Below are 41,221 nucleotides of genomic sequence, written 5' to 3'. Positions count from 1 at the left end.
CTGGCTATCTGTGATGTCCGTGCTGTAAAATTCTCGAATTATCATTAATTATGGTGAAAATTTTATTCTTTTCACCATTTTCCATTCTTCACCCTACTTTTCAAACACGCTCTAAGCCATAAATTTATCCTCAACAAATCCTAATAACAAAATTTATTTATGCGTATATTTATTAGCACGGGGGAAGTTTCCGGAGATTTGCAAGGATCTCTGCTGGTCGGAGCATTAAGACAGCAAGCTGAAGAGCAAAACTTAGAATTGGAACTGGTGGGTTTGGGGGGAGAAAAAATGGCCGCTGCCGGTCTGACGTTGCTGGCCAATACGGCGGCGATCGGCTCTGTGGGCTTGACGGAGTCCCTGCGGTTTATTATTCCCACTTGGCAGATTCAACAACGGGTTAAACGTTATTTAAAAACTAATCCCATTGATTTGTTAGTCTTGATTGATTACATGGGACCCAATTTAACCATTGCTAATTATTTACGGAAAACCTATCCCAATCTGCCAATTTTGTACTATATCGCCCCCCAGGCCTGGGTGTGGTCCCCCACGAAAAGGGAAACGGCCCAGATTATGGCGGTAACCGATCGCCTGTTGGCCATTTTTCCAGGGGAAGCGGAATTTTTCCAAAAACAAGGTTTGGATGTGACCTGGGTGGGCCATCCCTTGTTAGACCGCATTACCAAGGAGGCCCCCAGTCGAGGGTCAGCCCGTGAAAAGTTAGGCATTGACCATAACGAAACGGTAATTACCCTCCTACCCGCTTCCCGCATTCAGGAACTGCGTTACCTGTTGCCGTCCATTTGTGGTGCCGCCCAACAATTGCAGAGCCAATTACCCAATGTAAAACTGCTGTTGCCCGTTTCCCTTAAGGATTATCAACCTCAAATCGAACAAACCCTCAAGGAATTTAATCTCACGGTGCAACTGTTGGAAGGGAAAGAAACGCTGACGGCGATCGCCGCGGCTGATTTGGCCATCACCAAGTCGGGAACGGTGAATCTGGAAATTGCTTTACTAAATGTGCCCCAGGTTATCCTTTATCGGGTTAGTCCTTTGACCATGGCGATCGCCAGACGGATTTTTAAATTTAATCTACCCTTCGTTTCCCCTACCAACATTGTGCTCAACCGGGGCATTATGCCGGAACTACTCCAGGAACAGGCCACCGCCAGCAACATTGCCCAAGCTGGATTGGAATTGCTTCTAAACGGCGATCGCCAAGCAAAAATTGCCCAGGATTACCAAGAATTAAGGGAAGCATTAGGGGAACCGGGGGTATGTGAGCGAGCCGCCCAGGCTGTCTTGGAGTTTGCCAATGGGCAACAAAAAAGCAGGGCTTAAACCCTGCCGTGGACAATTATGAAACTATCAAACTCACTAGCCCATGGCCAGCATTATTACCCTTAGTAGAGGTCTTCTTCTTTGTGGGTTTCAATGGTGCAATCGGAGGTGGGATAAGCTACACAGGTCAAAACATAACCAGCTTCAATTTGGTCATTATCCAAGAAAGACTGATCGGATTGGTCAACACTACCAGCGGTGATCTTACCGGCACAGGTGGAGCAAGCCCCAGCACGGCAGGAATAGGGCAGGTCTAGGCCAGCTTCTTCCGCAGCATCGAGGATATAGGTATCGTCAGAGCATTCGATGGAACTTTCACCATCGGGGGTGATCAATTTAACGGTATAGGATGCCATAGATGTTTCCTCTTCTCAAAAAAACAGTAGAGAGATTGCCTCATGAAGCCTCCATCGGGACAACTATATCCAGATCGAGCTACTTCAAAAAACTTAACTGTTCTGATACTACGGGAAAATCTTGAATTGACAAGGAAGCATTAGCAATGAAATGGCTAGGCCTTAATCGGATAACCTTTACTTATGTTTTTGCCCAGAGTGTTTTTGCCCCTCGGCCTGGCAATTATAAAATTAAGGAAAGGCTAGAACCCTAGGAATTAAGGGAGTTTTAAGGACCGGGAGGGCAAAGATGGAAAGAATTAATCTTCCTCGGGTTTGACGATAAGATTGTCTAATCATTGCTGAAAATACCCCTCCGAACCCGGGCTGCAGCGGTGCCCCAACAAAATGGCAAAATAGACGGCAATGGCCAGTGGTTCCATGAAAAAATTTCCCCTTGCCCTCTGAGCAAAGCTTAAATGTATGTATGACGACGACCAGCGCCGCGATCGCCGCTTACCCCTGGCCCCATTGGAACGGCGAGGCTATGGCTACCTGTTGGATTTTGTCGTGATTTGGTTATTCAGCAGTTTAGCTACGGGTTGGGTCCAGCTACTAATTTTTTTGGTTGGTTGGTTTGCCCTGAGGGTAGTTTTAGTGTCCGCTAACCAGGGGCAAAGTTTGGGGGGCTGGGCTTTCGACACTAGGGTGGTACACCTGAAAATGAAACGTTTACCGGGCATTTTGGAACTGAGTCAACGGGAAGGTATTTTGGGGGCTGCCTCCTACCTAGCCATGGTGGGTTTAAACATCAACTTTGCCAATGGGGTAAGTTTTTTGCTTTTGGTGGCTCCCCTGTTTGGAGATTTAATCTGGGCGATCGCCGAGGATGGTCTGGGACAAGCGTTCCATGACCGGGTTGCCGGGACAGTAGTGTTGAGCAGTCGGCGTGGTTTTTCCCTCGATCTGAGGCTAAAAAAGTTTTGGTTTGACCTGAAAAAACAATGGGACAATCGACAAAGAAGACGGTAAGTACGGTAAGTAATTCATCGGGAGTAGACTTCAGAAATCATCACCATGAAATGCTGAAATGTCCTGAACGGCCACAGATGGGAACTTTTGGCACTTCCAGCCCCATCTATAGGCCCAGCTTGGCGGTCCGTATCTGGCCGATTTGTAAACTGAATGTTACAAATTGACTTATCCGTTATAGGATGTTAAGCATAATTGCCTAGACAATGGGTTTTAACAGTTATTGCTGCACAAGCCCATCGAATGCTAAAAACACATTGGTTAATGAACATAATTTGTTGATCTTGTCTGGGTTGTCCTGGGATGGACGTTGGTGGAATCTAAGCAACAATGGGTTGACAATTCTCCCGATGACTAAACCAAAGGACTGGTGTTAACTTTTGTCCCCTTTTGTTGGAGGTTGTGAAAACCCGTGCTTCAAGTTGCTACTCCTACCGCTACCGAAGAAACCCAGACGGTCATTGAAATTGAAGGCCGGGCCTCCCTAAAAGGGGAAGTTCGCATCAGTGGGGCTAAAAATTCCGCTTTGGCCATCATGGCCGGCACCATCCTTTGTTCCGACGACTGTCGTCTTAGTAATCTGCCCGCTCTGGCGGATATTGACAAAATGTGCCAAATTTTGGCGGCCATTGGGGTCAATCTAGAACGGGATGGCGATCGCCTCGTAGTGGATTCCAGTAATGTGGGCCATGGCCCTGCCCCCTATGAGTTAGTGTCCCAACTGCGGGCTAGCTTTTTCGTCATTGGCCCTTTACTGTCCCGTTTAGGCATGACCAAAGTACCCCTGCCTGGGGGATGCGCCATTGGGACTCGGCCCGTTGATCTCCATGTGCGGGGTTTGCAGGCCATGGGAGCAGACGTTCACATCGAGCATGGGGTAGTCAATGCCAGCATCAAGGGCCACAGCCGTCGTTTGACCGGAGCTAAAATTTATCTGGATTATCCCAGCGTAGGGGCCACGGAAACTATCCTCATGGCCGCCACCCTAGCGGAAGGAGAAACAGTAATTGATAACGCCGCCCGGGAACCGGAAATTGTTGATTTGGCCAACTTCTGCCGTTCCATGGGAGCCCAAATCCGGGGGGATGGTTCTAGCCGCATTATTATCAACGGGGTGGAAAAACTCCACAGCACCGACTTTCCCATTATTCCTGATCGCATTGAGGCCGCTACGTTCCTCTGTGCCGGGGCCATCACCCATTCCGAAATTAGTCTTTTCCCTGTGGTGCCAGATCACCTCGCCTCCGCCATTGCCAAGTTGCGGGAAATTGGCCCCGAAGTGGCGATCGATGCCCCGGATCGGGTGCGTTTGATTCCCCGGGATCTGCGGGGGACAGATATCGAAACTTTGCCTTACCCCGGTTTTCCCACCGATATGCAAGCCCAATTCATGGCCCTGTTGGCAGTGAGTGAGGGTAATAGCGTAGTCACGGAAACCGTATTTGAAAACCGTCTCCAGCACGTAGCGGAGTTACAGCGGATGGGGGCCAACATTAAGCTCAAAGGTAATGCCGCCTTTATCCAAGGAGTGCCTTTCCTTTCCGGTGCGCCGGTCATGTCCACGGATTTACGAGCTTCGGCGGCCCTGGTAATTGCGGGGTTAGCGGCGGAAGGCAAAACCATTGTCCAAGGTCTGCGCCATTTAGACCGGGGTTATGAGGACATTGAAGGCAAACTGCGCAAACTGGGGGCTAAGTTAACCAGGATTGAACAGCCCGTCACTCTTTAAAAATTCCGTTGATTTGATTGGGGGACTAATGGGCGATCGCCTGTTAGTCTTTTTTCTTGACTGTTGATAATGCCTTTGCCACCGGAGTATTTGCAAATTTTGCCATGGTAAATTCCCACCGCCTTGAAACCGACAGTATGGGGTCCCTGGAAGTCCAAGCCGATCGCCTGTGGGGAGCGCAAACCCAACGTTCCCTGATGTTTTTTGACATTGGTAGCGATGTGATGCCGCCGGATTTAATTCGGGCCTTTGCCATACTCAAAAAGGCAGCCGCCATTACCAATCAGGATTTGGGTAAATTACCAGCGGACAAGGCAGAGTTAATCATTACGGCAGCGGACGAAATCATTGCCGGGCAGTGGTTAGACCATTTCCCTCTAAGGATTTGGCAAACGGGCAGTGGCACTCAAACCAACATGAACGTGAACGAAGTGATTGCCAATCGGGCGATCGCCATTTGTGGGGGAGAATTGGGCAGTAAAAATCCCATCCATCCCAATGACCACGTCAACATGTCCCAGTCGTCTAACGATACTTTTCCTACGGCGATGCACATTGCGGCGGTGGCAGGTTTACAAACCAAGTTGATTCCCAGTTTGCAAGCTCTGAGAGATAGCCTGAATGAAAAAGCGGAATGTTTTGCAGGCATCACTAAAATTGGCCGCACCCATTTGATGGACGCAGTGCCCCTAACGTTAGGGCAGGAATTTTCCGGTTACGTGGCCCAGTTAGACCAAGGGCTGACCCAAATTAATTATTGTTTACCCGGTCTTTTGGAATTGGCCCTGGGGGGAACGGCGGTGGGTACAGGGTTAAATAGTCATCCCCAATTTGCTAAAAAAGTGGCCGAAGAAATTGCCCAGTTAACTGGTTATACCTTCATTTCTGCCCCCAACAAATTCGCCGCCCTAGCTGGCCACGAGGCGATCGCCTTTGCCAGTGGCGTGCTGAAAAGTATTGCCGCTTCCCTGATGAAAATTGCCAATGATTTGCGCTGGATGGGGTCTGGGCCCCGCTGCGGCTTGGGGGAATTAGCCTTACCAGCCAATGAACCAGGTTCTTCGATCATGCCCGGGAAAGTAAACCCCACCCAATGCGAAGCCATGACCATGGTTTGTGTGCAGGTAATGGGGAACGATGCCACCATTGGTTTTGCGGCCAGCCAAGGTAATTTTGAGCTCAATGTTTTTAAGCCAGTGATTATTCATAATTTCCTCCATTCGTTACATTTACTCAGCGATGCTTGTGCTAGTTTTCGCCAACATTTAGTGGTGGGATTACAAGTAAACGAAAGCAAGGTTAAAGACTTTTTGGACACCTCTTTAATGTTAGTCACCGCCCTCAATCCCCACATTGGCTACGACAATGCGGCCCTCGTGGCTAAAACTGCCTTTGCCCAAGGCATTACCCTCAAACAAGCCGCGGTGGATTTAGGTTTACTCACCCCAGCCCAGTTCGACGCTTGGGTCGTTCCAGAGCAGATGATTGCCCCGATTGCTGACTAGAAATTTTGCAAAAAAACGTAAAATATTGGCATTTATTAATAGAATGGGGCAGGACTTACGCAAAAGAAAACTTAAGAGCAGGGGAACGAAGCTGTTGATGCAGGAAATCAGACCATGGTTGATGGGATATTTCGTAGACTGTCAATGGGCTATTAACCGCTTGACGACGAAGAAAATTCCAGACCTGTAAGGCACAGTGAATATGATTACGTTGAATGGGTCCCTTGCGACATTGACAGGCTTCTACACCAGTCAACTGCTTTAGTTCACGATGAAAATGCTCAATCTTCCAGCGCACCCGACACTCCTCTCGTGTCGCCTGAGTCGAATCTTGAGATAAGTAATTAGTCACGACGAATTCCGTCCGGTGTGGTGACACCGTAACTCGGAACAGTTTCACTTTTTTGTGAGCCGGAAAGCCTCGAATTTTAATCACTTTCCCTTGCTGTATTTCGGATGCATCCCATAGCAGTGCATCTACCCGTTGGTATGGAGAAGTGCAGTAACCTCTTCAGCTTTGAAGACATAGTGGGGGGCGGCGACCTGGATTACAACGATGTAATTTTGGAATTTTTCCCGGTCATCTAGGCGAAGTTCCCCTAATGTTTTACGATGGTGAAAGCTTTGCGCGGGTATAGTTTAGTGGTAAAACGAAAGCCTCCCATGCTTTAGTTGGGGGTTCGATTCCCCCTACCCGCTTTGTTTCTTGACAAAATTTTAATCGAAGCCCAAGATTTTTTCGGCAGCGTTATTGCCAAGCAGTCCGCGACTTGAGGTTCTGCTTAGACCGGAGCTTTTCAGCCCAAGGTGACTAGGCTAGCATTTCTCCTTTTGCGGCGATCGCCTTCTATGCGAATTTGTTTGGCAGACTTTGCTGACAGGTCCTAATCTAGGTCAATGGTGTTTCGATTCCCCTCGCCAGTACTAGTAATTATTTTGGCTAACTGCCTGATGACCGTCGTCGGGCTAATCCTACCCCAGTCAGCTAGAACAGAAACTTTTAGTGCTGATTTTCCCCCTCCCGATTCTGCCTTGGATTTGTTGCTGGGACAGGAAACTCCCTTAATGGAAACGACAATTCCAGAGCCGGAACAAGGGCAGGAGGATAACCAAAGCGCCCCGCCCTCTGAGCCAACACCGGGCAATTTGGGTAATGAAGACGATTTATTTGAGCGGGTATTCGGTCGGCCCCGCCCCACGGGGGTACAGCGTTTGGTGGCGCCCTTTTTCATCAACGATTTGCAACAGGGTCAAATTGTAGTGTTTGTTTCCCTGGGAGGGGGTAGTAGCCTACAAATCACCGCTTCCACTTTGTTGTTGAAAATGGAAGAATATGCCCGACCTGATATACAGACTAGATTGGCCGATTTGGTGGACGACAGCGGTAATTTAACCTTGGCGGCTCTGCAAAGTGTGGGTCTAGATGCCACATTTAATGACCAGTTGTTGGAACTGAGGATTATTATTCCCCCCAATCTCCGCAAAACCATTGTCTATGGCTCCGGTAATTTACAACTTCCCCCAGGGGCCGCCACAGCCCTACGTCCCAGTAACTTCAGTGGTTTTATCAACTTAATTGGGACCCAACCCTATGCCTGGGATGGCACTGGTGATTTGGGCCGCCAAGCCCTGAATTTGGGTGTAGAAGGGGCCCTTAATTATCAGGGCTGGGTGCTAGAGGGTAGTGCTAGTTTTGCTGAGCAAAGCAACAATCCCTGGACCCGCTCTGACATTCGCTTGGTAAAGGATGATCCAGATAATGCGGTTCGCTATGTTCTTGGTGATCTGTTTAGCACCGCCCGCAGTTATCAGTCCTTTGTGCCCATGGTGGGATTTGCGATGTTTCGCAATTTCTCCCTCCAGCCCTATTTGACCACTAGGCCCACAGGGCAGTTTGAATTTCTGTTGGAAAGCCCTGCTAGGGTGGAAATTTTTGTCAATGGACTATTGCGGCAAACTCTCCAATTGCCAGCGGGGCCCCAGGATATTCGTAATTTTGGTCTGAATACGGGGCTTAATAATGTGACGGTGAAAATCATCGACAGTGCGGGGCGGGTGGAGGAACTATCTTTTTCGGCTCCCTTAGCGACGGATCTATTGGCGGTGGGTTTGAATCAGTTTGGCTTGGGGGTGGGGGTTCCGGCCTACACCACCAATGGGGTGCGTAGCTATGACACTTCCCGACCCATTATTGGCGGCTTTTACCGCCAGGGTATTACGTCCACCCTCACCCTAGGAGGTTATCTACAGGCGGCAGGTTCCCAGCAGTTGATTGGCACCGAAGGCACCTTGGCCACTTCCGTGGGTAACTTTGGTTGGGATGCGGCCCTGGAAAATGATGGCAACGGTTTAGACCATGCTTTCCGACTGCGGTATCAATTTTTGGCCCTAGGAGGTAACCAGGCCCAACTACCTAACTTTGGTTTGGAAGTGGAATATTTGGGCCCTTATTTTCAGCGCTTTGGTAGTTTTCCCATCGGCTTTACTGCGGAACCATTGGATTTTTTTGGCACCACTACTAATAATGTTTCTTGGTCTTTTGGGGCTAATTATAGTCAAACTCTAATCGATGGTTTGGGAATTAACCTCGGTTTGGGTTATCAGCTTGGTAGTTTTGGCCAGCCCAATGCCTACCGAGCGGCGATCGGTTTTACCACTAATCTGGGAAGGGGTTTACAGGCTAATTTGACCCTGAACAATCGCTTAGACCAATCCGGGCGGGCAGAAACTCAAGTATTATTCAACTTTTTGCAAACTTCCCAGTTCCAATCCCTCACAGCCCGCAGTAATCTGAGCAGTCAACGGGAGCAGGCTAGCACGCTCACTTGGACATCCCGTAGTCCTGCCCAATATAACAGCGTCAATACCTCCGTTAACCTCAGCAATAATCCCAATCCCGGCTATTTTGGTACTGGCTTAGGGCTGACTTACCGGGGCTTTCTGGGGGATATTAATCTCAACCATGATTATGATCAGGCTAGCCATCGCACTAACTTAAATTTTGGTACGGCCTTAGTTTATGCTGATGGGCGTTTTGGCTGGAGCCGACCAGTACGGGATAGTTTTGTGATTTTTAGCCGTAACCCTAATTTTGCGGATCAATTAGTATTAATTAATCCTGGTTTGTATGGTCCTGTGGCGGAAGCTAATGATGTCGGCCCTGGGGTAGTGCCGGATCTAAGCTCCTATACTTTGACCACTATGCGGGTAGATGCTCCTAATATGCCCCTTGGCTATGACTTGGGCAATGCGGTATTTAATCTTTTACCGAGCTATAAAAGTGGTACTTTAATCACAGTGGGTACGGAATCCACCGTATTTTTACGGGGGACGTTGGTAGATAAAGCAGGGAACCCGATTGCGCTTCAAGTCGGGCAAGTTAGGTCTTTGTCTGATCCCAGTTGGTCGCCGTTGGAGTTATTCACTAATCGAGCGGGACGATTTGCGTTGACAGGACTGGGACCAGGGAAGTATGAATTGCAATTATTCGGTGATCCTCCCCGGGCCATTCGCTTTGAAATTCCGGCGGATAAAACTGGTATTTACGACATTGGAACTGTGACAATAGGCGGTTAAAAGATTAATGAAATTAATAGTATTTGTCTTAGTAATCAGTTTTAATCCCAATGACACCATTGTTGTGGTCAATCTTAAATTCATTACCATATGCATCTAGATGGAAAAGATCTAAGCCTAAACCAGGTTGACCCTTTAAAAAGTAATCGTTAGCTTCTGCTCCACCAATGTCAAGCCAACCATTAATAGTTTTATTAATAGGGTCAAATCGGAATTGCAAAAAATTATTCTCCCTTGCCTGACTATTATTGACATTGTCGTAATTTGCTATAGTTCGACCTTTGCTATCAATAACTTGCACGGTCAATTCAGTTAAATTTTGAAGTGTTTGCAGTCCTACTACTTGTACGATTTTCGTTGAATTGTCTCTAAATTCATCTGGGTAAACCACCCGGGCTCGAACTTGATATTCGCCATCTCCTTGCCATAGCAGAGTTACTTCCCCGGCGATCGCCTGGGCGGAAAAACCGACGAAAGCAGTGAGTACAAAAATAAAAACTAAAAATAATTTAACCAATTGATGAAATATTGACACCATTATTGTTGCTTTAAAACTCAAACAGTTTGGGTATGCTAAATTTTTAGCCAATCAAAAACTTCGGCGGCGGTAATGGACCAATTTTCAAGCTCAGCAAAAACCGTTAGGGATTCTTGAATTTCAGTTTCAGCTAAATAAACCTGGGGTAAACTGGCGGTGAAAACCGTAATGGATTTGGCCATGGGATCCACTAACCAAGCTAATTCTGTGCCAGCCTTGAGAGAAAAAATGATTTTTTCCATTACCAGGGTGACCGACTGATCTGGGGAAAGAATTTCTATGAGCCAATCCGGGGCCCGATCAAACCGGTCTGCTATTTCGCCACCATTATCTAAAGGCAAGTTTTGCCAGCGCATCACCGCAATGTCAGGCACAATGGAGCGATCGCCAAAGGTACAACGAAGTTCCGGCAGAGCATAGGCAATTTTGTCCGGCTTCACTTGGGCATTAATAGCGGCCGCTAGCTCAAATTGGATTGTGCTGTGTTTACCTTTGGGCATGGGTTTCTGGGTGACAATGCCCCGGCAATATTCCTGGGCAGGTTTGGTTTCCGGTAGGGCCAAGAATGATTCCAGGGAAAGGGTTGGTACTTTTGCTGAGGCTAAAACCATCTACTTCACTCCCCAGAGGATTTAAGTGTTAATTGATTGTAATCGCACCAATCAACTATAACGAATGCCTGCCTGTTCAATGCGCTGTAATGCTTCCCCCAGGCGATCGCCATCGGCAATTAAACTTAAGCGGACGTACCTTTCTCCCCCTTCTCCAAAGGCGTTACCGGGGGTCATCACCACACCGGTTTTTTCTAGAACCGTTAAGGCAAAATCAGTGGAACTCATACCCACGGGACAGGGAACCCAAAGGTACATGGTGGCTTGGGAAGGGGTAATAGACCAACCCAATTTACTCAAGCCATTAATAACAAAGTCCCGCCGTTCTTGATAGCGCTTTCGCACTACTTCAATGTAACTTTCTGGCAAACTGAGGGCTGTTTCTGCTGCTTTTTGTACGACTCGAAAAATTCCATAATCCAAGTTAGTTTTCAGCGTTCTCAAACCTTGAATAATTTCTTGATTTCCCACGACAAAACCTACCCGCCAACCGGCCATATTGTAGGTTTTGGAAAGGGTATGGAATTCCACACTAAAATCCTTGGCACCGGGAATTTCTAATAAGCTGGTGGGCTGATAACCGTCAAAGGCCAATTCTGCATAACACAGATCATGGACTAACATGATTTGGTAATGGCGGGCCCAATCGGTGATGGCTTCGTAAAATTCCCTGGGAGCGGTGGCGGTGGTGGGATTATTGGGATAGTTAAAATAAAGGATCTTGGCCCGTTGAGCGATCGCCTCGGGAATTTGGTCCAGTTGGATTAACCAGTCATCCTTTGCCGATAACATGATCGGATAAATTTCCGCCCCGGCAATGAGGGGGCCTCGGAAATGGGCCGGATAGGAGGGAGTCGGCACGAGTACTAAATCCCCTGGATTAACGTAGGCTAGGGCTAAATGACCCAGACCCTCTTTGGAACCAATTAAGGGTAACGCTTCGGAATCGGGGTCTAAATCCACCCCATACTGGCGGGCGTACCAGCGGGTAATGCTCTGACGGAAGCTCTGGGTGCCTTCAAAAGGGGGATAACCGTGGGATTCTGGGTTTTCCAACTCGGCGATCGCCGCTTCGATAATCGGTTGGGGGGCTTTGCCATCGGGGTTGCCCATGCCCAAGTCAATTAAATCCAGGCCCTGTTCCCTGGCCTTGGCTTTCAACTCATCGAGGCGGGCAAAAACATAGGGGGGTAAGGCTTGTAGGCGATCGGCGCGACTAATCCAATTCAGACTCATTACCAAGGCAATTTGGGGACGTAACCTTTTATTGTCTCATTGACCGGCACTGGCTTGATCTCGCCTCAGCAAAATTTTGACTGGAACCTATGGCAACCATGGCCTAGGCTGCATTGCGGATTTTGATGGCTGGATTGGGCTGACTTTCCAAAGCCAGGGCCCATTGCCGGATTACCCTGGCGATCGCCTTTTGCAGTAGTCCTTCCGCCACCTGTTGACCCATCCGACGGGAAGTGGGATTAACAATAATTTGACTCAACACCGGCACAAACTTGAGGGGGTCAAAACCGGGGGTCTCTTTAAGAATTTGCCAAAGATTTTGTAAATGCTGCCAAGTTTCCTCCTGTTGAGCGATGGCGGGTTGAGGCACAACTTTGATCGTTTTGGTTTGATGGGCTTTACCGTTGCCATTACCTAAGTCACCCAGAAAACTAATTCTTTCCTGGATATTGTGGCTGACCTGTTGCCAAGTGTTGCGCCCCAGTTGATCAATACTGTTGACTAATTCCGCCACCAGGCGATCGCGAATGAATTGTCCCCGGTCTGAAAGTAAAAATTCTGTTGCTTCATTAAGCACATAATCAAAATCAAAGCCAGGGGAATTTTTGGCATTACGCAATAAATTTTCCAAACGATTCCATCGGAAACTCCCCTCTTTAAATAGTAATTCTTTCAGGGAAGTGCGTAGCTCTTCTGATTGATCCGTTAACAATCTTTTAGCGATATAGGGATAGGCTTTGCTCAATACCTTGAAGTTAGGATCAATACCAATGGCAATACCTTCTAGGGTGACCATGGAACGAATAATCAGAGCATAATAAGCCGGCACCCGGAAAGGAAACTCATACATCATGGCCGACATTTGATCGGTGATGCTCTTAAAGTTTAACTCCGCCACACTGGCCCCCAACGCATTACCAAACACCTGACCAAGGGCGGGAATAATCGGTTTTAAATCCGTATCTGGTTTGAGAAAATCCAGTTTGACATAATCCTTAGCTAGGGAATCAAAATCCCGGTTCACCAAATGAACCACTGCCTCGATCAAACCATAGCGCTGGTAAGGCTGAATAGTACTCATCATGCCGAAGTCCAAGTAGGCCAAACGGCCGTCCGCCATGGCCAATAAATTGCCGGGGTGGGGATCGGCGTGGAAAAAGCCATGTTCCAACAATTGCCGCAGGGAGCACTGTACCCCCACTTCCACCAAATGGGTAGCATCAATACCCTGGGCTTGGATCGCTTTGATATTGGTTAACTTAATTCCTTCCACCCACTCCATGGTCAAAACCCGTCGGCCAGTGTATTGCCAATAGATACTGGGCACATAAATTTCTGGCAAACTGCCATAGAGTTGGGCGAATTTTTCGCCATTAATGGCCTCTTGGTAATAGTTCATTTCCTCGAATACTCGACTGGCCAATTCGTCGGTAATGGCCACCAAATCAGAGCGCAATCTTTTCACCGATCGCCGGGCCCAGAGGGAGAGGGAGCGCATGATGTAAATATCAAGGGTGATGCGTCGCACCAAATCTGGCCTTTGTACCTTAACTGCCACAGCTTCGCCGGTTTTCAACTTACCCTTATACACCTGCCCCAAGGAGGCGGCGGCAATGGGCTCCGGAGATAATTCGGCGTAAATTTCCTCGGCGGGGGCCCCCAACTCCTCTTCAATAAAACGATAGGCAACCTCGTTGGGAAAGGAAGGTAATTGGTCCTGTAACGTTGTCAACTCATCCAAAAAGACCGGCGGCACTAAATCGGGCCTGGTGGAAAGAGCTTGGCCAACTTTGATATAAGTAGGGCCAAGATTGGTTAATAGTTCTCTTAATTGAATAGCTTTCGCCCTGGAAACGGTGGGGTCTTTACCCCTCAATTTTTCCCACCAAATACCCAGAATAAATCGCAATAGGGGAAACAAAATATTGATTAAACGACCTAATACTTGTAACGGCCGCTTGCGATAAAACTCCATGATCAAATCTGGGTGATATTCCCAACTTTCCGGGAACATATCACTAACAGGTCCTAAATCCTCCAGATGACTTTTGGGCAAACGGGGGGGGCGAACTTCCTCCACCACTGCGTCGATCACCACTACATCGCGATCTTGTTCGGCGGTGGTAACGGGCATGGGGGCTGGAGACATATTAATGGTTTTAATAATTACTTAATTTTGCTGGCTGGTTCAGCGGGAGCCAACATTGGCAAGGATTGAGGAGGAACCCGTTAATGGATGACTAAATACTGCCAAGCCTAGGCTTCCAGTGGCATTCTAACGAGAATGGGTTGGCCCTGGCTACCTGGGTTAGGATGGGGAAAACCGTCTTTAGCTGGTGCAATGTAGCTTGGTTGAGGTGTCTGTGTCCGTTGATTGGCCTCGTTTACAAAAGGCTTTGACCGTGGAAGTGGAGCGGGGTTTTCAGAATTTGCAGGGTAAACAGCACCGCTTTGGCGACTTCCTCTGTTTAAGTTTTGGCAGTCCTCCCCCCCCTGGTAGTTCCCCCGGCGATCGCCAGAAATGGCGGGAGTTTGCCCAAAGATTTGCCCAGTATGACCAACTGGAGGAAGCTGAAAGAAAAAGTTTGGTGGCCAGTACCCGTCGTTTTTTACATCAATTACGTCGCAGTTTGGAATCTCCTCCTAGGGATTCTGTACCAAAAAAGGATTTACTAGCCCAGGTTAATCGTCCCCAAGTTTCCGAACCCCGTTATCCTAAATCGGGTCAAATTGAACTCCATACCCCTTTAGCAACGGTAGTTTCCCAGAGTCAACATCAAACTAAACTGCTCAAAAACTTGGGTTTAGCAACGGTGGAAGATTTGTTGTTCTATTTCCCCAGGGATTATTTGGACTATGCCCAACAGGTAACTATTGCTGAATTAACAGCGGGGGAAACGGTAACCATTGTGGGGCGGGTGGTAAATTGCACTTGCTTTACCAGTCCCAAAAATCAGAATTTAAATATTTTGCAAATCCAGTTGCGGGATCAAACAGGGCGGATCAAACTATCCCGTTTTTATGCCGGTAAACGGTTTGCCCATCGGGGTTGGCAAGAGAAAATCAAAAAACTTTACCCTCCCCAGGCAGTGGTGGCGGCCTCTGGCTTGGTGAAATCTAGTAAATTTGGTCTGACTCTGGATAATCCGGAAATTGAGGTGCTAGATCGCCATAGTCCCAGCATTGACTCTTTCAAAGTGGGTCGGGTGCTGCCCGTTTACCCCCTCACTGAAGGCATAACAGCGGATTTTTTACGGAAATTAGTTCTAGCCTGTCAAACGGCGATCGCCAAGTTGTCTGATCCTCTGCCCCAAGAGATTAGGGAAAAATATGAATTAATTGATTTGCAAACCGCCATTGCCCAAATTCACTTCCCTGAGAATACGGAAAAGTTAAGTTTAGCCAGGAGAAGATTAGTATTTGATGAATTTTTCTATTTACAGTTAGGATTTTTGCAAAGACGTTACGAACAAAAACAGCAGCAACAAAGCGCTATTTTTACTCCCCATGGCGAATTATTAGAAAAATTTAGTGACTTATTGCCCTTCCGGTTAACCCAAGCTCAACAACGGGTAGTAAATGAAATTTTGCAAGACTTAAATAAACCAAGTCCTATGAATCGTCTAGTACAAGGGGATGTGGGATCCGGGAAAACGGTGGTGGGGGTTTTTGCAATTTTAGCCGCTCTCCAGGGAGGTTACCAAGCGGCTCTAATGGCCCCTACGGAAGTGTTAGCAGAACAGCATTATCAAAAATTAGTAAGTTGGTTTAATTTGCTTTATTTGCCAGTGGAATTGTTAACGGGGTCCACTAAAACTGCCAAAAGAAGGGAAATTCATGCCCAATTATCTACGGGTCAATTACCGTTACTAGTGGGAACTCATGCCCTAATTCAAGAAACAGTTAACTTTCAACGGTTGGGTTTAGTGGTTATTGATGAACAACATCGTTTTGGGGTACAACAGCGGGCTAAGCTTTTGGCCAAAGGTAATGCGCCCCATGTTTTAAGCATGACCGCCACTCCCATTCCCCGCACCCTTGCTTTAACCCTCCATGGGGACCTAGAAGTGAGCCAAATTGACGAATTGCCCCCCGGCCGTCAGCCCATTCACACCAGTGTCATCACTGCCAAGGAAAGGCCACAAATGTACGAACTGATTCGGCGGGAAGTGGCCCAGGGTCGTCAAGTCTACATCATTTTTCCGGCGATCGAAGAATCGGAAAAATTAGACATTAAAGCAGCAGTGGAAGAGCATAAGTATTTAACTGAAAAAATCTTTCCCAACTTTAATATCGGCCTGTTACATGGCCGATTAAAAAGTGCTGAAAAAGAGGCCGCTCTAACAGCTTTTCGAGAAAAGCAAACAGAAATTATTGTTTCCACTACCGTGATCGAAGTGGGGGTCGATGTTCCCAATGCCACAGTGATGGTGATTGAAAATGCAGAGCGTTTTGGTCTTTCCCAACTGCATCAATTGCGAGGGCGAGTCGGTCGAGGTAGTCACCAGTCCTATTGCTTATTGGTCACCAACAGTAAAAGTAATGATGCCCGGCAAAGATTGGGAGTAATGGAACAGTCCCAAGATGGTTTCTTTATTGCAGAAATGGATTTACGTTTGCGGGGCCCAGGGGAATTTTTAGGCACTAAACAATCAGGATTACCGGATTTTGCTTTGGCTAGTTTGGTGGAAGATCAAGAGGTTCTATTGTTGGCGAGGGAAGCAGCGGAAACCATGATGGTAGAGGATCCTAATTTAGAGGCGCATCCTGATTTAAAAATAAAATTAGTCCAAAGATATGAAAAGTTATTAGGGGGAGAAATATTGACCTAACCAGAGATACATGGGGAATGTCCATCGTCCCAGCCTTTGTTTGTTAGAATAGTTCCCCATTGATTAATTGTTTTGTAATTCCTTTTTGTTAGTAAAATTTATGATTTGGCCCTTCAAAACCAGCACCCGTAAAAAGATTGCCCGCATTGAAGTGACCGGGGCGATCGCCAGTGGAACCCGCAAAGCAGTATTGAAGGCTCTAAAGACGGTGGAAGAAAAAAAATATCCCGCCCTATTGGTCCGCATCGATTCCCCTGGGGGCACAGTGGTGGATTCCCAGGAAATTTACACTAAATTGAAGCAATTAAGCGAAAAGATCAAAGTTGTGGCCAGTTTTGGTAACATTTCTGCTTCTGGAGGTGTGTACATTGCCATGGGTTGTCCCCACATCATGGCGAACTCTGGCACCATCACCGGCAGTATTGGCGTAATTTTACGGGGCAATAACCTGGAAAGATTACTAGAGAAAGTGGGAGTTTCTTTTAAAGTGATTAAATCCGGGCCCTACAAAGACATTTTGTCCTTTGACCGGGAATTGCTGCCGGAGGAACAGTCTATTTTGCAGGCTTTGATTGACGACAGCTACGGGCAATTTGTCTCCACGGTGGCGGCGGGGCGCAATTTGGCAGTGGAAAAAGTCAAAGAATTTGCCGACGGAAGAATTTTCACCGGGCAACAGGCTCTGGAATTGGGTTTAGTCGATCGCCTGGGCACGGAGGAAGATGCAAGGCAATGGGCCGCTACTTTGGCGGGCTTGGATCCAGACAAAGTAGAACTGGATACCATTGAAGACCCCAAACCTTTAGTCAGAAGACTCACCGGTGGTGATAGTCAACTACAGACCATGGCCGATAACCTTGGTTTGACGGAAAGCCTAAAATGGTGCGAGTTTGAGCTTTCCACCAGTGGTCAACCCCTCTGGCTTTATCGATGAATGGGGTAAATTTATGTCTCAACTTTGCGGAGTGACTAAACCACGCCCATATAGTTAGTCGCTAGTTACTCAGATTTACGGGCAGCAGGGGGAGCGGGTAATCCGGCATTAGCATCGGCGGGGGCGGCTGCAGGAGCAGCAACTGGGGCCGGAGCACTGACTGCCCTAGGGGGAGCTGAGGGTGCAGAAGCTGGAGCACTAGTCCTAGCAGTTTGGATATTACTGGGGCGGGCGGCATCGGTCTGGGTACGGCGATGACGGCGGGGTCGCTCAGTGGTGTTCTGACCGTCTGTTTCCGGTGAGCTAGGAGGAGCAAGGGTTTTGACCCGACGCTTAATGGGTTCGGCTTTAATGCTGGGTTTACGTTGGTCGAGATTTTTGGGCAGGGCAGGGAAGGATTGCACCGGCATCCCCTTGGTGGCGTCCCGCATAAATTGTCCCCAAACCATGGCGGCGGTGGTGCTGGCTCCATTGGTGGGGCGACTATTGTCGTTGCCTAACCACACCCCGGTGACCAGTTGGGGAATATAACCAATAAACCAAAGATCCTTTGCTTCATCCGATGTACCGGTTTTTCCTGCTACTTGGCGATCGCCTAATTGAGCGGGGCGACCAGTACCGGAAGTGACGACCCGACGCATCATGGAAGTGAGGATGGCATTGCTTTCGGGATCTAGGGCTTGGGTTTGTTTATGTTCTGCCTTGTACACCACTTCCCCTTGAGCGTTGACCACATTTTGGATGGCGTAGGGTTGCACATGGGTACCCTTATTGGCAAAGGTACCGTAGGCACTGGTCATTTCCAACGGGGTCATTTCCCAAGCGCCTAAAGCGAGGGAATAGGTAGGTTCCAGCTTGGAAGTAATCCCCATTTGTCGGGCCAAATTGATGACTGGATTCCAGCCCACATCCAGCAGTAAGCGCACCGCCACCACATTGACAGAACTGGTGAGAGCATCCGTCAGGGACATGTTGCCGCCAGTATAGCGATCGCCATAGTTGGCCGGTTGGTAGCCGCCAATGTCAATGGGCACATTAAGGTAACTTTTGTTGGGGGAAATGCCGGAGGCGATCGCCGCTCCGTACAGAATGGGTTTAAAAGTTGATCCTGGTTGTCGTTTGGCTTGGGTCACTCGGTTAAACTGACTGGCATCGTAGTCTTTGCCACCCACCATCATTTTGATGGCCCCGGTGCGGGGATCCATGGCCACCATGGCCCCTTCAGAAAACCGCTGCCAACGGCCGTATCTTTTCACCGCATCGCTGAGAACAGTTTGGGCTTCCTCTTGCCATTGTTGATTGAGGGTAGTGTTCACAGTTAATCCCCCCTGTTGCAGTTCTTCTTCCGGTAATTTGGCCCGCAACTCATCCAAAATATAGTCAGCAAAAAATTCCGCCTCCCGGTTAAAGCGCTTCAGGGGACTGGGGTTGATTACTAAGGGTTCGGCGATCGCCGCCTGGGCCTCTGCGGGGGTAATAAAACCCACTTCTGCCATGCGGTTCAACACTTCATTACGGCGACGGGTAGCTAGCTCCAAATTTTGTCGGGGGGAATAAACACTGGGGGCTGGTACTACTCCCGCTAAAGTGGCCGCCTCCCCTAGGGTCAACTCTTCCGGAGTCTTGCTGAAATAGGCATGGGCCGCATCTGCTACCCCGTAGGCCCCAGAGCCCAGATAGATCAAGTTTAGATAGCGTTCCAAAATTTGATCTTTGGGTAAGGCAGTCTCAATTTTTTGAGCCAATCGCACCTCCTTCAATTTCCTGGCTAGGGTGCGGTCTTGGGTAAGAAACACGAGGCGGGCTAACTGTTGGGTAATGGTACTGCCTCCTTGCATTACGCCCCCGGATTGCACATTGGACAGGGACGCCCGCATAATGCCCTGGAGATCAATGCCCCGGTGTTCCCGGAAGCGACTATCTTCACTGGCAACGAATGCCTGCTCCACTAGGGGCGGAATTTCCCCCATGGTGACTTTATCGTGGCTGACATTACCAATTTCCTGGAGAATGGCCCCATTGGCCGCCTTGATGGTCATGGTTCCCCTAGGGGCATAGGTGACCACATCGGCGATCGCCACCTGGGTCATGGTTTCCAACTGGTAAAAGCCCCAGGCCAAAGCGGAAGTTCCCATGCCGGCCCCCAAGCCAAAACCAAATACCAACCAAAATCGAGGCTGTTGAGTTAATTGGGAAACCGATCGCCCAACGTTTTTTAGTCCGGTGACCAAAGCAAGGGGCGTTTTGGGCGCAGACTGTTTATGTTTACCCCTTTTGCGGCGGCGACGGCGGCGGCTCCCCCTCTCCAATGTATTGTCGGCAGAGGATAGGGGAACGGACGTAACTTGCTCAGCAGTGACGGTAGATGCCCCAGGTTCACTACCATTACCATTGCTTTTGTTTTGCTCCGCTGCTGCTGCTCCATTGGCTGAGCTATGGTGTTGAACGTTTTGAATATTAATGGCTGTAACCATTTCCCTGCCCCTGCCATAACCCGGTTCCAGTTCGGCGGCATCGCCATCCCCAGGGAAAATTAACCCATCATCGCCATCGACAGAATTTTGCGCTTCAGACTCAAGATGTTGTGCAACCTGTGCAACGGGGAGAGTCTTTTCCTCGATCGCCGAAGATTTAACCTCTTCCTCCACTTCCAATGTGTTCGCTAACTGGTGGAGAAAGTTGACGGTAGAGCGCTTAAGTTTGCGGGAGAAGGATTTAAACACGGCGGTGGATAGGCACGGGAAGGCCGAATTTGGTTAAAAAGGACAAACCTAACAGCTAAATAGCTTCGCCGACAAGCCCTTTCCTAATGTATCTCCTACCATTATGTCAAGGAAAATTTCAGTAAGGGCAAATCTAAAGTGCAGATTAGGGACTGGAGAAACAGTCCTGGCCAATCCTAACTAAGCTATGGAATCAACGGTTAGCTTTTCCAGTTTAATTCTGATACGGAGAGGGGGGGATTCGAACCCCCGTTGAGTTGCCCCAAAACAGATTTCGAGTCTGCCGCATTCAACCGCTCTGCCACCTCTCCAGGGAATTCTTGAGAAGGATTTCTGCAATTTTCCGCCCCCATCTTAGCGCAGATTTGCCGTGGGTTATTCTGGGCTTCAGGTATTGGGGTAGAATACGGGGATTGTTGACGACCATGGCCTTGCCGTCAGTTAGACCCAGAAACGACACCACGAATCTAGTCTCTCTGAGGTGTGCCTGGGGATTCGCCCTCACCTCCAGTATAAATTCCTGACTGCCGATCGCCGTGACTACCCAAATCCCCGTTCCCCCCGTTGTAAGCGACCAGGCTCTGCCGGACCGCATATCCGATCGCCTCAAGGGGCAGATCATCGTTATTTTAGACTTTGGCTCCCAGTATTCGGAACTAATTGCCCGACGCATCCGGGAAACTGAAGTTTATTCCGAAGTTTTGTCCTACCGCACCACGGCGCAACAGTTGCGGGAAATTAAGCCCAAAGGCATTATCCTTTCCGGTGGCCCCAATTCCGTTTACGACCAGGGGGCTCCCGAGTGTGACCCAGAAATTTTTCAGTTAGGCGTTCCTGTGTTGGGAGTCTGCTATGGCATGCAACTGATGGTTAAACAGTTGGGCGGCCGGGTGGAGCGGGCCAAGCGGGGGGAATATGGCAAAGCGAGTCTGCACATCGACGACCCCACTGATTTGCTCACCAATGTAGAAAACGACAGTACCATGTGGATGAGCCATGGGGATTCCTGTGTGGATCTGCCGACGGGCTTTGAAATCCTCGCCCACACGGACAATACTCCCTGTGCAGCGATCGCCGATCATCAAAAGGCTTTGTTTGGGGTACAGTTTCACCCGGAAGTGGTGCATTCTGTGGGGGGCATTGCCCTCATCCGCAACTTTGTCTATCACATTTGCCACTGTGAACCCACTTGGACCACCGCCGCTTTCATTGAAGAATCCATTCGGGAAGTCCGTTCCCAAGTAGGTGATCGCCGAGTTTTATTAGCCCTTTCCGGTGGGGTAGACTCATCCACTTTGGCTTTTCTGCTCCATCGGGCGATCGGGGATAACCTCACCTGTATGTTCATTGACCAAGGTTTCATGCGTAAAGGGGAGCCGGAAAGGTTAGTGGAACTATTTGATCACCAGTTTCATATCCCGGTCCAATACGTCAACGCCCGCGACCGTTTCCTCAAGCAACTGGAAGGAGTAACGGACCCAGAGGAAAAACGTCGGCTGATTGGGCACGAATTTATCCAGGTATTTGAAGAAGAGTCCAACCGTCTTGGGCCCTTTGATTACTTGGCCCAGGGAACCCTTTATCCCGACGTAATCGAATCGGCTGATAGTAACGTGGACCCGAAAACCGGCGAACGGGTGGCGGTAAAAATTAAAAGTCACCACAACGTCGGAGGTTTACCCAAAAATCTCCGCTTTAAACTGGTGGAACCCCTCCGCAAACTATTCAAAGACGAAGTAAGAAAATTAGGTCGCTCCATTGGTTTACCAGAAGAAATTGTCCGTCGTCATCCTTTCCCTGGCCCTGGCCTAGCCATTCGTATCATTGGCGAAGTTACCTCAGAGCGGCTTAATATTTTGCGGGATGCGGACTTCATTGTGCGGGACGAAATTTCCAAACGGGGTATTTACCATGACTATTGGCAAGCTTTTGCTGTACTGTTACCCATCCGCAGCGTGGGGGTAATGGGGGACAAACGCACCTATGCTCACCCCGTTGTTCTACGCTTTATCACCAGTGAAGACGGTATGACCGCCGATTGGGCCCGGGTTCCCTACGATATTCTCGAAGCCATTTCCAACCGCATTGTCAACGAAGTTAAGGGGGTTAACCGGGTAGTTTATGACATCACGTCCAAGCCCCCTGGCACTATCGAGTGGGAATGATCAGAACAATGGGGAAGACATAAATAAATTCCCCAATTTTTAAGCAACGAAGTCAAATTTAAGCGCTAGAAGAAAACCAGAAAAACCATGGCCAGACCCATTGCCATCGACTTGTTTGCGGGCTGTGGTGGCATGTCCTTGGGTTTAGAAGCCGCTGGATTTGATATTGCCGCCGCGGTGGAATTTGATGCAGTGCATTGTTTGGTCCATCATCATAATTTTCCCTATGGTGTTACTATCTGTCGGGATATTGCTCTGGTAAGTGCGGGCGAAATTCTAAGAAAGTTAAATAATAAAGGTTATTCAAGCGATATAGACCTGATTGCTGGAGGCCCTCCCTGTCAAGGCTTTTCCCTCATGGGTAAAAGGCAGTTGGATGATCCTCGTAACTCCTTGGTGTTTGAATATGTGCGAATGATTCGGGATCTCAAACCCAAATATTTTTTATTTGAAAATGTTCCCGGTATGCGATCGGGGCAACATAAAAAATTTTTAGAGGAATTAGTTAGGGAATTTGAAACCATTGGTTACCACATCGAAAAACCAATTTTAGTGCTAGATGCGTCCCTCTATGGTGCTCCCCAAAAACGAAAAAGGTTGATTATTCTCGGCTCCAGAAAAGATGTCAAGCCTGTCACCTATCCCCTTCCACTCTATTTTGACGTTGCTGAATTAAAACAAAGTAATTGTTCTGAAAAATCAGTTTCTAACATAGCTTATAAACCGCCATTTACCTGTGGAGAAGCCATTGATGATCTAGTTGACCATACACCCTATGCAGTAGGAGAAGACCAAGGTATTCCATCAGAATTATTGGATTATTCAGCCCTGAGAAAAAGTTATGCCATCCATGCAAATGGAGCATTTTCCCTCTGCCATAAGCGCCAAGTTAATAATTTAGTTTATGGCCATATTGGTTCTCAACATACTGAAAAATCAATGAAAAGATTTGCGGATACTGTCCCTGGAACGGTGGAAAGAACCAGTCGCTTTCTGCGGCTATCAAAAACTGGTTTATGTAATACCCTGAGGGCCGGCACTGCTAGTGATAAGGGTGCTTATACCGCCCCTAGGCCAATACACTACGCCTTACCTAGATGTATAACTGTGAGAGAAGCGGCCAGACTCCATACCTATCCGGATTGGTTTCAGTTCCACAACACCATCTGGCACGGCTTTCGGGAAATTGGTAACTCCGTCGTACCTTTGCTGGCTAAGGTTTTGGGAGAACAGGTTATGGCCGCATTGAATTGTTCTGTTGAGGATTTGCCGGTTTATGAACTGGAGCCCCAAGACCGAACATTACTACATTACAATTTGCCCCAGGCTAGTCGATATTTATGTGCCAAATCCCATTCCTAAAGCAGTTAGAATTACCACTCCAAAAATTAGACGGTACCAAACAAAAATCCAGGTGCTACGTTTTTGCAAAAATTTGATCAGCCAGGCGATCGCCAGATAGGAAAAAACAGCAGAGGAAATGGTGCCAACAATGAGGGGGAGGATTGCATCGTTACTGAGATTTTTGTCCAGTAGACCCTTTAATTCCACTAGACCAGCGATAGTAATGGCCGGGATGCCCAGCAGAAAAGAAAAACGGGCAGCGGCGGCCCGCTCTAGATTGATAAATAAACCAGCAGTTAAGGTCGAGCCGGAACGGGATACTCCGGGAATCAGGGCTAGGGCTTGGGCGGTGCCCATAATTAACCCATCCTGCCAGCGTAATTTTTCAAAGGGACGGCGATGGGTGCCCAATTTTTCTGCCAGGGCTAGCAATAGGGCCATGACAATGGAGGCGATCGCAATGGTGCTCAAACTGCGGAAGAAGGAATTGTCCAAGTCTTGCACTAACAGTTTCATTAATAGTCCAAAGAAAACAATGGGAATGGTGCCCAAACCAATACCCAGACCTAATTTAAATTCGAGGGAATCGTATTGGCGAGTTTGCACAGCTTTGATAATGCCCTTAGCAATGCCGGTTAAATCTTCCCAGAAGTACCAAAATACGGCTCCAATGCTACCCAATTGAATAACGGCGGTGAACGCCACCCCTGGATCGCCCCAACCTAAAGCCATGGGCACTGCTTTTAAATGGGCTGTACTACTAATGGGTAGAAATTCCGTTGCCCCCTGAATAAAGCCCAACACAAAGGCTTGGAACAGATTAATGGATATGCCATTAGATATTACCCCCGTCTCCACTGCCTCGCTGGGAAGGATGGGCTGGGCCACTGCAATCCCCCAAGCTTGATGATAAACAACGGCGATCGCCACACTGAGACTAAAGGCACTGAGAAAATTTAATTGGCGGGGGGACATTAACTGTCGATGATAATCGGGACTCAAAGATCCTAGCCTATAGTGGCAGAGCAATTTCTTGAAACGTTTTTAAACTGTCCCCTAGAATTGTGATCGCCCCACCGTTGCAACTCCATGGCTTTTCCTATCCTCGTCACCGGCCCCAGTCGTTCAGGTAAAAGTGAATGGGCCGAACATCTTGCAGCGCAAAACCATCCATCCGTTATCTACATTGCCACTGGCAAGGAAAATGCCGCGGACGTAGACTGGCAAAATCGCATTCAACAACATCGCGATCGCCGTCCGTCCCATTGGCAAACGTTATGCGTAGACCAGAATTTGACTGACACTCTAGAAACCCTACCGGCGGGAAGTTGTGCCTTAGTGGACTCCCTGGGAGGGTGGGTAGCCAATACCCTAGAGCTATCTCCAGAGCAATGGCAAACTAAACAAAGGGAATTGATCACTTTTGCGACACAGGGGCAAAATACTCCCATAACTATTATCTTTGTGGCCGAAGAAACGGGGTGGGGGGTGATTCCAGTCTATGCCTTAGGACGCATTTTTCGGGACCGTTTGGGCGCCCTCACTCGTCAACTGGGGGGACTTTGTGGTCAAGTTTACCTCGTGACCGGCGGTTATGCAGTGGATTTGCGCCGATGGGGAGAACCCCTACCGCCACCAAGGGATTGATGAGCAAAACTGAAGTAATCATTAAGTTGTTGTAAACAAATATCAGTCCCCACTCAGGAATCGTTAACATGGAGGCCAGCCGCACAGCAGGAGGAAACTTCTGGATTTTTCAGGAGTATTATTCACCATGGCAGACGCCATTGAAGTTAAAAATTATCTAGGTCACTGGTTTCAGCTTGGCCGGGCAGTAATCTTTCCCAAAAGTAATGAGGTCGTTTTACCCAGTCCGATTTTTGCTGGCCAACGATTCTCCCGAGCCTTCGAAGATTGTTGGCAACGCATCCTCACTAGTCGGGAAGATTGTTATCTAGAAGGGACGGAACAAACCCTCCAAAGCCTACTTAGCGGTGATTGGGAAATTATCAGTTGTGCCCGCTGTGCGTTGCCGGTGCCCCTGTCCCACAGTCAAATTCCCAATTCTCTTTGTCCTTGTGTTGAGGTGGAATCCTGGCCGAATTTGGAGTTACCATTGCCCCGCCTACCGGCCAATCAAGTTTGCACCCTAAGAAAAGTTCAGGAGCGGCTGATCCGACAGGAGGAGGGAGACTGACCAATGTTCACATGGACAATGTGTTTGCTGTTCGATCGCCTTTGAGTAGACTGGGGGACACTGGCTGGGCTAGAAATTTTCCAGCATCGACAAAAGTGAATGGATGCCCGAGAATCACAGGCAAAATCTGCCTGGGCACTGCTTCAAAACCGTAGAAAAGGTTAAATTACCGGATTTTTGATTGCCAAGGCTGGCCAATAGATTAGAATGTAACGGAAAGGTTTACATTTTGTTACATATGTTGGTGCCCATTCTCATTTTTGATGTGGCTTTGGTGGCCTGGTCCCTCCACCTTATGCAACAGGCGATCGAAGAGCAGGAATTTTCTTTGATGCTGGCCGGAACTCTCGTAGCAGCAGCGGCGGCCGCCACATTGGTGGTTTATTTTCTCATGGGCCATTGTTTATCTCAATTGAGCCAGACTCTTTGACCAGCAGCATTGAGCTTTGATAATTGGTTGTCAAATTAGTCTTTGATTCAAAAGTTTACCTAAGACAGTCCCTCTTTGAGCTAGCCCAGCAGTTTTAGGCACGAATCCTCTGAATTCACCCATTTATAAAGTCTCTAGGAAGGCAGGAATATTTTAGATTAAGCAGATATCTTCTATGGAAAGCACGGGGAAATATTGACTACTGGCCACTGTTTCAGACCTTGTTCACCAGCTCCACACACGCCCTATCCTGTCGGCCTAAAGAGCTACTAAAGGGCAAAAGCCATGCTTGACAGAAGCTTCACCAATCGCCTCCATTTTATTAACGGAAATTTGGTTGCGGCCCCAGGAAAAATTAGTGCGCCAGCCCTCAAACTCTAGCAAAATGGCCTCCGCAAAACAGGCGAACATTTGCCGGGAGGGAATATCCATCTCCACAATCTTCATAATTTCCCAGGTAATATCAAGGGAATGTTCTACAATCCCCCCCTTGAGAATATGCACCCCATCCGCTTTCACCCTGGTGTCTAAATTCTTGGGATAGCCCCCATCCACAATCAAACAGGGCTTTTTCAGCATTTCCCCCGCAATTTCTACCCCCTTGGGCATACTAGCCACCCAAACAATAATATCTGCCTGGGGCAGGGCTGTTTCCAAATCCATAATTTTGCCCCGACCCAATTCCTCTTGGAGATTTTCCAATCTTTGGCGGTTACGGGCAATTAGCAATAATTCCTTAACTTGATGTTTGCTATCTAACCAACGACATACGGCGCTACCAATATCTCCCGTGGCGCCACAAACCGCTACCGTTGCCTGACTTAGATCAATACCCAACTGTTTAGCTCCAGACTCGACCTGACGGCAGATCACATAAGCGGTGTGGGTATTACCAGTGGTGAACCGCTGAAAATCTAGTTCCACATTGCGGACTTGATTATTTTGCTTGAGGTTAAATTCTTCAAATACGATTGAAGAAAAGCCTCCCAGGGCCGTAATATCCAAGCCCACCTTTTGGGCCAGGGCCATAGCATTGAGGATTTTACGAATGGCCGCTTTGATCCGCCGTTGGGTTAACATTTCCGGCAAAAAGCAAGACTCCACATATTTGCCTTCAATCACCTGCCCCGTCACACTTTTCACCTGAAAATTATCAACCACTTGGGGAGGAGCCGAACACCAAAAATCCAGGCCTTGGTTGGCGTACTCAGGATAGCCTAAATCTTCAGCAACCGCTTGGGCGTGTTCTAAACTCGTGAGATGACCAATAAGACCAAACATTGATAATAGTCAGAATAAATAGGGGAAGGTATCGCTTTCCGCTCAGTTAACGACTCCGATCGCCATAAAGCTTTACACAGTATGGCACAATTTGACGAACTTCCCGTTGGCATGGGCCAGCTTCCTAAAAGCACTCCAGAATAGGGAAAAACCCACAGATCCTAAGAAGCTTGGGATTTGTGGGCTCATGAAATAGTTGAAGATATTTCTAGCCGGGACTAGACTCCGGCCAAACCGTAGGAAGACATACGCATAATTTCCCTGGTGCTGAAGCCGATGTTACTGAGGGCTTCGCCGTAGCTGATCATAAAATCTTCCACTAGGGCTTCTTTTTCCATGCCCAATACCTTGGCGTCCCCCTGCACTTGGTTGAGCATTTTCCACACTAAGGGTAGGTTTTCTTTGTTGGCCTGCTCCAGTTCTTCCTTAGCGGTGGCAAAGTTGGCCTTTAGCCATTCTTCCCCGTAGTTGAGGTGGGTGTATTCGTCCTTGACTACGCCCTCAGTGATTTTCCGAGCAAAGTCGTCCGCCACAGGGATATATATGTTATAGGCGGCGATCGCAAAAGCTTCGATAATCAAAGCCTGGATCAATAAACAGGTAACAACTTTCCCTTCGCTAAAAGCGTGCTGGAAATTGCCATGGAGACCGGCGAAAAATTCCTGGGCATAGGGCATATCAGGGTTCACTTGGAGGTTGTTGCCACAGGCTTGGAAACCTTTTTTATGGCGGTTTTCCATTTTGGCCAAGCGGGTCAACTCTTCTTTGTCTTCCGGCAAGAGTTCCGCCATCTGGAGGTAGTTGCTGTAGGCTTCCTGTTCGCCTTCAATGACAATGGCGTTGATGCGGCTATAGGCGTCTTTGTAAATTTCGCTGGAATAGTCAAATTCGGTGCGGACAGCAAGCTCGGGCATAGGGGCGTTGGACTCCTGTGGATGGACGGTTAAAAGGTCGATGAAGACCAGAGAATCAAAGTAAAGAAAGGTTAAGAAATTAACCCCCGGTTGTCTTTATAATACAGACTCTAAATTAATGCAAATCCCGGAGGATCATAGCGGTCTAACCATAGGGAACACCTATCCAGTTGATTTAGTAATCTACATGGCCAGATCTGCTGCGATTTGAGTTGGCACCATTCTAGCAAAACTAGTCTAAGTTGCTGGGGGGGAGGTTAGTCCTGGGGATAGGAAGAGGGTCCAATTAGTTCCACTTGGGAATCATTACCAATCAGGAAGCGCAAAGCCTGGGGACGGCGGGGAGCGGGAAAAATTTTGGCGTTTTTGCCGATGACACTATCGACAATTCTTTGTTGGATGGCCACAATGCTAGCTCCTTGGAGCACGACACTATGTTCAAGATCTGCATCCCTGATTTTAACTCCCTCGGCAATACTGCTATAGGGACCGATGAAGCAGTTTTCCAGATGACAGTTGGGGCCGATCGCCACGGGGCCACGGATGACGCTGTTGATAATTTGACTGTGGGGGCCAATGGTTACCCGACCGGAGATTTTGCTTTGATCGTCTACGGTGCCTTGGATGTTTTTTTCCACTAGGGTATCGAGGATAATCTGATTGGCGGCCAGCAGGTCGTCTTTCTTACCGGTGTCGAGCCACCATCCTTTTAGTTGTAGGGATTCCACCCGATAATCATGGCTGATCAGATATTGAATTGCATCGGTGATTTCTAGTTCTCCCCGGGCAGAGGGCTCAATGTTGGCGATCGCCTGGTGAATGGTCGGGGCAAAAAAGTAAAGTCCCACTAGGGCCAAGTTGGAAGGGGGATGCTCTGGTTTTTCCACTAGGGCTAAAACTTTGCCTTGGTCATTAACGGTGGCCACCCCAAAGGCGCTGGGATTGGACACTCGCCGCAGTAGAATCAAGGAATCGAGGGATTTAGCCTGAAAATGGGCGAGGAATTGCTCTAGGTGGTCTTGAATTAGGTTATCGCCTAAATACATCACAAAAGGGGAATCTTGGAGAAAGTCTGCCGCCGTTTTCACTGCATGGGCCAACCCCAATGGTTCGGATTGCAAAATATAGGTAATCTGGATACCGAACTTTTCTCCGTTGCCGGTGATAGTTTTAATTTCCTCTCCCGTTTCTGGGCTAATAATAATGCCAATGTCGGTAATGCCAGCTTTGGCGATCGCCTCAATGCCATACCAGAGGATTGGTTTGTTAGCCACAGGCACCAACTGCTTAGCCCCGGTGTAGGTGAGGGGACGCAAGCGAGTTCCTTTGCCACCGGAGAGAATGAGAGCCTTCATAAAAATCTTGATAGCGGTTATGTTGTTGGGTCTAGGGTTCAGTGAACAGTTATCAGTAAGCAGGAATCGGTCAACACTGACCATTAAAACCTAATCGAGAAATGATGGCGTAAGCATCTGCCCGTAAATTGACTGATTTCGTGTCATCATCAAAAATCTCTATGCCCCATCTCAACTTGCCTGATATGTTTATTGGTGGTGGCTTTTGCCTTCCCTAACCGACCCATTGCTCCCTTGCCCTATGCCCCTGCAAACCTTTCTATTTGAAATTGGAACTGAAGAATTACCCGCCGATTTTGTTCGCAGTGCGATCACCCAGTGGCAAGGGTTAATTCCCCCAGGTTTGGCGGCGGAGTTTTTACAACCGGAGTCGGTGGAAATTTACGGCACGCCCCGGCGCTTGGCGGTGTTGATCAAAGGCTTACCAGAATGCCAGCCCGATCGCCTGGAGGAAATTAAGGGTCCTCCGGCCAGTGCCGCTTTCAAAGACGGGCAACCCACCCCGGCCGCCTTGGGCTTTGCCAAAAAACAGGGGGTCAACCCGGAGGATTTTGAGATCCGCTCCACCCCCAAAGGGGACTTTATTTTTGTCAATAAGCAATTACAGGGCCAAGCTAGCCGGGATTTGTTGCCCAAGCTGGCCCTAAGCTGGCTCAAGGCTTTGGACGGTCGAAGGTTTATGCGTTGGGGAGATGGGGATTGGCGTTTTCCCCGCCCCATTCGTTGGTTAGTTTGTCTGTTGGATGACCAAGTTTTACCCCTACAAATTGACAATGGCTCCACTACCCTAGTAGGCGATCGCCTTTCCCGGGGGCACCGCATTTTGCACCCAGCAGACGTCAGCTTAGAGCATGGTCAGAATTATTTGGCCCAGTTAAAAACGGCCGGGGTTGTAGTAGATCCCCAAGAACGGCGGGCCATGATTGAACAACAAATCACCACCCAAGCGGCCACCCTAGAAGGCGAAGCAATTATCTATGAGGATTTGCTTGATGAGGTGGAACAGTTGGTGGAATATCCCACAGCGGTATTGGGCAAGTTTGATCAGGAATTCCTCAGCTTACCCAGGGAAGTGACTACCACGGTTATGGTTACCCATCAACGCTATTTTCCCGTGGTGGACAAAGATGGAAGGCTATTGCCCCATTTCATCACCATTGCCAACGGTGATCCCAGCAAAGGAGACATTATTGCCGCCGGAAATGGCCGGGTCATTCGGGCCCGCTTAGCCGATGCCAAATTTTTCTATCAAGCCGACTGTGACGATAGCCTCGATAGTTACCTGCCCCAACTAGAAACGGTTACCTTCCAAGAAGAGTTGGGCACCATGCGAGACAAGGTGGACCGCATTATGGAAATGGCCGCGGCGATCGCCGACCAGTTGGGAGTAACAGAGCAACAACGGGGAGAAATCGATAGTACCGCCATGCTGTGTAAAGCGGATTTGGTCACCCAAATGGTGTATGAATTTCCCGAACTACAGGGCATTATGGGGGAAAAATATGCCCTCGTTAGTGGTGAATCGGCAGCGGTGGCCCAGGGCATTGTGGAGCATTACCTCCCCCGGCACCAGGATGATGATTTACCCCAAGGCTTACCGGGTCAAGTGGTGGGCATGGCCGATCGCCTGGATACTCTGGTGAGTATTTTTGGGTTGGGTTTATTACCTACCGGATCTTCCGATCCCTTTGCCCTGCGGCGGGCCGCCAATGCGGTGATTAATGTAGCCTGGGCAGCGAGTTTAGAAATTAATTTGCTGGAATTGTTGACCCAGGGCTGCCGGGATTTTGTTACTTCCCACCCCGATAAAACCTCTCCCCTGCAAGCGTTAAAGACGTTTTTTCTGCAAAGATTACAAACCCTACTTCAGGACGAACAGGGCATTGATTATGATCTAGTCAACGCCGTATTGGGCAATGGGGAGACAAACTGCGACGAGGCTCAAAGTAGATTACATGATCGCCTGTTAGCAGATTTACAGGATGTCAAAGAAAGGGCTCAATATCTGCAAGAATTGCGAGATAACGGTCATTTAGACGCAATTTATCCCACTGTGAACCGTTCTGCCAAGCTAGCTAGTAAAGGCACTTTGCCAACGGACCAATTAGACCCCCGTCCAGTGATTCAAGCGCCCCAACTAGTCCAGGATTCAGAAAAAGCAGTTTACCAAGCATTGCTGGCCATTTATCCCAAAGCGGTAGAAGTACAAGAAAGCCGTGACTATGAAACCTTGGTAAATGCACTACACGAGCTTGCCCCCACCGTGGCGGAATTTTTCGACGGGCCGGATAGCGTATTGGTGATGGCAGAAAACGATGAATTACGGCAAAATCGCCTTAATTTACTCGGTTTAATCCGCAACTATGCTCTGATCCTCGGAGACTTCGGGGCAATTGTTAAAGGCATTTAAGAGCCTGTTTTAAATGTCCTCCTGGCCTCCAATTTGGGGGGAAACTGAGTGAAAGTCCCCCAGTATTGCCGGAGCTTTAGTGAAGAGATTTAGGGGGCTGAACAAAACTGCTAAACACGTTCTAAGCAATAAGGTTCAAGGAATGAAAATGACTCATACAAACAGGTTATTGTTCTCATTCCCAGATTAAATTAACGTTGTATTTTTTGAAATTTTCGTCTTTGCTAATGACGGAAAAATTATGTTGCTGAGCCTGGGCAATAATCATACGGTCAAAAGGATCTCGATGATGCAAGGGCAAATTGCGACAAGCTTCCAAATGTTGCCATGTGATGTTCAAAACCGAAATATTGAGATCAGCAAGTAAATTCTCTAGATCAGTAAAAGCGTAATTAAGCCTTAGTTTGTTGATGTTGAGTTTAATGGCAATCTCCCAGAGAGATACAATGCTGACATAAACTTTTGGCTTGGCTTCAATCAAACTCTTGAGATGTGATGGTAGTTTTATATCATTATCTAAAAACCACAAAAGCGTGTGGGTGTCCAGTAGCATTTACATATACTCCTGCATTTCTTCCAAAGGAGCATCAAAGTCATCTGCCATCCAAATTTTCCCCTTTAGAACACCTGCTTGACGATATTTTTTTTGTCCATCATTGGTTACTGGACTGACTGGTGGTTGCTTAGTCAGCAGAAATTCGACAAAGTGTTCTACTTCAATTTTCATGGCATCGGGGAGAGCATTGATCTTTTCTAGTAGGGCGGTGTCTGTCATGGGATTGCTCCTTAATTTTGACTTTGTATCGATTCTAAGCTGACTTTTTTGGTAGTTGCCATCCCTAAACTCGACAGGTTGCTAGACTTTTGATGCTAGTTTGCCAGGTTGTTAAATCAGCCAAAGCTCGATCCCGATATTGACCGTAACGTTCTTGCTTATTACGAATCCGCTGGGGCAATTCCGGTAAAATTCCAAAATTGGGCGGCATGGGCTGGAAATGTTTGGGGGAAGCGGAACTGATGAAGTTAAATAAAGCTCCCATCATGGTGGTGGCCGGCAATGTGAGCAAAGGTAAACCCAACGCCAACCGGGCCGCATTGGTGCCCGCTAACCATCCCCCGGCTGTGGCAGCGGCATAACCCTCCGTTCCCACTAACTGCCCCGCCGCAAATAAAGTCTGGCGATCGCCGAAATGGAGACTAGCGGTCAGAAGTTGGGGGGAATTAATAAAAGTATTGCGGTGCATTACCCCCATGCGAACAAACTCAGCGTTTTCCAAACCGGGAATCAAGCGGAAAACCCGTCCCTGTTCTCCCCAGCGTAAATTGGTCTGAAAACCCACCATATTCCACAATTGTCCTGCCTTATCTTCCTGGCGCAATTGCACCACTGCATAGGGCTTTTTCTCCTTGTTAGCAGGATCTCGAAAATCCCCCAAACGGGCATCAAATAGACCAACGGGCTTTAGGGGGCCGTAACGCATGGTGTCTTCCCCCCGCTGGGCCAACTCTTCTATGGGTAAACATCCCTCAAAAAACTTAGCTGTTTCTCGGTCAAAGTCCTTCAGGGGAGCTTGTTCGGCCTCACACAATGCCTGCCAAAAATTGAAATATTGCTCTCGGTTAAAGGGGCAGTTGAGATAGGCCGCCTCCCCTTTGTCATAACGGGAAGCAAAAAAAGCTACTTCTTTATTGATGGAATCCCCCACCACAATGGGACTGGCCGCATCGAAAAAGCTTAGGTATTCCATGCCGGTGAATTGTTGCAAATCCTCCGTTAGCGCTGGGCTAGTGAGGGGTCCCGTAGTCAGCACCGTAATACCTTCCCTGGGAATTTCCGTTACTTCCCCCCGCCGTAATTCCACCAGGGGATGGCTGGCCACTTGCTCTGTCAAAGACCGGCTAAAAATTCCCCGGTCCACCGCCAAAGCACCCCCAGCTGGCACTGCATGGCGATCCGCTGTGGTAATAATGAGAGAACTCAACTGCCGTAATTCTGTTTGCAAAAGTCCCGCTGCCCGATCGCCAGCTTTGGCCCCAAAGGAATTGCTACAGACCAACTCCGCCAAATCCTCACTGTGGTGGGCTGGACTCAGACGTTCGGGGCGCATTTCCGTCAAAATAACTGGAACTCCTGCTTGGGCAATTTGCCAGGCGGCCTCCGTACCCGCTAAGCCTCCACCGATAACATGGATGGGCGTTAAAGTGGTCATAGGGAACTTTGAAAATTCAAAAATAGTTAGAGACTAACATTTTAAAGCAGGGGACAGTCTACCGCCCAAGGAGAAGGCCCCATCTCCTGAAGAATGGAATTTTCCTTGTCTTGATCAATGTTTGACCTTGGAACCCATGCCTATCATTCCTAGCCCCAAAGTCCTGTTAGTGGATGATCAGCGGGAAAATCTTGTTGCTCTGTCACGGGCCCTGGATTCCCTGCCAGTGGAAATAATCACCGCTAACTCCGGCCAAGAGGCGATCGCCACCGCCGCCACCACAGAATTTGCCTTGATGATTTTGGCCCAGGAAATGTCTGAATTGGACGGGCTAAACACCGCTAAAATTCTTCGTTCTTTTCCCCTGGCTGAACAAACTCCAATTATTTTTCTAGCTCGGCAAGAAATTATCACCAAAGCAATGGCAGAAATAAATATTTTGGGGTTGGTTGACTTTCTGGCACAACCGCCTAACCAAAATTTTCTTCAGGTGAAAGCTAAACTTTATTTGCAGCTTTTCCAGCAGAAACAAACTCTGCAATACTATAATAATTACCTAGAAAGTTCAGTTAAATCTGTTCATTTTGATGTAAAAAATAATCATTCAGAACAACTCAGTGAAATAATTTTAGCCAATATTTCCGATACTGTCTTTGTCACTGATTTATCCGGAAAATTTACTTTTATTTGTTCAAATATTGATAATATCTTCGGCTATTCCTTGGCGGAAGTAAACGCCATGGGAACCGTAGAAACGCTCCTGGGTGATTTTAGATTTAACGAATATGAGTTAAAAGAAAAGGGGGAATTAAAAAATTTACGGCATGATGTTCAAGATAAACAAGGTAAAATTCATTATTTACTCATCAATCTTAAGAAAGTCGCTATTAATGGAGGTATTTATCTTTATAGTTGTCGGGATATTTCAGAATGGGCTCGAAAGGAACAAGCCATTAGAAACAGTGAAGCCAATTTCCGAGACATTTTTGCCAGCATCAAGGACGGGCTATTGGTTTTAGATGAAGATAATTACATTTGTTATGCCAATGCCCAGGCAGTGAAACTTCTTAACTGTACTTTGGAAGAATTAGTGGGAACCATTGGCAGTCCATTGGAAGATACGGAATTTAGCTTACTAGTAGACGACGGCACTATTTACACGGTGGATGTTAGTGTAACCGAAATTACATGGTATGGACAAACCGCAAAGCTAGTCTCTTTACGGGATATTAGCGACCGCAAACGCATGGAGAACCAATTGCGGGAAAATCAGAATAAATACTATCGTCTTTTAGAAAATCTTGACAATGGAGTAATAGTACACAATGCCAATGCCGAAATTGTTTATGCTAATCCTAAAGCAGAATCTTTCCTCGGTTTAACAGATTTAGAAGGCAGGGATATTGATGATGAATATTGGATGTTTTTTGATAAAGAAGGAGAAAAATTAGAAAAAGAGGAATTTCCTGTGGCCCAGGTTTTAGCCAACCAATCTTCCTTAAAAAATTTTGAAATGGGTATTTATCGTCCCGACACTGACCAATTACTCTGGGCGTATATTAATGCTTACCCTGAATTCTATAATGAAGACACCATTCAGGAAATAATAGTAACTTTTTCTGATATTACTGAACGCAAGTTAGCAGAAATTCAACTAAAAACTATTAATGAAAACCTAGAAGTTCTTATTGAAGAGAGAACCAGTGAGCTGGAAAGTAGCAATAGCCAATTATTGCAGGAAATTATCGAGAAAGAACAGGTGAGTATTACCCTTACCACCCAGGAGGCAAAATATAGAGCTTTAGTCCGAGATGCCGGTGATGCAATTATTTTAATTACCATTGACTTCATTGTCCTAGAAGTCAATTATCGGGCTGTGGAGTTGAGTGGTTATGATCAAGAAGAATTAATTGGGCATTCTTTGCTTGACCTTAGGCTATTGACCCCAGAGTTTTATGCTCAACAAAGACACTTTTGGCGCACTCTTAAAAGGGAACAAATTTCCCAATTAACCGATGTCAGACTCGTAAAAAAATCTGGAGAATTAATTTCCGTTGACATTTCCGCCAGTGTAATTACCTATGAAAATCACTCAATTGTTCAGTGCATAGTCCACGATATAACCCTCCAAAAGACCATTCAAGCCCAACTGCAACGGGAAAATTATTTTCGTCGGCAATTATTGGAAAAAATGGTGGAAGGATTATTTGTTTGTTATGAAGTTGAGCAGTTTCCCTTCCTGCAATTTACTGTGTGGAATCCGATGATGAAAAATATCACTGGCTATAGTCAAGAAGAAATCAATCAATGCGGTTGGTATGAAACTCTTTATTCCCATGGACAGCCTCAAGAGGCAGTAAGGGTGAGAATGAAGGCAGTGGCCTTAGGGGTAGATATGGTCAAGGAAGAGTGGCAAATTATCCGTCGGGATGGAGCTTTGCGTACCGTTGAAATTTCCACTGCCTTGATCACTTCAAATAATCAGACCAATATCCTTGCGGTGATTCAAGACATAACAGATCAAAAACGACAGCTACAAATTATTCAAAATAACGAAGCTACTCTCCGTTGTATTGTGGAAAATCTGCCAATTTTCTTTGGCATGAGAACAATAAACTTTAGTAATTGGTATTATATTAATCCATCTTTTGAAAGTTTGACGGGTTATACTCCAGATGAAATGTATGAAGATCCCCTGCTATGGCAAAAAATTCATCGGGAAGAATATGCAGAAAATCTAGAACAGGCACGTCCTAACCTGGGGGAGTGGACTATTTTTTCTATGGAGAAAAAAGACGGCACACAAATTTGGGCGCAAACAGTAGAATCTTTAGTTGATGATCTATCAGACACTGCTCGGGTGGTGGTGTTTGGCCAAGACATTACTGACATTAAACGAGCGGAAATCGAAACCCTGAGATCTTTGGTCAAAGAACGGGAACTAAATGAAGCTAAAAGTCAGTTTGTTGATATTGTGTCCCACGAATTTCGTACTCCTTTAACTTCTATTATTGGTTTTGGAGAGTTATTGTCCAAATATTTTGATCGTCTTTCTACAGAGAAAAAACAACAATATATTAACAATATCCAAAATTCTAGCCAACGGCTGAAACAACTAATTGATGATGTGCTTTCCATTAGTCGCTATGATGCCAATAAGATAGAAATTGAGCTAGGTAACATTAACCTAAGGAACTTAGCTAACGATTTAATCGAGAATTTTAGCTGTGGCCTGGGCAGTGAACATAATTTTGAGCTTAACTACCATCTCAAGCCGGACGAACACTCCCTGGTGGATGTGAGACTACTCCGCCATATTTTGGAAAATATTTTAAGTAATGCCATTAAATATTCGGCCCCGGGTAGCACTATCACCCTAGATATTAGTAAGGATGAAGAGCATTTACTTTTCCAAGTACGGGACGAAGGCATTGGTATTCCCCTCCAGGACCAGGAAAAACTGTTTGAAGCTTTCCATCGTGCCAGCAACGTAGGGGATATTCCCGGTACTGGTTTGGGATTGAGCATTGTTAAACGCTATGTGGAATTTCAGGGAGGGACAATCGAGGTGATATCGATGCCAGGAAAAGGGACCACAATGGTGATCAAATTGCCCCTAAACCCTGCCCCGATCATCCAGATTGCTCAGGGGGAAACCGATCGCCTGAGTTGAGTTTCTAGATAAACCAGGAGGGCATTGATATCGGCGGGGTTAACGCCCCCAATGCGACCGGCTTGACCAATGGTGAGGGGTTGGAACTGGGTTAGTTTTTCCCTTGCTTCCATGGATAGGGTTTCAATGGCCATGTAATTTAAGCCGGGGGGCAAACGTTTTTGGCTATGGCGGCTCACCTGTTCAATTTGGGTTTGTTGCCGCTTAATGTAGCCGGAATATTTGATTTCGATTTCCACGCTGGTTTTTTCCTCCGGTTTTAATTCCTCGTTACCCAACTGAAATTTTTCTAAATCTGGATAATGAAATCCAGGTCGTCGTAGTAACTCCGCCAGCACAATGGAGCCTTTAATTTTCTGTTGGGTATAATCAACAATTTCTTTACCCACTGCATCTTGCTCTTTGATGCGGGTACTGTACAGTCTTTCTTTTTCGGCGGTGATGTTAGCTTGTTTGGTTTGGAATAGGTCCCAACGGCGATCGTCAATTAAGCCAATTTCCCTTCCCAGAGGGGTTAACCTTTGATCGGCATTGTCGGAACGTAAAATTAAGCGGTACTCGGAACGGCTGGTGAGCATCCGGTAGGGTTCCCGCAAATCTTTGGTGCATAAATCATCAATTAATGTACCCAGATAACTTCCCTCCCGGGAGAAGATGATCAATGATTTTCCTTGACAATGACGGGCCGCATTGATCCCCGCCACCAGACCCTGGGCCGCCGCTTCTTCATAGCCAGTGGTGCCGTTAATTTGCCCAGCACAAAATAGTCCTGCCACTTTTTTGGTCATCAAACTGGGATAACACTGGGTAGCCGGTAAAAAGTCGTATTCCACTGCGTAAGCGGGGCGCAACATGACACAATTTTCCAACCCCGGTAGAGTTTGTAGCATGGCCAATTGCACATTTTCCGGTAGCCCCGTGGAAAAACCTTGAATATACAATTCAGGAATGTCTCGACCTTCCGGCTCGATAAAAATTTGGTGACTTTCTTTGTCAGCGAAACGAACAATTTTATCTTCGATGGAAGGACAATAACGGGGCCCCTTAGAGTCAATAAAACCGCCATAAATGGGAGATAAATGGAGATTATCTTTAATTAATTGGTGGGTCTTAGCTGTTGTTCTGGTCAAATAACAATTCATTTGCTCCCGCTCTACCCACACTTCCGGGTCAAAGCTAAACCAACTTACCTGTTCATCTGGGGGTTGGGGCTCTAATTTGTCATAATCTACCGATCGCCGATCAACCCTGGCCGGAGTTCCCGTTTTTAACCTGCCAGTTTCAAAGCCCAGTTCATTCAAAGTTTCCGTTAGGCCTACTGCCGCAAATTCGCCGGCCCGCCCCGCTGGCATGGACTTATTACCAATCCAAATTTTGCCCCCCAGGAAAGTCCCTGTCGTAATCACCACCGACTGGGCTCCAAAGCAAGCGCCAAAGTAGGTCTGCACACCTTGAATCTCATCATTGTCCCCCAACACCAAATCCGTCACCATCCCTTCCCGAATGGATAGATTAGGTTGATTTTCAACGATATTTTTCATCACCGCCGCATATTCCCGCTTATCCGTTTGGGCCCGCAATGCCCACACCGCCGGCCCCCGGGAAATATTTAACACCCGCTTTTGCAGATAGGTACGGTCGGCCATTTTGCCAATTTCCCCCCCCAGTGCATCCACTTCATGGGTTAACTGGGATTTAGCCGGCCCTCCCACTGCAGGGTTACAGGGTTGCCAAGCAATGCGGTCTAAGTTGAGGGTTAACAGTAGGGTGCGACAGCCCAACCGAGCCGTGGCCAAGGCCGCCTCACAACCCGCATGGCCTGCCCCCACCACGATGACATCAAATTGGTCTTGGAATTCCACTGGCGATCGAAGGGTCATGGCGGCGCACTAAAATGGTAGCAGGGCTAAAAACTATATTTTAGTCTTTAGTTCAACTTTTAGAGAATTAAACTGAATTTCAGACAAATATTAACTAATTGACTTGTTATGGCATTATTAGCCTAATTTATGGATCATTTATTTTGGATTTATATACTTGTATTTTTTGCTATTATTTTGTTTAGATATTTTCTAATTGCGGGGGGAACCTATGCTTTTTTTTACTCCCCTTGGGGTCAATCGTTACTTAAGAACCATTTACCCATTAATATTCCCTCTTCGCAATCAATTCGCAAAGATATAAAACTTTCCATAATTTCAGCAATTATTTTTGCCCTGGCAGGGGCATTTATTTTGTCGAGCTATGGCGGAAAAATGAATCGTTTATACGTCGATCCATACCAACACGGACTTTGGTATCTGGGAATAAGTTACGTTTTAATTTTGTTCTTACAAGATACCTATTTTTATTTCACCCATCGCCTTTTCCATCATCCGAGATTGTTTTCTTTGTTCCATAAAGGACATCATCTTTCCCGTTATCCTACCCCCCTCACTTCCTTTGCCTTTGATCTGCCAGAGGCGATCGTGCAATCATTTTTTTTAATTATTGTTGTTTCCCTTATTCCTCTCCATTTTTTTACTTTATTAGCGATATTAATGACCATGACAATTTGGTCGGTGATTAATCATTTGGGTATCGATCGCCTACCTTTAGCATTTCCTCATCATTGGTTAGGGAAATACTTTATTGGCACGGCCCATCATTCCCTACATCACCTCAAATACAATGCCAACTATGGGTTGTATAGTAGTTTCAAATAAAGCTGAGACGCTAAACGCCACAGTAAGAACGGATAATTTCATCAAGAGACGTGTCAATAGGAGCGTACATTCTAGCTCGTTTCAAGGCACTAAAGTCATGCTCAATATCATTTAAATCAGGAGAATATTTCGGCAAAAAAAG

General features: G+C 47.4%; 32 protein-coding genes and 2 tRNA genes. 17 read left to right on the top strand and 17 right to left on the bottom strand.

The window, feature by feature from the left end:
• The first annotated feature begins 159 nt into the window (after positions 1-159).
• Complete coding sequence (gene lpxB, locus H6G46_RS02560) at positions 160-1,344, top strand: lipid-A-disaccharide synthase (protein WP_010873423.1); 1,185 nt, start codon at positions 160-162, stop codon at positions 1,342-1,344.
• Positions 1,345-1,406: 62 nt separating this feature from the next.
• Here the strand turns inward: lpxB and petF1 are convergent, their stop codons facing one another.
• Complete coding sequence (gene petF1, locus H6G46_RS02555; RefSeq protein WP_190595418.1) at positions 1,407-1,700, bottom strand: ferredoxin PetF1; 294 nt, start codon at positions 1,698-1,700, stop codon at positions 1,407-1,409.
• Between the two features lie 462 nt (positions 1,701-2,162).
• Here petF1 and H6G46_RS02550 point away from each other — a divergent pair, with 462 nt between their 5' ends.
• From H6G46_RS02550 to fumC, 3 genes are all read left to right on the top strand, one after another.
• Positions 2,163-2,711 carry an RDD family protein gene (locus H6G46_RS02550; protein WP_010873425.1) on the top strand — a complete coding sequence of 183 codons (549 nt, stop codon included), beginning with the start codon at positions 2,163-2,165 and terminating at the stop codon, positions 2,709-2,711.
• A gap of 412 nt (positions 2,712-3,123) precedes the next feature.
• Positions 3,124-4,440 (top strand): UDP-N-acetylglucosamine 1-carboxyvinyltransferase, encoded by a 1,317-nt coding sequence (murA, locus tag H6G46_RS02545; RefSeq protein WP_010873426.1) that lies wholly within the window; start codon positions 3,124-3,126, stop codon positions 4,438-4,440.
• Positions 4,441-4,544: 104 nt separating this feature from the next.
• A complete protein-coding gene (fumC, locus tag H6G46_RS02540; RefSeq protein WP_010873427.1) occupies positions 4,545-5,945 on the top strand; it encodes a class II fumarate hydratase in 1,401 nt (466 codons plus the stop codon).
• Positions 5,946-6,000: 55 nt separating this feature from the next.
• Here fumC and H6G46_RS02535 read toward each other — a convergent pair whose 3' ends face one another.
• Entirely contained in the window at positions 6,001-6,324 is a 324-nt protein-coding gene (locus H6G46_RS02535) for a transposase (RefSeq protein WP_223211382.1), read from the bottom strand.
• A 77-nt stretch (positions 6,325-6,401) separates the two neighbouring features.
• Between H6G46_RS02535 and H6G46_RS02530 the strand changes: the two genes are divergently transcribed.
• From H6G46_RS02530 to H6G46_RS02520, 3 genes are all read left to right on the top strand, one after another.
• A complete protein-coding gene (locus tag H6G46_RS02530) occupies positions 6,402-6,533 on the top strand; it encodes a DUF4114 domain-containing protein (protein ID WP_173363259.1) in 132 nt (43 codons plus the stop codon).
• A 40-nt stretch (positions 6,534-6,573) separates the two neighbouring features.
• Positions 6,574-6,644: transfer RNA gene (locus tag H6G46_RS02525), tRNA-Gly, on the top strand.
• Positions 6,645-6,842: 198 nt separating this feature from the next.
• Positions 6,843-9,521 carry a fimbria/pilus outer membrane usher protein gene (locus tag H6G46_RS02520; protein ID WP_010873429.1) on the top strand — a complete coding sequence of 893 codons (2,679 nt, stop codon included), beginning with the start codon at positions 6,843-6,845 and terminating at the stop codon, positions 9,519-9,521.
• A gap of 28 nt (positions 9,522-9,549) precedes the next feature.
• Here the strand turns inward: H6G46_RS02520 and H6G46_RS02515 are convergent, their stop codons facing one another.
• From H6G46_RS02515 to H6G46_RS02500, 4 genes are all read right to left on the bottom strand, one after another.
• Entirely contained in the window at positions 9,550-10,110 is a 561-nt protein-coding gene (locus H6G46_RS02515; RefSeq protein ID WP_223211281.1) for a hypothetical protein, read from the bottom strand.
• The gene (locus H6G46_RS02510) at positions 10,095-10,670 is read right to left on the bottom strand and encodes a Uma2 family endonuclease (protein WP_010873431.1); all 576 of its coding nucleotides are present in this window, start codon (positions 10,668-10,670) and stop codon (positions 10,095-10,097) included. The genes H6G46_RS02515 and H6G46_RS02510 overlap by 16 nt, the downstream gene beginning before the upstream one ends.
• Before the next feature lie 51 nt (positions 10,671-10,721).
• The gene (locus H6G46_RS02505) at positions 10,722-11,906 is read right to left on the bottom strand and encodes an aspartate aminotransferase (RefSeq protein ID WP_010873432.1); all 1,185 of its coding nucleotides are present in this window, start codon (positions 11,904-11,906) and stop codon (positions 10,722-10,724) included.
• 103 nt (positions 11,907-12,009) lie between these two features.
• Complete coding sequence (locus H6G46_RS02500) at positions 12,010-14,055, bottom strand: AarF/ABC1/UbiB kinase family protein (RefSeq protein WP_010873433.1); 2,046 nt, start codon at positions 14,053-14,055, stop codon at positions 12,010-12,012.
• Between the two features lie 187 nt (positions 14,056-14,242).
• Here H6G46_RS02500 and recG point away from each other — a divergent pair, with 187 nt between their 5' ends.
• Positions 14,243-16,738 carry an ATP-dependent DNA helicase RecG gene (gene recG, locus H6G46_RS02495; protein ID WP_010873434.1) on the top strand — a complete coding sequence of 832 codons (2,496 nt, stop codon included), beginning with the start codon at positions 14,243-14,245 and terminating at the stop codon, positions 16,736-16,738.
• A gap of 100 nt (positions 16,739-16,838) precedes the next feature.
• A complete protein-coding gene (gene sppA, locus H6G46_RS02490) occupies positions 16,839-17,672 on the top strand; it encodes a signal peptide peptidase SppA (RefSeq protein WP_010873435.1) in 834 nt (277 codons plus the stop codon).
• A gap of 65 nt (positions 17,673-17,737) precedes the next feature.
• Here the strand turns inward: sppA and H6G46_RS02485 are convergent, their stop codons facing one another.
• Together H6G46_RS02485 and H6G46_RS02480 are read right to left on the bottom strand one after the other, a co-directional pair.
• Positions 17,738-20,395 (bottom strand): transglycosylase domain-containing protein, encoded by a 2,658-nt coding sequence (locus tag H6G46_RS02485; RefSeq protein WP_010873436.1) that lies wholly within the window; start codon positions 20,393-20,395, stop codon positions 17,738-17,740.
• 226 nt (positions 20,396-20,621) lie between these two features.
• Positions 20,622-20,706, bottom strand: a tRNA-Ser gene (locus H6G46_RS02480).
• 225 nt (positions 20,707-20,931) lie between these two features.
• Between H6G46_RS02480 and guaA the strand changes: the two genes are divergently transcribed.
• Positions 20,932-22,560, top strand: a complete 1,629-nt coding sequence (gene guaA, locus H6G46_RS02475) for a glutamine-hydrolyzing GMP synthase (protein WP_010873437.1) — start codon at positions 20,932-20,934, stop codon at positions 22,558-22,560.
• An 87-nt stretch (positions 22,561-22,647) separates the two neighbouring features.
• A complete protein-coding gene (locus H6G46_RS02470; RefSeq protein WP_010873438.1) occupies positions 22,648-23,922 on the top strand; it encodes a DNA cytosine methyltransferase in 1,275 nt (424 codons plus the stop codon).
• Here H6G46_RS02470 and H6G46_RS02465 read toward each other — a convergent pair.
• On the bottom strand, positions 23,899-24,879 hold the full coding sequence (locus tag H6G46_RS02465) for an undecaprenyl-diphosphate phosphatase (protein WP_010873439.1): 981 nt from the start codon (positions 24,877-24,879) through the stop codon (positions 23,899-23,901). The genes H6G46_RS02470 and H6G46_RS02465 overlap by 24 nt on opposite strands.
• Positions 24,880-24,993: 114 nt before the next feature.
• On the opposite strand from H6G46_RS02465, the gene cobU reads away from it, so the two are divergent.
• The 3 genes from cobU (at position 24,994) to H6G46_RS02450 (ending at position 26,531) form a co-directional block, all read left to right on the top strand.
• Complete coding sequence (gene cobU, locus H6G46_RS02460; protein WP_010873440.1) at positions 24,994-25,551, top strand: bifunctional adenosylcobinamide kinase/adenosylcobinamide-phosphate guanylyltransferase; 558 nt, start codon at positions 24,994-24,996, stop codon at positions 25,549-25,551.
• 127 nt (positions 25,552-25,678) lie between these two features.
• Positions 25,679-26,101: a hypothetical protein gene (locus H6G46_RS02455; RefSeq protein ID WP_010873441.1), complete on the top strand. Its 423-nt coding sequence runs from the start codon at positions 25,679-25,681 to the stop codon at positions 26,099-26,101.
• Positions 26,102-26,339: 238 nt separating this feature from the next.
• Positions 26,340-26,531: a hypothetical protein gene (locus H6G46_RS02450; RefSeq protein ID WP_010873442.1), complete on the top strand. Its 192-nt coding sequence runs from the start codon at positions 26,340-26,342 to the stop codon at positions 26,529-26,531.
• Positions 26,532-26,789: 258 nt separating this feature from the next.
• Here H6G46_RS02450 and H6G46_RS02445 read toward each other — a convergent pair whose 3' ends face one another.
• The 3 genes from H6G46_RS02445 to H6G46_RS02435 form a co-directional block, all read right to left on the bottom strand.
• Positions 26,790-27,812 (bottom strand): long-chain acyl-[acyl-carrier-protein] reductase, encoded by a 1,023-nt coding sequence (locus tag H6G46_RS02445; RefSeq protein WP_010873443.1) that lies wholly within the window; start codon positions 27,810-27,812, stop codon positions 26,790-26,792.
• A gap of 218 nt (positions 27,813-28,030) precedes the next feature.
• Positions 28,031-28,726, bottom strand: a complete 696-nt coding sequence (locus tag H6G46_RS02440; RefSeq protein ID WP_010873444.1) for an aldehyde oxygenase (deformylating) — start codon at positions 28,724-28,726, stop codon at positions 28,031-28,033.
• Between the two features lie 257 nt (positions 28,727-28,983).
• A complete protein-coding gene (locus tag H6G46_RS02435) occupies positions 28,984-30,081 on the bottom strand; it encodes a glucose-1-phosphate thymidylyltransferase (RefSeq protein WP_014407137.1) in 1,098 nt (365 codons plus the stop codon).
• A gap of 241 nt (positions 30,082-30,322) precedes the next feature.
• Between H6G46_RS02435 and glyS the strand changes: the two genes are divergently transcribed.
• Complete coding sequence (gene glyS, locus H6G46_RS02430; protein WP_010873446.1) at positions 30,323-32,491, top strand: glycine--tRNA ligase subunit beta; 2,169 nt, start codon at positions 30,323-30,325, stop codon at positions 32,489-32,491.
• Between the two features lie 175 nt (positions 32,492-32,666).
• On the opposite strand, the gene H6G46_RS02425 is transcribed toward glyS, so the two are convergent.
• The 3 genes from H6G46_RS02425 to trmFO form a co-directional block, all read right to left on the bottom strand.
• Positions 32,667-33,044, bottom strand: coding sequence for a type II toxin-antitoxin system VapC family toxin (locus H6G46_RS02425; protein ID WP_010873447.1), 378 nt, complete (start codon positions 33,042-33,044; stop codon positions 32,667-32,669).
• Positions 33,045-33,266 carry a DUF2281 domain-containing protein gene (locus H6G46_RS02420; RefSeq protein WP_010873448.1) on the bottom strand — a complete coding sequence of 74 codons (222 nt, stop codon included), beginning with the start codon at positions 33,264-33,266 and terminating at the stop codon, positions 33,045-33,047. It abuts the gene before it with no gap.
• Between the two features lie 64 nt (positions 33,267-33,330).
• Positions 33,331-34,701, bottom strand: coding sequence for an FADH(2)-oxidizing methylenetetrahydrofolate--tRNA-(uracil(54)-C(5))-methyltransferase TrmFO (trmFO, locus tag H6G46_RS02415; RefSeq protein ID WP_010873449.1), 1,371 nt, complete (start codon positions 34,699-34,701; stop codon positions 33,331-33,333).
• Between the two features lie 136 nt (positions 34,702-34,837).
• Between trmFO and H6G46_RS02410 the strand changes: the two genes are divergently transcribed.
• Positions 34,838-38,374, top strand: a complete 3,537-nt coding sequence (locus tag H6G46_RS02410; protein ID WP_014407177.1) for a PAS domain S-box protein — start codon at positions 34,838-34,840, stop codon at positions 38,372-38,374.
• On the opposite strand, the gene mnmG is transcribed toward H6G46_RS02410, so the two are convergent.
• A complete protein-coding gene (mnmG, locus tag H6G46_RS02405) occupies positions 38,347-40,254 on the bottom strand; it encodes a tRNA uridine-5-carboxymethylaminomethyl(34) synthesis enzyme MnmG (RefSeq protein WP_010873451.1) in 1,908 nt (635 codons plus the stop codon). The genes H6G46_RS02410 and mnmG overlap by 28 nt on opposite strands.
• Before the next feature lie 177 nt (positions 40,255-40,431).
• Between mnmG and H6G46_RS02400 the strand changes: the two genes are divergently transcribed.
• Positions 40,432-41,079 carry a sterol desaturase family protein gene (locus H6G46_RS02400; RefSeq protein WP_228670061.1) on the top strand — a complete coding sequence of 216 codons (648 nt, stop codon included), beginning with the start codon at positions 40,432-40,434 and terminating at the stop codon, positions 41,077-41,079.
• A gap of 10 nt (positions 41,080-41,089) precedes the next feature.
• Here the strand turns inward: H6G46_RS02400 and H6G46_RS02395 are convergent.
• On the bottom strand, positions 41,090-41,221 hold a 132-nt coding region (locus tag H6G46_RS02395), incomplete at its 5' end, for a transposase (RefSeq protein ID WP_190759818.1).

The organism is Synechocystis sp. FACHB-908, from assembly GCF_014698595.1.
Taxonomy (GTDB): domain Bacteria; phylum Cyanobacteriota; class Cyanobacteriia; order Cyanobacteriales; family Microcystaceae; genus Synechocystis.
This window is presented reverse-complemented; position numbering and strand designations above follow the sequence as displayed.

Coding starts and splice junctions, on each gene's coding strand:
- H6G46_RS02425 (WP_010873447.1), bottom strand. CDS start 33,044: ATGCTACTGGACACCCACACGCTTTTGTGGTTTTTAGATAATGATATA.
- H6G46_RS02500 (WP_010873433.1), bottom strand. CDS start 14,055: ATGTCTCCAGCCCCCATGCCCGTTACCACCGCCGAACAAGATCGCGAT.
- trmFO (WP_010873449.1), bottom strand. CDS start 34,701: ATGACCACTTTAACGCCCATCCATGTTATCGGTGGAGGCTTAGCGGGT.
- petF1 (WP_190595418.1), bottom strand. CDS start 1,700: ATGGCATCCTATACCGTTAAATTGATCACCCCCGATGGTGAAAGTTCC.
- H6G46_RS02435 (WP_014407137.1), bottom strand. CDS start 30,081: ATGAAGGCTCTCATTCTCTCCGGTGGCAAAGGAACTCGCTTGCGTCCC.
- fumC (WP_010873427.1), top strand. CDS start 4,545: ATGGTAAATTCCCACCGCCTTGAAACCGACAGTATGGGGTCCCTGGAA.
- H6G46_RS02465 (WP_010873439.1), bottom strand. CDS start 24,879: ATGTCCCCCCGCCAATTAAATTTTCTCAGTGCCTTTAGTCTCAGTGTG.
- H6G46_RS02450 (WP_010873442.1), top strand. CDS start 26,340: ATGTTGGTGCCCATTCTCATTTTTGATGTGGCTTTGGTGGCCTGGTCC.
- cobU (WP_010873440.1), top strand. CDS start 24,994: ATGGCTTTTCCTATCCTCGTCACCGGCCCCAGTCGTTCAGGTAAAAGT.
- H6G46_RS02520 (WP_010873429.1), top strand. CDS start 6,843: ATGGTGTTTCGATTCCCCTCGCCAGTACTAGTAATTATTTTGGCTAAC.
- H6G46_RS02455 (WP_010873441.1), top strand. CDS start 25,679: ATGGCAGACGCCATTGAAGTTAAAAATTATCTAGGTCACTGGTTTCAG.
- glyS (WP_010873446.1), top strand. CDS start 30,323: ATGCCCCTGCAAACCTTTCTATTTGAAATTGGAACTGAAGAATTACCC.
- sppA (WP_010873435.1), top strand. CDS start 16,839: ATGATTTGGCCCTTCAAAACCAGCACCCGTAAAAAGATTGCCCGCATT.
- H6G46_RS02550 (WP_010873425.1), top strand. CDS start 2,163: ATGTATGACGACGACCAGCGCCGCGATCGCCGCTTACCCCTGGCCCCA.
- H6G46_RS02440 (WP_010873444.1), bottom strand. CDS start 28,726: ATGCCCGAGCTTGCTGTCCGCACCGAATTTGACTATTCCAGCGAAATT.
- H6G46_RS02420 (WP_010873448.1), bottom strand. CDS start 33,266: ATGACAGACACCGCCCTACTAGAAAAGATCAATGCTCTCCCCGATGCC.
- mnmG (WP_010873451.1), bottom strand. CDS start 40,254: ATGACCCTTCGATCGCCAGTGGAATTCCAAGACCAATTTGATGTCATC.
- H6G46_RS02510 (WP_010873431.1), bottom strand. CDS start 10,670: ATGGTTTTAGCCTCAGCAAAAGTACCAACCCTTTCCCTGGAATCATTC.
- H6G46_RS02470 (WP_010873438.1), top strand. CDS start 22,648: ATGGCCAGACCCATTGCCATCGACTTGTTTGCGGGCTGTGGTGGCATG.
- H6G46_RS02445 (WP_010873443.1), bottom strand. CDS start 27,812: ATGTTTGGTCTTATTGGTCATCTCACGAGTTTAGAACACGCCCAAGCG.
- H6G46_RS02505 (WP_010873432.1), bottom strand. CDS start 11,906: ATGAGTCTGAATTGGATTAGTCGCGCCGATCGCCTACAAGCCTTACCC.
- H6G46_RS02410 (WP_014407177.1), top strand. CDS start 34,838: ATGCCTATCATTCCTAGCCCCAAAGTCCTGTTAGTGGATGATCAGCGG.
- lpxB (WP_010873423.1), top strand. CDS start 160: ATGCGTATATTTATTAGCACGGGGGAAGTTTCCGGAGATTTGCAAGGA.
- H6G46_RS02530 (WP_173363259.1), top strand. CDS start 6,402: ATGCATCCCATAGCAGTGCATCTACCCGTTGGTATGGAGAAGTGCAGT.